A 55,676-nucleotide genomic window follows, 5' to 3' on the forward strand; every position below is an offset into this window, starting at 1 on the left:
GGCGACGAGCGGTAACCGTCTTTGGTTACGGTCGGTAACACCGCCCGGTCATCAGCGCTTGGTACAATCCACGCCGACTTCCAACTCGCCGACACCGCCCCGCCCATGGCTTCCAATCCAATGACCAGGCCGCAGACCATGCGGCCGATCCCGAGCATCATCTTCGCGTCGCGCTGGCTGCAGTTGCCGCTTTACCTGGGCCTGATCGTGGCCCAGGGCGTCTATGTCTACCATTTCCTGGTCGAAGTCTGGCACCTGCTGGCACACGTGACCGAGTTCGACGAAAACAAGATCATGCTGGTGGTGCTGGGCCTGATCGACGTGGTGATGATCTCCAACCTGCTGATCATGGTGATCGTGGGCGGATATGAGACCTTCGTCTCGCGGCTGGGCATCGACAACCACCCGGACGAGCCGGAATGGCTGGACCACGTCAACGCCGGCGTGCTTAAAGTCAAGCTGTCGATGGCGCTGATCGGGATTTCGTCGATCCACCTGCTCAAGACCTTTATCGATGCCGAGCAAAGGACCACGCACACCATCATGTGGCAGGTGGCCATCCATATTGCCTTCCTGCTGTCGGCGGTCGCCATGGCCTGGGTGGACCGGATGGTGTCGCACCCGGCCGGCGCACATGCCAAGCACTAATCACATTAGTGCGCCATCGGACGCCTAGTCCCAGCCAGACCGCGGCCATGTGCCGCGGTTTTTGCTTTTGGGCCCGCCCCCACGCAGCCAGCGGCGTTTGCCGCACATTACCGGCTGTGGACGGATGTATGCAGCCGGGCAGAGCGCCCCGGCTCAGTGTATGATTTCAGGCTGTGTTTCACCGCTGCCCTCCCCCACAAAATGACTGTCATCAAGCAAGAAGACCTCATCCAGAGCGTCGCCGATTCCCTGCAGTACATCAGCTACTACCACCCGATGGACTACATCACCAGCCTGGGCCGCGCCTATGAGCTGGAGCAGAGCCCGGCGGCCAAGGACGCAATCGCGCAGATCCTGACCAACAGCCGCATGTGCGCCGAGGGCAAGCGCCCGATCTGCCAGGACACCGGCATCGTCACGATCTTCGTCAAGGCGGGGATGGACGTGCGCTGGGACGGCGCCACCATGGGCCTGACCGACATGATCAACGAGGGTGTGCGCCGCGGCTACACGCATCCGGACAACGTGCTGCGCGCCTCGATCGTCAGCCCGCCCGAAGGCGGCCGCAAGAACACCAAGGACAACACCCCGGCCGTGATCCACTACGAAGTGGTGCCGGGCAATACCGTCGACATCCAGGTCGCGGCCAAGGGCGGCGGCTCGGAGAACAAGTCCAAGTTCGTGATGCTGAACCCGTCCGACTCGATCGTCGACTGGGTGCTGAAGACCGTGCCGACCATGGGCGCGGGCTGGTGCCCGCCGGGCATGCTGGGCATCGGCATCGGCGGCACCGCCGAGAAGGCCATGGTGATGGCCAAGGAATCGCTGATGGAGTCCATCGACATCCAGGACATCATCGCCCGCGGCCCCAAGGACTGGGTCGAGGAACTGCGCGTCGAGCTGTACGAGAAGGTCAACGCGCTCGGCATCGGCGCGCAGGGCCTGGGCGGCCTGGCCACCGTGCTGGACGTCAAGATCATGGCCTGCCCGACGCACGCCGCGTCCAAGCCGGTCGCGATGATCCCCAACTGCGCCGCCACCCGCCACGTGCACTTCACGCTGGACGGCAGCGGCCCGGCCAAGCTGGAAGCGCCTGACCTGTCGCAATGGCCGAAGGTCGAGTGGGCACCGAACACCGAGACCTCCAAGCGCGTCGACCTGAACACGCTGACGCCGGAAGAAGTCGCCTCGTGGAAGCCGGGCCAGACCCTGCTGCTCAACGGCAAGATGCTGACCGGCCGCGACGCCGCGCACAAGCGCATTGCCGACATGCTGGCCAAGGGCGAAAAGCTGCCGGTGGACTTCAAGAACCGCGTGATCTACTACGTCGGTCCGGTCGATCCGGTTCGCGACGAGGCCGTCGGCCCGGCCGGCCCCACCACCGCCACGCGCATGGACAAGTTCACCGAGATGATGCTGGCCGAAACCGGCCTGATCTCGATGATCGGCAAGGCCGAGCGCGGCCCGGTGGCGATCGAGGCCATCAAGAAGCACAAGTCGGCCTACCTGATGGCCGTGGGCGGCGCCGCCTACCTGGTGGCCAAGGCGATCAAGGAAGCCAAGGTGGTTGGCTTCGAAGACCTGGGCATGGAAGCGATCTACGAGTTCGACGTCAAGGACATGCCGGTGACAGTCGCCGTGGACAGCGAAGGCACCTCGGTGCACAAGACCGGCCCCGCCGAATGGCAAGCCAAGATCGGCAAGATCCCGGTCGCCGCGCTGTAAGCCTGGCAAGACGGTAGAATCTGCCGTCGCGCTCGATAAAAAGCCGGGTTCCGACCCGGCTTTTTTCTACCTTGTTTCTTGTCGTCCCTGCACCCCAGTGAACCCCGCACCCATCGGCGTCTTCGATTCCGGCCTCGGCGGCCTGTCCGTGCTGCGCGAGATTCGCGCGCTGCTGCCCCATGAATCGCTGCTGTACCTGGCCGATTCAAAATACGCGCCGTACGGCGAGAAGCCCGAGAAGTTTGTCGAAGCGCGCACCCTGCAGGCCTGCGAATGGCTGATCGCCCAGGGCTGCAAGGCGCTGGTGATCGCCTGCAACACGGCCACCGGCCATGCCGTGGAGCTGCTGCGCAAGCAACTGCCGCTTCCGATCATCGGCGTGGAACCGGGCCTGAAGCCGGCCGCCGCGGCCAGCCGCAGCAAGGTGGTGGGCGTGCTGGCGACCGCCAACACGCTCAAGAGCGCCAAGTTCGGGCGGCTGCTGGCGTCGCTGGATGGAGAAAGCCGTTTTATCTGCGAAGCCGGCCTCGGCCTGGTGTCGCTGATCGAGCAAGGCGATGTCGACGGCCCCGCCGTGCGCGAGCGGCTCGATGCCTACCTCACACCCATGCTCGAAGCCGGCGCCGACACACTGGTGCTGGGCTGCACCCACTACCCCTTCCTCTCTGGCACCATCCGCGCGATGGTGGGCGACCAGCTGGCGCTGGTCGACACCGGCAGCGCGATCGCGCGCCAGCTCGCGCGCAAGCTGGCCGAGCACGGCATGGCTGCCGCGCCCGATGCCACGCCGCACGACCGCTTTGCCTCCACCAAGGACGCCGCGCACCTGCGTGCCATGGCAGCCACGCTGCTGCAGGTGCAGGCCGATGCCGAGACAGTGGTGATCGAGCCGGCGCCCGCGCTGTAGCCGACACTGCGGCCGGCGCCTTCCCTACTGCAAAAAGCCCAGTGGCCGGTGCTCCCGCACCTCGGGCTTGATCGCATGCTCCTGGCGCAGCTGCGCCAGGAATTCATCCGGTGTCAGCGCCTCGCCCAGCAGCACGCACTGGCGCTTGACGGTGGCAAAGTCGCCCGGCGTCAGGCAATCCATTGCATCCAGCTCCCGGCGCATGGCGTCGGTCAGGCCGGCGGCGTCGCCGTTAAGCGCCTCGTCGACAAACATCGCCACGCGCTGCGCGGGCTTGAGCGCCAGGAAGCGGATCTTGAACGAGAAGCGGCGCAGCGCGGCCTCGTCGATGCGGTCGAACAGATTGGTGGTGCAGATAAAGATGCCGTTGAAGCGCTCCATACCCTGCAGCATCTCGTTGACCTCGGAGATCTCATAGTTGCGCACCGCCTGCTGGCGGCTCTGCATGAAGCTGTCGGCCTCGTCCAGCAGCAGCACCGCCCCATCCTCTTCGGCACGCGCGAACATCGCGGCGATCTGCTGCTCGGTCTCGCCCACATATTTGCTCATCAGGTCGGAGGCGCGGCGGATCATCAGCGGCAGGTCCAGCTCGGCCGCGATATGCTCGGCCAGCGCGGTCTTGCCGGTGCCGGGCGGGCCGTAGAAGCACAACGTGCCGCGCTGGCGCACGCGCAGCGCGTCGACGATCTTGACCACCTCATAGCGGGTTTCCAGGTGCAGGTTCTCCAGCCGGTAGTGCGTGACCACCGGCCGCGCCTCGGCCTCGGGGCGCAGCCCCATGGCGCGGTCGGCGTGTTCCAGCTGGCGCAGGATCAGCGCCTCGACCGGTTCCTCAACATCGGGGCGCGCCAGCTCGACGAAGCGCGCGGCCGACTGCACCTGTGCCGGCGTCAGCGTCTTGCGCCCGGCCAGCCCGGTGATAAAGGCGTCGCTGACATCCAGCCCGCCCAGGTGCTTGCGGATGATGTTCTCGCGCACCAGCGGCGGCGGGATCTTCAGTTCCAGGTGGAACTGGAAGCGGCGCAGGTAGGCCGGGTCGATCTGCCGGATCGAATTCGAGATCCAGATCACCGGCACCGGGTTCTGCTCGAGCGTCTGGTTGACCCAGGCCTTGCCGTTGACCGAGGCGCGCGTGTCTTCCTGGCCGAACAGGCTCATAAGCTCGCGCGCGCTGCCGGGGAAGACGTCTTCCACCTCATCGAACAGCAGCGCGGTATGGGCACGCCCGCGCAGGAAGGCCTGCGACACCTGCAGCGAGCGGTAGCGGTCCTTGCCCGACAGGCTGTTGCCGTCGCGGTCCAGGCAATCGACTTCATACAGCTCGCACCCCGCCTCGCGCGCCAGCAGCCGCGCAAACTCGGTCTTGCCGGTGCCGGGCGGGCCATAGATCAGCACGTTGACGCCGCTCGCATGCTGGCGCGTGGCATTGCTCAGCAGCGCGCACAGGTAGCGCGCGTCGGTCTCGACATGGGGGTAGTCGGCCGTGGTCAGCGTGGGCGGCGCGGCCGGGCGCGTGAACACCGCCATCATCTCGGCTTCGTTGGCGTAGTTGCCCAGCAGCACGTGCAGCAGCCGGTCTGAGAGCCGCATCAGGTCGCCCAGGTCGGTCACGCTGTTTTCCGGCAGCGGCTGCTCGATCAGGTTCAGCGTCTCCAGCCGCGAGCCCGGCCGCAGCGAGGCGGCCACGTCGGCGGCGCCGGCGCCGGTCAGCCCGGCCAGGATCTGGAACGCTTCCTGGCTGTGCGCCACCTTGCAGTCGACCATCACCGCGCGCAGGTCGCGTTTGTACTTGGCCAGCGCGGCGTACAGCAGCAGCGTGCGCTCGTGGTCGGGCAGGTCCAGCACATGGCTGAGCATGTCGATATTGCGCACCAGCAGCACGCGCTCGCCTTCCAGGCGCTGGGCGATGGCAGCGGCCGAAGCGTCGAACACGGCGAACATGTCCTTGGCGTGGTGCTTGACGTACTCGTCCAGGTAATAGAACAGCGCGCTTTCATCGAAAGCGCTGTTCCACTGGCCGTGGCGGTCCAGGAATTCCTCAGGGGTCAGGCGGGCGGTGCCCTTCCAGGCGGGCATGTCGGCGCAGCGCGCGGCCAGGAAGCGCTGCACGCGCAGCACCACGCCGTACGGCCACACCATCTCCTGCGCGCTGACGGTCAGGACATCGTTGATATTGCTGCGCAGGTTGAAGCGCGGGCCCAGTGCGCAAACCACGCGCAGGGCAAACTGCGCGCACATCCAGTCCAATGCTGAACTGGACGATGTGCCAGGCATGGAGCGCAGAATCGTCGATCGGTCATCTTCAGCAAAACGTGTGAAGTCCATGGACGGGTCCCCGAGCGCGCTGTGCGCGATGGCGGGGCCGCGACCGGGGCACCGCCACGTCTGCAGTTTCTTCCTATGCTAGCGCGCTTTGGTGCCAACCGCGCATGCCTGTGCGCAACGGGCACCGGCGATTGTGGCCTGGGGCACCGAAGCGCAGCAAAGTGCCAGAGCGCGCCAGCGCGCGTGTACCGCTGCATCACCTCCCGAAATGCTGCCTGGACTTGCCGGTATAACGTGCCGCGCCGGAAAATTCCAGTTGCGACGCACAAATCACAACAAATAAGAATCATTATCGTTTATACTAGCCCGCTGACACGCTGCCCCAGAGTGGCGCTCCCACGGCAACCCAGTTGAAGGAGCGTTTATCATGGAATTGCTGCTTAGCCTGCTGGTCGGTTGCGGCATCTCGCTGATCCTGTTTTATCGCAAGTGACGGCGCACAGCGCCGCTGCGGTGCCACCGCTGGCAGACTTTTGTTGTTGACACATGTTCGACCAACGCTTCCTCAAGATTACGCTTGCCGTACTGCTGTTCCACGTCGGCCTGCTCTACCTGATCCAAAGCGGCCTGGGCCGCAAGCTGACCGAGGCGGTGATCTCGCCGGAAATCGTCGCGCGCATCATCCCGCTGGAGCCTCCCAAGCAGGAAGCCCCGCCGGAGCCGCCCAAACCCAAGCCCAAGCAGGAAACCCCGCCTAAGCAGGTGAAGGTGACCACGCCCAAGCCGACCCCGCCGCAGCCCAAGCCAACCCCGCAGCCGGTAGCCAGCCTGCCGCCGACACCGAACGCGCCCGAGGCCCCTCCCGCGCCGCCGGCACCCCCGGCACCGGCCGCTGAGCCCGCCCCGGCGCCGGTATCCGCCGCGCCGCGCGCAGTCGGCATCGGCGAAATCCAGTGCACGGCGCCGCAACCGAAGTATCCTTCCCAGTCACGCCGCATGGGCGAGACCGGCAAGGCCGTGGTGCGCCTGACCACCGACGAAAGCGGCAAGGTCGTGAAGACTTCCGTCGTATCCTCGAGCGGTTCGTCGCGCCTGGACCAGGCCGCGGTAGAGGCCGTGCAGAGCATGCGCTGCAAGCCTTACATGGACAACGGCCGCGCCGTCGCCGTCACGGCGCAGCAGCCAATCGGCTTCGAACTGAACTGACCGCCCCAGATTTCCGATCTCTGATCTGACCTAAACCAAGCGAACTCACCAGGAACCAACACATGCAGGACCTCGGACTCTCCCACCTCTGGACGCAAGGCGACTTCGTCATGCGTGCGACCGCGATCATTCTGCTGATCATGTCGCTCGCCTCATGGATCGTGATCCTTACCAAGGCGTGGGATCTGGTGCGCCTGAAGAAGATGGCGCACGGCGCGGAAAAGCGCTTCTGGCACTCGGACGACTTCGACCACGCGCTCGAAACCCTGGGCGCCGGCGATTCCAACCCGTTCCGCACGCTGGCTATCGCCGGCAAGGAAGCCGCCCAGCACCACCGCGCCAGCCAGCCGCAGCTGCACGACGTGATGGACATCTCTGACTGGCTGACCCGCTCGCTCAAGAGCTCCATCGACGAGTCGGTGGCGCACATGCAGTCGGGCCTGGCAGTGCTGGCTTCGGTGGGCTCGACCGCACCGTTCGTCGGCCTGTTCGGCACCGTGTGGGGCATCTACCACGCGCTGATCGGCATCGGCGCCTCGGGCGTGCCGACCATCGACAAGGTTGCCGGCCCCGTGGGCGAGGCGCTGATCATGACCGCCTTCGGCCTGGCCGTGGCAATTCCCGCCGTGCTGGGCTATAACGCCCTCACCCGCGGCAACAAGTCGGTGATCTCGAAGCTCAACCGCTTTGCCCACGACCTGCACGCCTACTTCGTCACCGGCGCGCGCGTGCGCCCCACTGGCGCCCGCACCGAAGACGGCACCGTGCGCCTGGCCGCGGCACAGCGCTAAACCGCTAGCAAGGAAGTCATCATGGCATTCGGTACTCTCGACGGCGACGACGACGAGGTGATGAGCGAGATCAACATGACGCCGCTGGTCGACGTCATGCTGGTGCTGCTGATCATCTTCATCATCACCATCCCCGTGATCAACCACGCGGTGAAGATCGACCTGCCGCGCGCCACCAACACCCCGAACGACCCGAAGCCGCAGAACATCAACGTCTCGATCGACGCTGCCGGCAAGGTCTTCTGGAACCAGGTGGAAGTGGACCAGGCCACGCTGGAAAGCAATATCGCGCTGGCCGCGCAGCAGCAGCCGCAGCCTGAGCTGCACCTGCGCGCGGACCGCGAGGTGCGCTACGAGCGCGTGGCCGAGGTCATGGCCGCCGCGCAGCACGGCGGCCTGGGCAAGATCGGCTTTATCACCGAACCCAAGCAGTAAGCGGGCGCCGCCAGGCGCTCCAGAACGACAAAGGGCACCTCAGGGTGCCCTTTGTCGTTGATGCCGCCGATTCATGCCGCCAGCCTGCGCTGCGTCGTCGCTGCGCCCTTCACCGGCGCTCATGGTCGTTCCGCGAATCTCGGTCGGATGCTATTGTAATGATAACAATTCTCATTTAATATCATTCCATCGACTGCGCCATGACCGGCGCGCCCTTTTTGCAGAACGGAGCCAGAAGATGAGCACACTTTCCCTGCCGCTGTCGCAACCGCGTGAAGTCACCCGCCGCCGGCTGTCGCTGCGCCGCGTCGAGGTCGCCGCGCAACCGCGCCGCGAGGCCAGCGCGAAGGCGGCACCGTCGACCATCGCATCCGTGAAGTCCGCGGTCGCGGCCCTGCCCGCCCGGCTGGAGGCACTGGTGCGCGACAGCCTGTCGCCGGCGCCTGCCGGCGAGCCGGTGGCCCTGGACGCCATCATGCACGGCGCCAGCACCCTGCCGATCCTGCACAACGGCGATGTCTACACGCTGCGCGTCACGCGCTACGGCAAGCTGATCCTGACGAAATGACGCGGCCCTGCGGCAATACCGCAAGGTTGAAGCCAGAGGGAAGCGATCGAGACCCGCGTTGGGCGCGGGTGCCACGTACGTGACAGTAAAGACTTTTGTGGGGACCACCTCGGAACGAGGTGTTGGGCAGTAGCCAGGTACTGGTGCCGCGGGCGGGATTCAGACCCCACGCCGGGCCGACCGTACCCAGCCATGCCCTCTTTTATGCCGCCCCGCAGGCCATGCCTGCGGGGCATTTTCATGCGCCAGCACAGTGGCCGGCGCAAGGGCTTTACAGGCCCAGCGCAGCGATGCCGGCACGCGCGATCTGCGCGTCTTCGGTCGACTTCACGCCCGACACGCCCACGGCACCGACCACCTGATCGTTGCAGACGATGGGCACGCCGCCCTCCAGCATGCCTTGCAGCACCGGCGCCGTCATGAACGAGTAGCGGCCGTTGTTGATCATGTCTTCGTAGACCTTCGACTCGCGACGGCCCAGCGCCGAGGTACGGGCCTTCTCGCCGGCAATATAGGCCGAGATCGGCGCGGCACCATCCAGGCGCTGCATCGCCAGCAGATGGCCGCCATCGTCCACCACGACGATGGACACGGCCCATTGATGATTCTTCGCCTCGGTTTCCGCAGCGGCCATGATCTTCTTCACGTCGTCTGCCGTCAGAACCGTCTTTTGCTGCATGCCACTCTCCTGATCATTCATTTGGTTGAGGCCGAAGTATAGCGCCGCACCCCCGCCATCGTCATGACAGGCGCCCCATTGCGGTGCGCCGGAGCGCGGGCAAAAACAAAAATGGCCCGCGCTTGGCGGGCCATTCATCATGGACGGACAACAGCGATTCAGGCGCCGTCCGAGTACGGATCAGGCTTGCCCATGCGCGCGCCATCAGTGTATGGATCGGGCTTGCCGAGGCGGGCACCGTCGGTGAACGGATCAACCTTGCCCATCTTGGCACCATCGGTGTACGGGTCCGTCTTGCCGACCCTGGCGCCGTCCAGGTACGGATCGACCTTGCCGACGGCGGCAAATGCGGAGGTGGAAAGCGCGCCCAGCGCGGCCAGCGCTGCGACGGCAGCAACGGCTTGTGTGATCTTCATGGATATTCCCCTTGCTATTGTTAGTCGAGGCACCGTGCAGCACTTTGCGGTGCCGTCATCACGATGTCACAACGATAGTTTAGGGGAAAACCCTTATGACGATAGAGGTGATGCTTTGAGCAGTCTGTTCAAATAATTTGACTACTCTCAGCAAGGGGGCGAATTTCCGGGAACTGGCTTCAGCGCCTCATGTCGCAGTGCGGCAGGAAAAGGAAGGGGCCCCAGAGGGCCCCTTCTCTTTCAAAAAGCTTGCGCAGCTCGAACGACGATCAGTCGTCGCGCCAACGGCCATGGCCATGCCCATGCCGGTGGCCATGGCCGTGCCCACGATGGTATCCCGGCGGGCCATAGTAGCCGCGGTGGCCGCCGTAGTAACGCGGCGGGCCGTAGTAGCCAGGACCGTAATAAACCGGACGCGGGCGTACCACCACCGGGGGCGGGCCATAGTAGACCGGCGCGGGCGCCACCACGACAGGCGGCGGTGCATAGTAAGCCGGGGCTGGCGGATAGTAGGCGGGCGCGCCAACCACTACGCCCGGCACGCCGATTGCCACGCCGACGCTCACATGGGCCATTGCTGCCCCGGAAGCAAGCCCGGCTGCGACACCGAATGCTGCGAGCCACCAACGTTTCATATCCGCCTCTCAATGTGAGATTTCTCTTAATCCGTATTGTAGGGGTTCGGAATTTTCCAGGTGCAACGGCAAGGTCGACATTGTTACCAGCCGTAACAGTGGCGTCACATTTTCGCGCGCCCGGCGCGCGCACCAGCAACGCGCTTGCATCCGGGATGCGGAGCCACCACAATACCGGGCTTGTCGTGCGGCCGTGGAGAAATTGGTAGACTCAGCAGACTTAAAATCTGCCGCCTTTCCAGGCTTACGGGTTCGAGTCCCGTCGGCCGCACCAGGGCGTACAGCCGCCCCCTTCCGCTCCCGCGCCAAAATAAAAGAAGGGGCCATCGGCCCCCTCTTCTGATGCCTTCAGGTCCGCGCGCGTCAGGCCATCGCGTAGCACATCAGCGCGCCCACACCCATCAGGAACACGAACAACACACCGGCCAGCGCCAGCGGCTTGCGTCCGGCGCGCACCAGGTCGCCGATGCGGGTGTGCAGGCCGATCGCCAGCATCGCGCAGGCCAGCAGCCAGTTGTCCAGCGCGATCAGCGGCGCCTTCCAGGCAGTGGGCACGGTGCCGGCCGAGTTGACCGCCATCACCGCGACAAACCCCACCGCGAACCACGGCACCGACTTCAGGATGCCGTGCAGGCGGCTGCCGCCTGCAGTACCTTGCTCCGCTTGTTCGCCGCGCTGCGGCCACAGTGCCATCACCAGCAGCAGCGGACCCAATGCCAGCACGCGCACCATCTTGGCCACCACGGCAGCGTCTGCGGTCGGCTCGCTGATCATCTTGCCCGCGGCGATCACCTGGGCCACCTCGTGCAGCGTCGCGCCGGTAAAGATGCCGAACATGCGCTCACTGACGGCCCAGTGCCAATGGCCGGTCGCCAGTTCGTACAGATAGGGATAGAGCAGCATGCCGACGGTGCCGAACAGCACCACCGTCGCCACCGCCACGGCGGTCTGCTTGTCGTCGGTGCGCACCACCGACGATACGGCGATGGCGGCGGCGGCACCGCAGATGGCGCTGCCGGAGCTGACCAGGATCGCTTCGCGGCGGCTCAGGCCGAAGAACGTCGTACCCACCCAGGTGCCGAACAGCAGCGTGCCCACCAGCATGGTCAGCGGCACCACGATGCCCGGCAGGCCCAGCGCGACGATCGAGGCAAAGGTCAGGCGCAGCCCGTACAGCGCCACGCCCAGCCGCAGCAGGTGGTGGCGTGCGACCTGCATGCCGGGGGCCAGCGGCGCCAGCCAGTGACGCGGCAGCGTGTTGGCTGCGACCATGCCGGCGCACATGGCCAGCGTCAGCGCGCTGAGGCCATAGCGCGCCACGGCCGGATGCTCGGCCAGCGCAATCGCCAGCCAGGCAATGCCGCCCAGCGGGACCAGCGTCAGCAGGCGCTGCGACCACGGCGGCGGCAAGGCCGGTGCGGCGGCCGGGGTGGTGCGGGGGGCGGAGACGGAGGACATGGCAGGCTCGGGTCGTGTTCTTTAGTGACTCAAGCGTACTGGCACCCCTCTAACCCGTAAAACGGGTAATATCGTTATACGTTATTGATTATTTCGATATGGACCACCGCCCCGACCCGCGCCCTGAACACCGCCCCCTGCGCCTGACACTGCGCCAGCTTTCCGTCTTCGTTGCCGTGGCCCAGCATGGCAGCACCATGGCGGCGGCGCAGGCACTTGCGATGTCGCAGTCGGCCGTCAGCGCCTCGCTGGCCGAGCTGGAGCGCGCGCTCGACAGCCCGCTGTTCGACCGCGTGGCCCGCCGGCTCAGCATCAACGAGACCGGGCGCCAGTTTTTCCCGCGCGCGCTGTCGCTGCTGGACCAGGCCCAGGAACTGGAGCGCTTTGCCACCCAGACTGGAGTGCAGCTGCGCATCGCGGCCAGCAATACCATAGGCAGCTACATCCTGCCGCCGCTGCTGGCTGGCTTCCGCCATTCGCGCAGTGGCCCGTGCACGCTGGACCTGCGCATCGGCAATACCCGCGAGGTGCTGCAATCGTTGCTGCAGTTCGACGCCGATATCGGCCTGGTCGAAGGCGCCAGCCATGAGCGCGACCTGCGCAGCGTGCGCTGGTGCGATGACGAGATGGTGGTGGTAGTCGGCCCCTCGCATCCGCTTGCGGCCGTGCCGCATGACCTGGTGGCGCTGCGCGATGCCGAGTGGATCGTGCGCGAGCCCGGCTCGGGCACGCGCGAGGTCATCGAGGAACGGCTGGTGCCGCTGCTGGGCGAGTTGCGCTTCGCGCTGGAACTGGGCAACGCCGAAGCCATCAAGCGCGCCGTGATGAGCGGCTTCGGCGTCAGCTGCCTGTCGCTGCATGTGGTGCGCGATGAACTGGAACGCGGCACGCTGGTGGCGATCCGCGACGGCCTGCCACGCATCGTGCGGCCGCTGCAGCTGGTGGTGCACCAGGACAAGTTCCCGACCCAGGGGCTGCTGGCCTTTACCGAATACCTGCGCACCATGGCGCCGCGGATCGGCGGCTGAGCCGAACCCAGGCTACGGTCATGCCGGCTGCGGATCCGCGCTGCGATTGCGCCGCGCCGTGTACAGGTCGAGCAGGTGGAACAGCACCGGATTGAGCATGATCGACAGCAGCGCCCCGGCCAGGATCAGCGCCTGGCCGCGCTCGGGCAGGATCTTCAGGTAGACGCCGAGGCTGGCGAGAATGAACGAGAACTCGCCGATCTGCGCCAGGCTCACGGCAATAGTCATGCCGGTCTGCCCGGAATGCCCGAAGGCACGCACTATGCCCAGCGCCGCCAGCGACTTGCCCACCACGATGATAAACACCGTCGCCAGCACGCCCCACGGGTCGTTGACCAGCACCATCGGGTCGAACAGCATGCCCACGGATACGAAGAAAAGCACGGCGAAGGCATCGCGCAGCGGCAGCGACTCTTCGGCCGCACGATGGCTGAACTCGGACTCCGCCAGCACCATGCCGGCAAAGAACGCACCCAGCGCGAACGACACGCCAAAGAGCGCATAGGCGCCGTAGGCCACGCCCAGCGCCGTCGCCAGCACACCCAGGCGGAACATCTCGCGGTTGCCGGTCCAGACGATGCGCTCCAGCATCCACGGGATAAAGCGCCGGCCGATCACCAGCATCACCGCGACGAAAGCGGCCACCTTGCCCAGCGTTGCGAAGATCGCGAGCACCACGTCACCGGTGGCCGGCGCGGCCTCGCCCGATGTTTCGCCGGCGCCCGCCAGCAGGCCTGCCATGGCCGGCAGCAGCACCAGGGCCAGCACCATCGCCAGGTCTTCCACGATCAGCCAGCCGACCGCGATGCGGCCCTGCGGCGACTCCACCAGGTCACGCTCCTGCAAGGCCTTTAGCAGCACCACGGTGCTCGCCACCGACAGCGCCAGTCCGTACACCAGCCCCTGCCCCCATGACCAGCCGAAGCCCCAGGCCACCAGCATGCCCATCAGCGTGGCGATGCCGATCTGCACCACCGCCCCCGGAATGGCAATGCGCTTGACCGCCATCAGGTCCTTGATCGAAAAGTGCAGCCCCACCCCGAACATCAGCAGGATCACGCCAAGCTCGGCCAACTCCGGCGCCAGGGCCTGGTCGGCGGTATAGCCGGGCGTGTGCGGACCGACCACGATGCCCGCGCACAGGTAGCCGATCAACGGCGGCAGGCGCAGCCGGCTGGCGATGGCGCCAAGGATAAAGGCCAGGACGATACCGCCGACGATGGTACTGATAAGCGGGGTGGCGTGATGCATGCGCGCGGGATTCCTCGTGTCAGGGGCTGAACGGCTAACCCGCTCCCGGCCCTGGCAACCGCGACAGCGCATCCGGCGCGCACCAGCGGTCAGCGCGGGGAAGTCGCCGCAACAATTGGCAGCAGCATCGGAACGGGGAAGAACGGGAAGTGCCGCAGCGGCCCCGGACACGCCGGCGGCGCGTCACGGATCGGGGATGGCGATTGACATGCGGCCCCGCTATCCATCACGCGGAGCCCCCCGAAAAGCGTACGACAGGAGTAATGTAACATGCCCGCCACGTGCCCGAGGCGCGGAGATGGCGGACGATCCGGCGCCTGCTTGACTGAAGGCGAGGCAGGGAACTGGCCCGGAAAACAAAAACGGCGCCGCGAGGCGCCGTTCTGCATGCAACTGGAGGCGGAGGTCGGAATCGAACCGGCGTACACGGCTTTGCAGGCCGCTGCATAACCACTCTGCCACCCCGCCAGGTGACGTGCTGCTGGATTGTATCCGCATTCAGCCGATGCTGCCGGAGCGCAGCTTCCGGCAATGTCTTGCGGCGATTCAACCCAAACAAAAAGGGAAGCGGTGCTTCCCTTTGGGGATTGGAGCGGGAGACGAGTCTCGAACTCGCGACCTCAACCTTGGCAAGGTTGCGCTCTACCAACTGAGCTACTCCCGCATACAACTTTTTACTGCCAGCCCCGCATCGCGCAAGCACGCTGCCGGACCTTCTTTAACCTGGAGCGGGAGACGAGTCTCGAACTCGCGACCTCAACCTTGGCAAGGTTGCGCTCTACCAACTGAGCTACTCCCGCAGGGGCACTGCCGAAATCCAACTAAGGTGTTTTATGCCGCAACACGCTGTTATCTCACAACATCTTGCGCCAAACCAACCTTATCTCGCTGCTTTCGTTTGCGTCGTCAGCAACGAGAATGAGATTATGCAAAGAACTGCCCTCGTCGTCAACACCTTTTCAAAAATTCTTTTCACTTCTGCGCGCCGGCGCGCGCCACCATCCCGCTGCGCTCGCGGATCTGCGGCCAGGCAAGCTTCATGTAATAGAACATCGACCACAGCGTCAGCACCGCCGCCACGTAGATCATCCACGTGCCGAGCAAGTGGGCATCGAAGCCGAGCAGGCGGTCGCTGTACAGCAGCAGCGGGATCGCCACCATCTGCACCGTGGTCTTGAGCTTGCCGAGGAAGTTCACCGCCACGCTCTTGGAGGCCCCGATCTGCGCCATCCATTCACGCAGCGCCGAAATGGTGATCTCGCGCCCGATGATCACCAGCGCGATCAGGTCCGTGACCCGGCCCAGTGCCAGCAGCGAAAGCAGCGCCGCCGTCACCATCAGTTTGTCGGCGACCGGATCCAGGAAGGCCCCGAACGACGAGGTCTGGTTCCAGCGCCGCGCAAGGAACCCGTCCAGCCAGTCCGTGACCGCGGCAATGATGAAGAACGACGCCGCCGTCAGGTTCTTGGCGTGCATCGGCAGCCACGCGTCGGGCAGGTAGAACACGCCAACCACCAGGGGAATCATGGCGACGCGAAGCCAGGTCAGCAGGATCGGGAAATTGAAGGGCATGGAACTCGGGCGGCGGGGGACGGTAACCAATCTTGCGATTGTCGCCGATTTCCGGACCAATCGACCATCACTGGCCAATTTCCCACCCCGCGGCCCCGCGCGCTCAGTGCAACTGCCGGTAGATCTCTTCGGCCAGGCCGCGTGAAATGCCCTCGACGCTGGCCAGCTCATCGATGCTGGCGGCCATCACGCCGCGCAGCCCGCCAAAGCGGGTCAGCAGCTTCTGGCGCCGGCGCGCGCCGATGCCCTCGATCTCTTCCAGGCGCGAGGTGGTGCGCGTCTTGGCACGGCGCGCGCGCATGCCGGTGATGGCAAAACGGTGCGCCTCGTCGCGGATCTGCGCCACCAGCATCAGCGCGGCGCTGCCCTGCCCCAGTTCCAGCGAGGGGCGGCCATCGGCGAACACCAGTGTCTCCAGGCCGACCTTGCGGCCCTCGCCCTTGGCCACGCCGACCAGCAGCCCGATATCCAGCCCAAGCTCTTCGAACACTTGCCGCGCCACCTCGACCTGGCCCTTGCCGCCGTCGATCAGCACGATCTGCGGCACCTGCGCCGCGGCTTCACTGCCGGCCTCCATGCCGCCGTCTTCCTGGATCTGCTCGACCAGCTTCTGGTAGCGCCGCGTCAGCACCTGGCGCATGGCCGCGTAGTCATCGCCGGGGATGATGTCCTGGATGTTGTAGCGGCGGTATTCGCTGTTCTGCATGTCGTGGTGGTGGTACACCACGCACGATGCCTGGGTGGCCTCGCCGGCGGTATGGCTGATGTCGAAGCATTCCACGCGCAGCAGCGCCAGATCTTCCAGGTCCAGCCCGATGGTCTCGGCCAGCGCGCGCGTGCGCGCCTCCTGGCTGCCCTGCTCGGCCAGCCGGCGCGACAGCGCCAGCGCCGCGCCCTGCTGCGCCATCTCCAGCCAGACCTTGCGCTGGCCCTGCGGCTGGCGCACCAACGTGACCTTGCGCCCGGCGTGCAGCGTCAGCGCCTCGAGCACCGTGGCATCGTCCGGCGCATGGCTGACGACGATGATAGGCGGCGCCGGCTGCTCCAGGTAATGCTGCACCATGAAGGCCGACAGCACCCGCGTGGCGATGCGGTCGACGGTCAGCGGCAGCGCCGCGGCGCTGTCCGCCCCATCCTCGCGCTCCCCGGCGCGCTCATCGGCATCCTCGACGATCATCGCCGCTTCGTCGGCATGGGCCGGGAAGTAGGCCTTGTCGCCCAGATGGCGGCTGCCGCGCACCATGGCCAGGTTGACGCAGGCACGCCCGCCCTCCACGGCCACGGCCAGCACGTCGATGTCGCGCGCCTGCCCGCCCACCTCTTCCACCGCCTGGCGCTTGAGCACGGTCGACAGCGCCGCGATCTGGTCGCGCACGGCCGCGGCCTGCTCGAACTCCAGCCGCTCGGCATGCTGTTCCATCTTGCCCTGCAGGCCTTCCAGCACCTCGGTCTGGCGGCCTTGCAGGAAGCGCGCCGCGTTGGCGACATCGCGCGCATAGTCTTCTTCGCTGATGGCGTTGACGCACGGCCCGGTGCAGCGATGGATCTGGTGCAGCAGGCACGGCCGCGTGCGGTTGTTGAAGACGCTGTCCTCGCAGGTGCGCAGCTGGAACACCTTCTGCAGGATCTGCATGCTCTCGCGCACCGCATAGGCGCTAGGGAACGGCCCGAAGTACTGGTGCTTGCGGTCGGTGGCGCCGCGGTAGTACGCCATGCGCGGGAAGCGGTGCCCGGTCAGCTTCAGGAACGGGTACGACTTGTCGTCGCGGAACAGGATGTTGTAGCGCGGCGCCAGCGCCTTGATCAGGTTGTTCTCGAGCAGCAGCGCCTCGGCCTCGGTGCGCACCACGGTGGTATCGATGCGGGCAATGCGCGCCACCATCATCGCAATGCGCGGCGACAGCTGGGTCTTGTTGAAATAGCTCGACACCCGCTTCTTCAGGTCGCGCGCCTTGCCCACGTACAGCACATTGCCGGCCGTATCGAAATAGCGGTACACGCCCGGCAGGCCGGGCAGGCGGGAAATGACCGGGCGCGGGTCGAACGGCTCCGGCGGCGCTTCAGCAGCCGCCTCGGCAGTCACCTCGGCTGGCCGGGCGGCCGGCGTTTCGGGCGGCGTTGTGGCCGGAACTTCGTCGGCGGGTTTCGGGGAATCGGGTTGCTGGTCGGACATTGGGGACGGTGACCGCTACACGGCCTGCGCGCATCAAAACGGCATGGCCTCTAAAATCGCAAGTTTAGAGCAATTCAGCGCGCGCCCCGCCCGCGCGCCCCTCACCCGTCATGCCTATCCGCTCCTGGGACATCTTCTGCACCGTGATCGACAACTTCGGCGACATCGGCGTCTGCTGGCGGCTGGCGCGCCAGCTCGCACAGGAGCATGGGCACGCGGTGCGGCTGTGGGTCGATGACCTGGCCAGCTTCGCGCGGCTGGCGCCGGAACTCGATACCGGCGCCACCGTGCAGCGCCTGGCGGGCGTGGAAATTCGTCCGTGGCGGCCGGGTGGCGACAGCGGCGTGGATGACACCGCCGGGGTCGAGCCACACGATGCCGTCATCGAAGCCTTCGCCTGTGATGTGCCGCAAGCCTTCCTGGCCCGCATGGCCGCGCGGGACCCCAAACCCGCCTGGATCAACCTGGAATACCTGAGCGCCGAGCCGTGGGTACGGGAGCACCATGCGATGCCCTCGCCCCATCCGCGGCTGCCGTTGGTGAAGCATTTCTTCTTCCCCGGCTTCGAGCCAGGCACCGGCGGCCTGCTGCGGGAAACGATGCTGGGCGCGCAGCGCGCCGCCTTCGTCGGCGGCACTGCCACCCAGGCGGCCTTGTGGCACCGGTTGAGCGTGACACCGCGGCCCGATGCGCTGCGCGTGAGCCTGTTTGCCTACCGCAACCCGGCCCTGCCCGCGCTGCTGGAACAATGGCGCGATGCCGCCGAGGCGGTCCATTGCCTGGTGCCCGCCGGCCTGGCCGCGGACCAGGTCGCCGAATGGCTGGGCGCCCCGCTGCGGATTGGCGACCCGGTGGAACGCGGCAGCCTGTGCGTGCAGCTGATCCCTTTCGTCCGCCAGGAGCACTTTGACGAACTGCTGTGGGCCTGCGACCTGAATTTCGTGCGCGGCGAGGATTCCTTCGTGCGCGCGCAGTGGGCGGCGCGGCCGCTGGTGTGGCATATCTACCCGCAGGACGATGCCGCGCACCGGGTCAAGCTGGACGCCTGGCTCGACCTGTTCGGCCAGGGCGGCGTGGCGCCGGAAGCAGCGGCCGCGCTGACGGACTTCTGGCACGCCTGGAACGGCTACGGCAACGCCGTGGACTGGCCGCGCCTGCGTGCGCACCTGCCGGCACTTGCCGCAATCGCACCGCGCTGGGAGCGGCGCATGCAGCATCCCGGCGATCTTGCCGCCAACCTGGTGGCGTTTTGCGAAAATCGGGTAAAATGATCGGTTGATTCAAATGGCGACCGGGCCGGAGAACCAGGGCCTTTCCCAGGCGTCAGACCGACACTGGGCGAAGACCTGAATGCAAGCTGAGCACGGGGTCGCGAGCGCGTGAACGCCTCTCGTTGGGGCTCACAGGCTCACCGCAGGTGATGCCGGCAGCGCGCCTTCGCCATTCCAAATTCCTACTTTCTATTTCAGGAAAACAGTTCAGATGAAAATCGCACAGGAACTCCGCGTCGGTAACGTGTTCATGATCGGCGGCGATCCGATGGTCGTGCAGAAGGCCGAATACAACAAGTCGGGCCGCAACGCCGCTGTGGTCAAGATGAAGTACAAGAACCTGCTGACGGACGCACCGGGCGAGTCGGTGTTCAAGGCCGACGACAAGTTCGAAGTCGTGGTGCTCGAGCGCCGCGAATGCACCTACTCGTACTTCGCTGACCCGATGTACGTGTTCATGGACACCGACTACAACCAGTACGAAGTCGAGCAGGACAGCATGGGCGACTCGCTGAACTACCTCGAAGACGGCATGACCGTGGAAGTGGTGTTCTACAACGACAAGGCCATCTCGGTTGAAATGCCGACCACGCTGGTCCGTGAAATCGTCTACACCGAGCCGGCCGTCAAGGGCGACACCTCGTCGGGCAAGGTGCTCAAGGGCGCCAAGATCAACACCGGCTTCGAGCTGCAAGTGCCGCTGTTCTGCAACATCGGCGACAAGATCGAAATCGACACCCGCACCGGCGAATACCGCAGCCGCGCCAACTAAGGCGCTGACTTCGCCCCGCTTCAGCGCGGGGCCGGTCAACAAAAATGGCAGCCTCGGCTGCCATTTTTGTTTCTGCACGAGACCCCGTTCAGGCGATCAGGTCGTGCTCTTTCAGCGTGCGCAGCGCGGCGCGGTACTCGCCTTCCTGGTGCAGCTTGTTCCAGTCCAGCGGCTTCCTGCGCGCGAACAGCTTGCGGATGCGGCGCTGCGAGGTCTTGTCGATGCCCACGTCCAGCTCGGTCAGCAACTGGTCGGCGCGCTCCGGGTGGTTGCAGATCAGCACCATGTCGCAGCCCGCGGTCAGCGCGGCGCGTGCGGCCTCGGTGACATTGCCGGCGACGCTGGCGCCTTCCATGCTGAGGTCGTCGCTGAAGATCACGCCCTCGAAACCCAGCTGGGCGCGCAGCACGTCCTGCAGCCAGTAGCGCGAGAAGCCGGCCGGGTTCGGGTCGACCTTGGGGTAAATCACGTGCGCCGGCATCACCGACGACAGCGACAGCCCCATCCACTCATACGGGCGCGCATCCTGCTCCAGGATCTCGTCCAGCGAGCGCTCGTCGACCGGGATCGCCACGTGCGAATCGGCCTCGACATAGCCGTGGCCGGGGAAGTGCTTGCCGCAATTGCTCATGCCGGCCAGCAGCAGGCCGTGGTTCAGGTGGCCGGCCAGCATCGACACCACGCGCGGATCGGCGTGGAAAGCGCGGTCGCCGATCACGGCGCTGCGGCCGTAGTCCAGGTCCAGCACCGGGGTGAAGCTCAGGTCGATGTCGCAGGCGCGCAGCTCGGCGGCCAGCACGTAGCCGCAGGCGACTGCCGCCTTGGTCGCGGCCAGCACGTCGCGCTCCCACAGCTCGCCCAGGCGGTGCATCGCCGGCAGGTGGGTGAAGCCGTCGGTCTTGCAGCGCTGCACGCGCCCGCCTTCATGGTCGATGCAGATCAGCACGTCGTCGCGCACCGCGCGGATCGCGCGCGTCAGCGCCTGCAGTTGCGCGCGCGACTCGAAATTGCGCGCGAACAGGATCACGCCGCCGGTCAGCGGATGCGCGATGCGGCGCGCGTCCTCCGCGTCGAGCTGCTTGCCGACGACGTCGAGGACCACCGGGCCCGGCCGCTTGCCGGAGTTCTTCTTGGACATGGAAGTTGTTGGATTCACAAGGCTGTAGGTTGGGAAGCCGCCCCGCCCGCACGCTCGGCAATGGCGAAGGCGACGGCAAAGTCGTGCTCGTCACTGACACTGACCCGCACGGTGAGCCCGCGTTCCGCCATCCATGCGGCCAGCTCGCCATGGCACACCGGCGTGGGTTCGCCGGACGGCAGGTTCATCAGCTCCATCGCGCGCCACGTCATTGGCCAGCGCATGCCCAGGCCGATGGCCTTGGAGAACGCCTCCTTGGCAGCGAAGCGCGTCGACAGGAAGGCCAGCCCGCGCTTTTCGGAACGCGCCTTGCGGGCGTGGTACTTGGCCAGCTCATCGGGGCCCAGCACCTTCTCGGCGAAACGGCCATTGGTGCGTTCCATCACGCCCTGCACGCGGGCGATCTGGATGATGTCGGTGCCGACGCCGTAGATCACGCCGGGGCGCCCGCGGCAGGATAGCGCGTGCCCAGGCGCGCGGCGACCATGATGGCCTTCATCTCGCGCACCGCGTTCTCCCAGCCAGCGAACACCGCATGCGCCACGATCGCGTGGCCGATGTTCAGCTCCTTGATGCCGGGCAGCGCGGCGATCGGCTGCACATTGGTGTAGTGCAGGCCGTGGCCGGCGTTGACCACCAGGCCATGCTTCTGGCCGGCATCGACGCCATCGGCGATGCGGCGGAACTCGAGCGCCTGCTCGTCGGGCGTATGCGCATCGGCATAGCGGCCGGTATGCAGTTCGATCACCGGCGCGCCGCACGCGGCCGCCGCAGCGATCTGGTCGGCGTCGGGATCGATGAACAGCGACACTCGGATGCCGGCGCCGGCCAGCTGCGCGCACGCCGCCTTGACCTGCTCGAAACGCCCGGCCACATCCAGCCCGCCCTCGGTGGTCACTTCCTCGCGGCGCTCCGGCACCAGGCACACGTCCTGCGGGCGGATCTCGCAGGCGATGTCGAGCATCTCCTGCGTGATCGCGCATTCCAGGTTCATGCGCGTGGCCAGTTGCGGGCGCAGCGCGCGCACGTCGGCATCGCGGATATGGCGGCGGTCTTCGCGCAGGTGCAGCGTGATCAGGTCGGCGCCGGCCTGTTCCGCCAGCAGCGCGGCACGGATGGGATCGGGGTACACGGTGCCGCGCGCGTTGCGCAGCGTGGCGACGTGGTCGATGTTGACGCCAAGGTCAATGACGCCCGGATTTGCGTGGAAGATCATGCGAGCAGGTGCAAGAGTAAGTCGGATGGTTCTTGAGTCTGTCAGAGATACTGCAGGTCGATCAGTATCTGGCGCGTCTTCAGCGGCGCGCCTTGCAGATAATAATGCAGCAGGAACCGCATCAGCGCGCGGCTTTGCGCGGCGGTCTGCGCGCGGCTGTAGTCGTCCTGCGCCATGTCCAGCAGCGTCTGGCCAGTCACCACCGGCCATGACGACGGGTCGCTCGGCTGCGCGCGGCGCACGCCGCGCTCTGGCTGGTAGACATAGTCCAGGCCCGGCTGGACCCGCTCGCCGGTGCTCAGGCACTGGTCAAAGGCAACCGCGAAGCCGGTTTCCTGCAGCAGCACGCGTTCAAAGCTGCGCAGCACCAGCCCCGCTTGCTCGCCGTGCGCCAGCCGCGTCAGCGTCGTCAGGTAATGGCGGAACAGGGCCGGATGCGCGTCCTCGCGCGGGCAGAAGCGCATCAGCAGCTCGTTCAGGTAGAACGCAGACAGCAGCGCGTCGCCGTCCAGCGGCGGCATGCCGCCGACCCACTCGGCCTTGGTCAGGGTCTTGACCTCACCGCGGCCACTCCATGACACCGAGACCGGGTGGAAATGCTGCAACACCGCGCGCAGCGCCGAGTGCGGGCGCTTGGCGCCCTTGGCCACCATCGAGATGCGGCCGTAGTCGCGCGTGAACAGGTCCAGGATCAGGCTGGTTTCGCGATACGGCCAGGCGTGCAGCACGAAGCCGGGCTGCTCGGCCACGCGCGACTCGGGCCGCGCCGGCACGATGCGCATGGCGCGGTCCATCATCGCGCGCGCGGCCGCGTCGGCCATGCCCGGCAGCGCCTTGCTGTCGAGCAGTTCGGCGGCCTCGTCGACCACCGGGTCGGCGCGGCGGGACCGTGGCGCCGGCGCCGGCGCGCGCGCGATGTCAGCCGTCTTGCTCACTGGTCGCTCGCTGTTGTGCTCACTCGTAGCCGTACGCGCGCAGCCCTGCTTCGTTGTCGGCCCAGCCGCTCTTCACCTTGATCCACATTTCCAGGTAGACCTTGCCGTCGAACAGCTTTTCCATGTCCAGGCGCGCCTCGGTGGAGATCTGCTTGAGCTTGGCGCCCTTGTTGCCGATGATCATGGCCTTGTGCGCGTCGCGCTCGACCAGGATGGTGGCAAAGACGCGGCGCAGGCGGCCTTCGGTCTCGAACTTGTCGATGATCACGGTGCTGGTGTACGGCAGCTCGTCGCCGGTCCAGCGGAACACCTTCTCGCGGATGATCTCCGAGGCCAGGAAGCGCTCGCTGCGGTCGGTCATGGCGTCGGCGTCGTACATCGGCTCGCCTTCCGGCAGGTAGGGCCGGATGATCTCGAACAGGCGCGCGATATGGTCGTGGGTCTTGGCCGTCATCGGCACCACTTCGCGGAACGGGAACTGCTGCCCCATCTTTTCCAGGAAGGGCATCATCACTTCCAAGCGGTTCTCGCCGTTGACGCGGTCCAGCTTGTTGGCGACCAGCAGCACCGGCGTGTTCTTCGGCAGCAGCGACAGCACCTTCTCGTCGTCGGCGCCGTAGTAGCCGGCCTCGACCACGAACAGGACCAGGTCCACCGACGACAGCGTGGACGTGACCGCGCGGTTCAGCGAACGGTTCAGCGCGCTGGCGTGGCGGGTCTGGAAGCCCGGCGTGTCGACGAACACATACTGCGCGTCATCCGTGGTCTGGATGCCGACGATGCGGTGCCGCGTGGTCTGCGCCTTGCGCGAGGTGATGCTGATCTTCTGGCCGACCAGCGCGTTCATCAGCGTGGACTTGCCCACGTTGGGGCGGCCGACGATGGCCACGGTGCCGCAGCGGAACGCCGCGGCCGGGGTATCCGCCGCGTCTTGCTGCGGATGGGTAGATTCGGTCATTCCTTCAACCTGAGAGACAGCTGTGGGTCTTGCGGCACGGGTTGCTTGCGGGTCTTGCCGGTGCGCTCGGCGCGGCTGCGCTTGAGCAGCTGCGGCACCAGCTTCTGGACTTCATCCAGCGCCAGCTTGGCGGCGGCCTGCTCGGCGGCGCGCCGCGAGGCGCCGGTGCCGAACACCCGGACTTCCAGTTTAGGCACCGTGCACTCGACTTCAAACTGCTGGCTGTGCGCGGCCCCGTGTGTGGCGATTACGTTATATTGCGGCAGGGCGATCTTGTGGCCCTGCAGGTATTCCTGCAGCAGGGTCTTGGCGTCCTTGCCCAGCGTGCGCGGATCGACCTGCTCCAGGATCGGGATATAGAGCTTGCGGATCAGCGCCCGGGCGGCGTCGAAGCCGGCGTCGAGGAACACCGCGCCGACGATGGCTTCAAGCGCATCGGCGAGGATGGACGGACGGCGGAAGCCTCCGCTCTTGAGTTCGCCCTCGCCCAGGCGCAGCGTGTCGGACAGCTGCAGCATCTGGGCGATCTCATACAGGGCCTGCTGCTTTACCAGGTTGGCCCGCACGCGCGACAGGTCACCCTCGTCGAGCTTGCCGAACATGCCATAGAGCATGTCGGCCACGGCGCAGTTGAGCACCGAATCGCCCAGGAATTCAAGGCGTTCGTTGTGCTGGGCGCTGTGGCTGCGGTGCGTCAGCGCCTGTTGCAGCAATTCGGGCTTGCTGAATCGGTAGCCGAGTCGTTGCTGCAAGGCGTCGAGGTTCATATCAGTGCTGCGTTCCTGAATAGGTAATCAGTAGGCTCAGGGGTCCGTAGACGGGCACCTCGGTCCGGTACGAGAAATCGACCGACTGGATGGTGCCGTTCTCGTCTTCCCGGATCAGGAGGTCCTCGGCCTTGACTGCGGTAATCCGGTCGATGGCTGCCTGTTTTTCAAAAAAATCGACCACTTCGCGCTTGTTGGCGGCGCGCTGCTTGGCATAGCTGGCGGCGCGCTTGACCGAAAAATACTCCACCAGGCTCGGGATCGCGCGCAGGGCCGGCAAGGCCACCCCGATCACGAACACCACGATCACCAGCAGCGTCCAGACGGAAAACCCGCCCATGCCTGCCCGGCGTCGTACCGGATTCCTGCCCCCCACCTTCCCAAGTTGACCCATGATGCGCTTGTCCTCGTTTTGCGTTGAGTGTTCTTGCGCCGCGGGGATTCTTATTTAAACGTTCCCACGCGTCCGAAATTGCCCAGGTTCATCCAGATCACAAAGGCCTTGCCGACGATATTCTCGTCCGGCACGAACCCCCAGTAACGGGAATCCAGGCTGTTGTCCCGGTTGTCACCCATGACGAAATAGTGACCTGCAGGTACCTTGCAGGTCACGCCCTGCTGATTGTAAGTGCAGTTTTCCCGGTACGGGAAATCCGGGTCCGCCCCAGCGATAAACGCCGGGCGGTCGGCGTCGTTCAGGATGCCATGATCGACGCTGCCTGGCAGCTTTTCGCGGAAATGCCTGGAATACGCCAGGCGCTCCTCGTCCAGGAAATCCGGCAGCGCGGCGTACTCGGCCGGCTTGCCGTTGATAGTCAGGCGCTTGTTGGCATACTGCACCACGTCGCCCGGCACGCCGATCACGCGCTTGATGTAGTCGAGCGACGGATCCTTCGGGTAGCGGAACACCATGACGTCGCCGCGCTGCGGCTCGCCCATGTCCATGACCTTCTTGTTCACCACCGGCAGGCGGATGCCGTACTCGTACTTGTTGACCAGGATGAAGTCGCCGATCAGCAACGTCGGGATCATCGAGCCGGACGGGATCTTGAACGGCTCGACCACGAACGAGCGCAGCACGAACACCGCCAGGATCACCGGGAAGAAACTGGCCGAATATTCCAGCCACCACGGCTGGCGCAGCTTTTCCTCGGCCAGGCGCTTGCGCGTGGCGTCAGCTTCCGCCGCGCCGAAGCGGCCCTGCAGGTCGGCCTGGCGCGAATCGAACTCGGCCAGCGCCAGCCGCGCCGAAGAGCGGCGCTGCCGCTCGAACACGAGCTTGTCCGCAACCCACGCGACGCCCGTAATCACCACCAGCACAAAAAGGATCAGTGCAAAATTCATGACGGCTTCTGGTTTTTTGAAATCCTGGTACAGCCTGTTCTTTCACCACGGCGGCAAGCCGCCGCGCGTGGCACTGCCCTGCTCGCGGCGCCTTCTTACTTGTCGTCCACCTGCAGGATGGCCAGGAAAGCCTCCTGCGGGATTTCGACCGTACCGACCTGCTTCATCCGCTTCTTGCCGGCCTTCTGCTTTTCCAGCAGCTTCTTCTTGCGCGTGATATCGCCGCCGTAGCACTTGGCCAGCACATTCTTGCGCAGCGCCTTGACGTTTTCGCGCGCAATGATATTCGCGCCGATGGCGGCCTGGATCGCCACGTCATACATCTGGCGCGGAATGATCTCGCGCATCTTGGCCGCGACCTCGCGGCCGCGGTATTGCGAGTTCGAACGGTGCACGATCACCGACAGCGCATCGACCTTGTCGCTGTTGATCAGGATGTCGACCTTGACCACGTCCGACGGGCGATATTCCTTGAACTCGTAGTCCATCGACGCATAGCCGCGCGACACCGACTTCAGGCGGTCGAAGAAGTCCATCACGATTTCCGCCATCGGGATTTCGTAGGTCAGCTGCACCTGCTTGCCGTGGTAGCTCATGTTAATTTGCGAGCCGCGCTTCTGCGTGCACAGCGTAATCACCGAGCCGACATATTCCTGCGGCATATACAGGTTGACGGTGACGATCGGTTCCAGGATCGCCTCGATCTTGCTCGGGTCCGGCATCTTCGCCGGATTTTCCACGGTGATCACGGTGCCATCGCGCATCTCGACCTGGTACACCACCGTCGGCGCGGTGGTGATCAGGTCCATGTCGAACTCGCGCTCCAGGCGCTCCTGCACGATCTCCATGTGCAGCAGGCCGAGGAAGCCGCAGCGGAAGCCGAAGCCCAGCGCCTGCGACACTTCCGGCTCGAACATCAGCGAGGCATCGTTGAGCCGCAGCTTTTCCAATGACTCGCGCAGCGCCTCGTACTGGTTGGCCTCCACCGGATACAGGCCAGCGAACACCTGCGGCTTGACTTCCTTGAAGCCCGGCAGCGGCGCCTCGGCCTTGCGTTGCACAGTGGTAATGGTGTCGCCGACCTTGGCCGCCTTCAGCTCCTTGATGCCGGCGATGATGAAGCCAACCTCGCCCGCCGTCAGCGCATCGCGGGGGATCGACTTCGGCGTGAACACGCCCACCTGCTCGACCAGGTGCTGCGAGCCGTTGGCCATCAGCAATACCTTGTCCTTGGGACGCAGGGTGCCGTTGACCACGCGCACCAGCATCACCACGCCAACGTAGTTGTCGAACCACGAGTCGATGATCAGCGCCTGCAGCGGCGCGTCGGCGTCGCCCTTGGGCGGCGGCACCTTGGCGATCAGCGCCTCGATCACGTCCTGCACGCCCTGCCCGGTCTTGGCCGAGCACGGCGTGGCGTCCTGCGCATCGATGCCGATCACGTCCTCGATCTCCTGGATCGCGTTATCGGGGTCGGCCTGCGGCAGGTCGATCTTGTTGAGCACCGGCACCACTTCCACGCCCAGTTCGATCGCGGTGTAGCAGTTGGCCACGGTCTGCGCCTCAACGCCCTGCGAGGCGTCGACCACCAGCAGCGCGCCTTCGCAGGCGGACAGCGAGCGGCTCACTTCATAGCTGAAGTCGACGTGTCCCGGGGTGTCGATCAGGTTCAGGTTGTAGACCTGGCCGTCGCGCGCCTTGTAGCTGAGCGCAGCGGTCTGCGCCTTGATGGTGATGCCGCGCTCCTTTTCGATATCCATCGAATCGAGGACCTGCGCTTCCATCTCCCGATCCGACAGCCCTCCACAAAGCTGAATGATCCGGTCGGCCAGGGTGGACTTCCCATGGTCGATATGGGCAATGATCGAAAAATTACGGATATGGTCCATCTAGTGTTCAGGGGAGCGCCGGCGTGAGGGCCCGGGCGGCAACAAGCGGTTGAGCGGCCCGGCGCCGCGCGCCGCAAGGCGGGCGCGGGCGTACCGCAGGTTCGGGGGGTGCAATTTTTGCGCCAATCCGCAATTTTACCGGATTTTCAATGACTTCCGGGTCGTCAAATGGCGGCGTGGCGCGGTTGGCAGCGGTTACCGGCGGGGATCAGCGGGTGGTGTGCGCGCCACCATGTGCGGCAAGCCACACCCTTACGGCCGCTTCGTCGAGGAAGTAGTGGCAAAGCTCCACGGCGCTGCCTTGCAAGTCTGCTGGGGTGCCCGGCATCAGCACCGGCACCAGTTCGCCAAAGCGGTCTTCCAGACTCGCATCGGCATCGACATCCACCTCATGCAGGGTGAAAGAAAAATCGCGCCGGAGCGGCTCCAGCGCGACCTTCATGTCTTCGCAAAGGTGGCAGTACGCCCGGCCGTACAGCGTCAGCGCGGGCATACCGGTCAGGGCGGATCAGCGGCTGGACGTGGCGCCCGGACGCAGCGTCAGCACCTGGGTGGCGTCGCCGCGCCGCACGAACACCGCGGCAATCCGGTTCTTGTCCAGGCTGCGCACCAGCTCGTTGAACTGGCGGGCGTTGGTCACGTCCGTATCGCCCAGGCGCAGGATGATGTCGCCCGGACGGATGCCGGCACGCAGCGCCGGGCCGTCGGCCACTTCCACCTCGACGCCTGACTTGAGCTTGAGCTCCTTCAGGCGCGCCTCGGGCAGGTCGTTGACCACCAGGCCCAGCGCGTTGGGCTTGCCGGCCTGTGCCGCGCTATCGTCCTTGGGCGTTGCGCCGCTGCGGGCCTTCGCCTTGCCGTCCGGCTCCAGCTCGGTGACGGTGATGGTGACGTCGCGGACCGCGCCCTTGCGCCACAACTGCAGCGGCACGCGCGTGCCCGGCTTAGTCTCGCCCACCATGCGCGGCAGGTCCGAGGCCCGCTCGATATCGCGGCCGTTGAACTTGAGGATGATGTCGCCGGCCTCGATGCCCGCCTTCTCGGCAGGACCGCCCGGCTCGACGCTGCCGACCAGCGCGCCGCGCGCACGGCCCAGGCCCAGCGAGTCGGCCACCTCCTTGGTGACGTCGCCGATCGCCACGGCGATGCGCCCGCGCGTCACGCGCCCGGAGCTCTTGAGCTGCTCCGACACGCGCATCGCCTCGTCGATCGGGATCGCGAACGAGATGCCCATGTAGCCGCCGCTGCGGCTGTAGATCTGAGAGTTGATGCCGATCACCTCGCCGCGCAGGTTGATCAGCGGGCCGCCGGAATTGCCGGGGTTGACCGCCACGTCGGTCTGGATGAACGGCAGGTAGTCGCCCGTGTCGCGGCCCTTGGCCGAGACGATGCCGGCGGTCACGCTGTTGTCCAGCCCGAACGGCGAGCCGATCGCCAGCACCCATTCGCCGGCGCGGACCTTGTTGGAATCGCCCAGCGGCAGGCGCGGTAGGCCGCTGGCCTCGACCTTGAGCAGCGCCACGTCGGTGCGCTTGTCCGAGCCGATCAGCTTGGCCTTGAATTCGCGCTTGTCGGGCAGCGTCACATAGATGGTTTCGGCGTCGGCCACCACGTGCGCGTTGGTCATCACGTAGCCGTCCTGGCTGATGATGAAGCCCGAACCCACGCCGCGGCTCTGCTCTTCCTGCTGCGGCGGCTGGCCGCGGCGGGGGGCGCCGGGCGCCGGGGCACCGGGCATCGGCACGCCGAAGAAGCGCCGGAAGAATTCCGCCATCTCGTCATCACCGCCGGGCGCACCGCGCTGGCGCACGAGTTCGGTGGTGCGGATATTGACCACGGCCGGGCTGGCCTTTTCCACCAGGTCGGTGAAATCGGGCAGGTTGTAGTTGGAGGCGGCAGCCTGGGCATGGCTGACTTCGGCAACAGTCGGGCCGAGCAGCATCATGGCAGCCATGACCACGGCCCGCGCCAGGGCTGGAGATCTGAACATCATCGACAACTCCCGGGATTCAGCGAATAGAAGAAAAACCGTCTGGATGTGATCCCGTGGTGGGGACCCCTGCGCAGGTTTCGTGGAGCCGGCGCCGGGACAGAGTCCGGCGGCGTCGGCTGCACCTGCGTCAAGCTCAGTGTACCGCCTTGGGCGGGCGGTATTCCACGGCCGTCGCAAACTGCCGCACGGTGCTCGCCGGCACCTCGCCCACCACGGTAATCCAGAAATCGGCAATCCGGCGCACCACGACCTGGGTCGCGCCGAGCGCGGCCACGCCCTCGCGGCGCACGCGTTGCTCGGAAACCGGCTCAATGAAGACCGACAGGCCGGTCAGCCCGTCGCTGTAGACCACCTGCAGCACTTCGAAGACCTGGCCGCGCCCGTTGCCCGGCGCGGGCGCGCGCAGCTCGCCGAGCGGCCGGCGCACTTCGCGGATCTTCTGGAAGCCCTTGAGCGGCACCGCAATCGACCAGCCCTCGTCGGCGATATTGGTCGGCTGGTAGGTCACCTCATAGCGATTCCAGCTGCTGGAACTCTTGATCGCACCGAGGATACGCTGCTTTTCGGACGGCACCCCGATCTGCACCTGCGAGAACGCGACCTGCTCCAGCACCTTGCCGCCGTCGCCGATGGTCTGCGCGCGCATCAGCAGGCCGGAGTTCTTCTCCGCCCACAGGCGCACCGCATAACGCGCGGCATCGTGCGGCTCCAGCGCGAAAACTTCGCACTCCATGCCTGCCACCCGCTCGGCGGGCATCTTGCGCATGTCGTACAGGTCCAGCACGTCGTTCTTGTTGGTGGCGAGCAGCGCCGGGAAGCGGTCCTTGGCTTCCTGCTTCTCCACCACCACCAGCTTGGCTTCGGGGATCAGGCTGTGCACCACGTCATTCTGACGCAGCACCTCGCGCGGCTTGCCGTCGAGCGTTTCCAGGCGTTCATACTCGTTGTGGACGAGATCGCTGTAATGCTGGATACGCGAGGCGTGCATGACGCTGCCGCGCTGGTAGATCAGCGTGCCGACATAGTTCTCGCGCTGTGCGGCTTTGTGGATCTTGTTGAGCCAGGCGGTGGCGTCGCGTCGGTTCAGCGTACTGTCTGAAGGCTGTGCGGTGGCCGCGGCAGCGCTCAGACACAAGGCCAGAAAAAAGGACCTACGCAGGGCCCTGATTTTCTGCGCGCCCGCTACATAGGCGGGCGACCCTCCTTTATGCATGTCCGGCATTATTCCTGCGTATTTTCCTGAGTGAAGTTTGCACCGTTGGCAACCGTGCGCATGGTGGGCACGAACGCATCCGTTGCCACCGACGTGCGATGGGCACGCAGGTATTCGTCCAGGCGCGGGTCGCGGATCATCTGGGGATTTTCCGCCGCCACGGTAACGATGCCAGAGGCCGGGCCGGCCGCGGGCTGGTCGGCGCGCGCCACCACGGCATCGGGCGTGGCCAGCGTGGCGGGGCCGCGCATCTGCGGCACGACCACCCAGCTGACCGCTGCCACGGCGGCAGCGATCGCGGTGCCCGGCATCACGCGGCGCACCCACGACGGCCTGACCAGCAGGCGGTGGCGGGCGCTGGCCTGCGCCACTGCCGGCACCAGCACGTGCGGCTCGGCTTCCAGTCGCGCGGAGAAACGAGAGAGGAAAGCAGTGGTGGAACCCGCGTGCGTCAGGTCTTCCGAACGCAGCGTGTCGCCGATCAGCTGGTAAGTGGTCCAGTCGGACATGCCGGCATCGCTTTTCGCGAGGCCCAGCACGGCATCGACTTCGTGCGGCGCCAGTTCGCCATCCATCAATACGGAGATCTGCTCCGCTGCTTCCACTACATGAACCGACTGCTTATGAGCCTGACCCATTTCCCACCCCAAGACATTCCATTGAACACCGATAATCCCGTCACTTCTGTCGCTTATCGATGCAGGAATACGCTGCAAAGCTGGCCGCACGACATTCTTCTCGACTACCCGACTACTACCACCGCTTGCCCTCTGCCGTTCCCAGCAGCGGACGCAATTTCTCGGCAATCGCCTCGCGCGCCCGGAAGATCCGCGAACGCACCGTGCCGATCGGACATCCCATCGCTTCGGCGATCTCCTCATAGCTGAGACCCTCGATCTCGCGCAGCGTGATGGCGGTCCGCAATTCCTCCGGAAGGGCCTCCATGGCGCGGTTCACCGTCTCGGCGACCTGGCGCGTGTGGAGCATCGATTCCGGCGTATTGATATCCCTTAGTTGCTCACCGTCCGCAAAAGTTTCAGCCTCTTCTGCATCGATATCGCTGGACGCTTCCGGGCGGCGGCCCTGGGTGGCAAGGTAGTTCTTAGCCGTGTTGACGGCGATCCGGTACAGCCACGTATAGAAGGCCGACTCCCCGCGGAACTGAGGCAAGGCGCGGTATGCCTTGATAAAGGCATCCTGCGCCACATCCTCAACCTCAGCGGGGTCCCTGACCAGGCGCGAAATCAGGCGAATGATCTTCCGATGGTATTTGGTCACCAGAAGTTCAAAGGCCCGCTTGTCGCCCTGCTGGACGCGTTCAACTAGGAGCTGATCGGCTTCGCGTTCGCTCACGTATGGCTCACCTGCAGTGTATCTCTTGGTTTGGTCGTCACGACAAACGTTGTATTTTACCTACGATTCTAAGCCCGCCCGGTGAAGCAACGCGCATCCTGTGACCGTAAGCTAACAAAATCGTTCCCCTGCCGGCATATCAGGTTGCACCCGCAGTGCAACTCTGGCGGCGCGTTGCAACCGCCGCGCCATCTCGGGCGAACCCGCCTGCCAGGGAAGAAAGATGGCGCCCGGCATCCCGGGCGCTCCGGGGACCAGGCGCACGACAGCGGCGCCGCCGGCCGGCCAGCATTGTCGGACCACAGCCTCGTGCCGGGCACCGCCCGGCCCTTGCAGGCGGATCCGCAATGGCCCCTTGCCGTCGGGCGCGTGCAGCACCGCCGTGCAGCGCCAGCGCAGGCCGCGCCACCACGCCGGCCAGGCACGCACCGTCGCCGTGGCGGCAAGCGCGAGTCCCGGCGCCATGGCGGCATGCCCCCAATGGAATCCAGCCTGACTGCCGGCTACTACATCGGCCAGCGTCCGCACCAGCAGCGCGAGCGCCAGCGTTTCGCCGGCACAAAACACGAGCAGGGCCCACCGCAACGGGTAGACCCTGCCCTGGCGCAGCCCGCGAAGGGCCCGCCTCAACCACGGATCAGGCGCGGCGGAAAACAAGCGTGCCGTTGGTGCCGCCGAAACCGAAGTTGTTCTTCACCGCGACGTCGATCTTCATCTCGCGCGCCGTGTTGGCCACGTAGTCCAGGTCGCACTCGGGATCCTGGTTGTCGAGGTTGATCGTCGGCGGTGACACCTGGTTGTGCAGCGCCAGCACGGTGAAGACCGATTCCAGGCCGCCGGCGCCGCCCAGCAGATGGCCGGTCATCGACTTGGTCGAGTTCACCACCATCTTGTAGGCCTGCTCGCCGAATGCGGCCTTGATCGCATCGGATTCGTTCTTGTCGCCCAGCGGCGTGGACGTGCCGTGGGCGTTCAGGTAGTGCACCTGGTCCGTATTGATGCCGGCGTCCTTGAGCGCATTGACCATGCAACGGCGCGGGCCGTCCATGTTCGGCGCGGTCATGTGGTAGGCGTCGCCGCTCATGCCAAAGCCGATCAGTTCGGCGTAGATGCGCGCGCCGCGCGCCTTGGCCGACTCGTACTCCTCCAGCATCATCACCCCCGCGCCTTCGCCCAGCACGAAGCCGTCGCGGTCCTTGTCCCACGGACGCGAAGCGGCCGCCGGATCGTCATTGCGCGTCGACAGTGCACGCGCAGCGGCGAAACCGCCGATGCCCAGCGGCGACACGGTCGACTCGGCGCCGCCCGCCAGCATGGCGTCGGCATCGCCGGCCTGGATCAGGCGGGCGGCCAGGCCAATGCTGTGCAGGCCGGTCGTGCAAGCCGTCACGGCAGCCAGGTTCGGGCCCTTGATGCCGTGGATGATCGACAGGTGGCCCGCGATCATGTTGATGATCGAGCCCGGCACGAAGAACGGCGAAATCCGGCGCGGACCACGCTCGGTCAGCACGGCGTGGGTCTCTTCGATCAACGGCAGGCCGCCGATGCCCGAGCCGACCAGCACGCCGATGCGCTCGGCATTGGCGTCGGTCACTTCCAGGCCGCTGTCCTTCAGCGCCTGCGTGCCGGCTGCAATGCCGAAATGGATAAAGGTATCCATCGCGCGGGCTTCCTTGGCGGGGATGTAGTCCTCGGCATTGAAACCCTTCACTTCACCGGCAAAGTGCACGGAAAGCGCGGAGTGATCGAATTTGGTGATGGTGGCGATGCCGGACTTGCCGGCAACCAGGTTGGCCCAGCCTTCGGCAACCGTGTTTCCGACCGGAGACACAAGGCCAAGCCCAGTGACGACGACGCGACGACGGCTCACTATGTTTTCCTACGGGTGCGTGAAACGGGAACGGAACGGAGATCAACCCGCCGCCGGCCTTGCGGGCCGCGCGGCGAAGCACATTCCATTCTGCTTCTTCAAACAGACGAAAGCCACAGAAAACAGCAAGGCGCGGCCGCAACGGCCCGCCCACCTGCCTTCTGTGGCTCGGAATGCAGAGACGACGGGCTTAGGCCTTGACGTGCGCGGTGGCGTAGTCGATAGCCTGTTGCACGGTCGTGATCTTTTCGGCTTCCTCATCAGGAATTTCCATGCCGAATTCATCTTCCAACGCCATCACGAGTTCAACCGTGTCCAGCGAGTCTGCACCGAGATCGTTCACGAACGACGATTCGTTCTTGATGTCTGCCTCGGCCACGCCAAGCTGTTCTGCCACGATTTTCTTGACGCGTTGTTCGATATTGTCCATGTAACCCTCCAGGGAAGTTCGACAAAAAGTGGGCGCATTTTAGCAGGTTTGAGGCGACAGAAATGCCGCCTGCCAACCTTTGCAAGAATCGCGCCCGTTTGGTTCGGAAAACTACTACTTCAGGCGGCTTCTTCGGGCTTCTTCCCCGAAACCGGCCAGCCAAAAACCCATTAATTCATGTACATCCCGCCGTTCACATGTAGAGTAGTGCCGGTAATGTAAGCGGCTTGCGGACCAGCCAGGAAGGCCACCGCGTTGGCGATATCCTCCGGCTGGCCAAGGCGACCCAGCGGAATCTGCGTCTTGAGCGAAGCATGCTGCTCTTCGGACAGCGCCTTGGTCATGTCGGTGTCGATAAAGCCCGGCGCGACACAGTTCACGGTCACGTTGCGGCTGCCGATTTCCGCGGCCAGCGAGCGGGTCATGCCCGCCACGCCCGCCTTGGCAGCAGAGTAGTTCATCTGGCCGGGGTTGCCGACCGAGCCCACCACCGAAGTGATATTGATGATGCGGCCCTGGCGGGCCTTCATCATCGGGCGCAGCACCGCGCGCGACAGGCGGAACACCGAAGTCAGGTTGGTCTGGATCACGGCCAGCCAGTCCTCGTCCTTCATGCGCATCGCCAGCTGGTCCTGCGTGATGCCGGCATTGTTGACCAGCACGCCGATGCCGCCGTGGGTCTTGACGATCTCGTCGATGAGCGCGTCGCAAGCGGCCGCGTCATTGACGTTGAGCACGGCGCCCTTGCCCTTCAGGCCGTCGGCGCCGAGGTAACCGGTGATGCCGGCCGCGCCGGCTTCGCTGGTGGCGGTGCCGATCACGGTGGCGCCCTGGCGGGCCAGTTCCAGCGCGATGGCGCGGCCGATGCCGCGCGAGGCGCCGGTGACCAGCGCAACCTGGTTGTCGAGAAGTTTGGTCATGCGGATGTCCTCTTGCTTACTTCAGCAGTGCCAGCGTGTCTTGCAGCGAGGCCGGATCGAAGATCGCGCCGCCGGTCAGGCTGCCGTCGATGCGCTTGGTCATGCCGGCCAGCACCTTGCCGGGGCCGCATTCGATCACGTGCGTGATGCCCTCGGCGGCCATCTTCTGCACGCACTCGACCCAGCGCACCGGCGCGGCGGCCTGGCGCACCAGGGCGTCCTTGATCGCATCCGGATCATTGACGATGGCGACGTCGACGTTGTTCACCAGCGGGATCGACGGCGCCGAGAAAGCCAGGCCGGCCATGCGCTCGCGCAGGCGGTCCGAAGCGGGCTTGAGCAGCGACGAGTGGAACGGCGCCGACACCGGCAGCGGCAGCGCGCGCTTGGCGCCCTTGCCCTTGGCGATTTCGCAGGCCTTCTCGACTGCGGCCTTGTGGCCGGCAATCACCACCTGCGACGGCGCGTTGAAATTCACGGCTTCGACCACGCCGGCGGCCGATGCCTCGGCGCAAGCGGCGCGCACGTCGTCATCGGACAGGCCCAGGATCGCGGCCATGGCGCCCTCGCCCACCGGAACGGCTTCCTGCATGGCTTGCGCGCGGAAGCGCACCAGCGGCACCGCATCGGCAAACGGGATCACGCCCGCGGCCACCAGCGCCGAGTACTCGCCCAGGCTGTGGCCGGCAACCAGCGCCGGCGCCGGGCCACCGGCGTCCAGCCAGGCACGGTAGACCGCCACGGCGGCGGTCAGCATCACCGGCTGCGTGTTGGTGGTCAGGTTCAGTTCTTCGGCGGGACCTTCGGCGATCAGGCGGCCGAGGTCCTGGCCGAGCGCGGCCGAGGCTTCTTCCACGGTGGCGCGCACCACGGCATTATCGGCGAAGGCATTGAGCATGCCGACCGACTGCGAACCCTGGCCGGGAAATACGAAAGCGAATTTCATCGGATTGGAACCCTAACAAGAAACGGGGGGCCGGCGCCGCGGCATGTCCTGCATGCGCGGCATGCCATGGCGCCGGCCGCGAATCACATGCGCAGCAGCACCGCGCCCCAGGTGAAGCCGCCGCCCACGCCTTCCATCAGCACGGTCTGGCCCGGGCGGATGCGGCCGTCGCGCACCGCGACGTCCAGCGCCAGCGGGATCGACGCGGCCGAGGTGTTGCCGTGCTCATGCACGGTGGCGACCATGCGCTCCGCCGGCAGGCCCAGCTTCTTCGCAGTGCCCTGCATGATGCGGATATTGGCCTGGTGCGGGATCAGCCAGTCGATCTGGTCCGGCGTCACGCAGGCAGCCTCCATGGCTTCGCGCGCGACCTTGTCCAGCACGTTCACGGCCAGCTTGAACACCGCCTGGCCGTCCATGTGCAGGAACGGGTTGCCGGTGATGTTGCCGCCGGCGACGTTGCCCGGCACGCACAGGATATCGACATGCTTGCCGTCCGAGTGCATCGCGGTGGACAGGATCCCCGGCTCCTCTGACGCCGACAGCACCACGGCGCCGGCACCGTCGCCGAACAGCACGCAGGTGGTGCGGTCGTTGAAGTCCAGGATGCGCGAGAACACCTCGGTGCCGATCACCAGCACGTTGCGGTGCGAGCCGCTGCGGATGAACTTGTCGGCAGTAGCCAGCGCGTACACGAAGCCCGAGCACACCGCCTGCAGGTCGAAGGCCGGGCACTGGTTGGTGATACCCAGCTTTTCCTGCACGATGCAGGCCGTGCTGGGGAACACGAAGTCCGGCGTCGAGGTAGCGACGATGATCAGGTCGATGCTCTGGCGGTCGATGCCGGCGGCTTCGATGGCCTGCTCGGCAGCCTTGACCGCGAGATCGCTGCTGGTCACATCCGGCTCGGCCCAGTGGCGTGCCGAAATGCCGCTGCGCGAGACGATCCAGTCGTCGCTGGTCTCGATGCCCTTTTCGGCAAGCTGCGCGGTCAGGTCATGGTTGGTCACGCGCCGCGGAGGCAGGTAGCTCCCGGTACCGATGATTTTTGCGTACTTGGTCATGTATTGTCGGATCGTATGGCCCGCAGGCACCCTCGACCGGCGCGCGTGGCGCTCAGGCGACGTGGGGGCTGGGATGCGCGCCAGGCACCTCTGTCTCCGGGGCGGGCTGTGCAGCGCCTGCGGCGCTGGATTTATCGGCAAAAGCCCGGGTAATGCGGGCGATCACGCCATTCTTGGCGGCATCATACCCGCGTTTGATGGCCCACTCAAAAGAATGGGCATCGGCCGAGCCGTGGCTCTTGATCACCAGCCCGCGCAGCCCAAGCAGCGAGGCGCCGTTATAGCGCGCCGGGTCGAGCCGCCTGGCCAGGCGCGACAGCACCGGCATGGCGACCGCGGCCAGCAGCTTGGTGAACCACGAGCGGGTGAATTCTTCCTTAATCATACTGCCGATCATCTTGGCCAGGCCCTCGGTGCTCTTGAGTGCCACGTTGCCGACAAAGCCGTCGCAGACCACGATGTCGGTAGTGCCCTTGAAGATGTCGTTGCCTTCCACGTTGCCGTAGAAGTTCAGCTCCGAGGCGCGCAGCAGTTCACCCGCACGCTTGACCACCTCATTGCCCTTGATGACTTCCTCGCCGATGTTCAGCAGACCCACCGTGGGGTGTTCCTTGTGGTCGACCACGGCCACCATGGCTTCGGCCATGCGCGCGAACTGCAGCAGGTGCTCGGGCTCGCAGTCGGCATTGGCGCCCAGGTCCAGCACGGTGGTGCCCCAGCCTTGCTCGTTCGGGATGGTGGTGGCGATGGCCGGCCGCTCGATGCCTTCGAGCGTCTTGAGCACATAGCGCGACACCGCCATCAGCGCGCCGGTATTGCCGGCGGAGATGCAGGCACCGGCCAGGCCTTCCTTGACCTGCGTGACGGCGACGCGCATCGAGGAGTCCCTCTTCTTGCGCAGCGCCACCTCGACCGGGTCATCCATGGTGATGACCTCGGTGGCCTCGACGATAGTCACGCGCGGATGGTCCAGCGCGTGCAGCTTCTTCAGCTGCGTCCGGATGGGGTCGGGCAAGCCGACCAGCACCATCTCGGCGTCGTCGTGGCGGGAAAGAAAACTGATCGCCGCAGGCACCGTCACGGAGACTCCGTGATCGCCGCCCATGCAGTCGATAGCGATTTTGATCGTCATTGTTCCTGGTACGGATAGCGCGGCGGCGCACGCCACGCCCGGCGGGAAATCCGAGCGCCCAACAAAAAAGCGGCAACGATCTTGCCGCTTTTTTGTCTCTGACCTTTTAGTGTCCGACCTACAGGCATGCGCGAGCGAGACGCAACGTCACGCCGAACGAAGCTATCAGTCGTTCTTGGTCTTGATGACCTTGCGGCCACGGTAGTAGCCGTTCGGGCTGACGTGGTGACGCAGGTGGGTTTCGCCGGTGGTCGGCTCAACTGCCAGCGGCGCGGCCGACAGGTGATCGTGCGAACGGTGCATGCCGCGCTTGGACGGCGACTTCTTGTTCTGTTGAACAGCCATGATGACTCCTTCGAGAATTTTTCAATATTAACACACGCATCCCGCCCAAGGCGTAGCCGGGGCCCGGCCGGATGCTTCAGATTCACCTGCAGGACCTTGCGCACCGCCTGTCGGCGGCATCAATGCTTGGTCTTCAGGCCGGCCAGCGCCGCAAAGGGCGAAGGCCGCTTTTCTTCCTCAGGCTCAGCCTCTGGCTGCGCCTCGCCGTCCGAACCGGTCACGAGGCTTTCGTGCACCGTCGGGCAGACGTCATGCTTGGGGGCCACCGGCAACGCCAGCAGCACTTCATCTTCAATCAGGTCCAGCAACGAGAAATGCTTCGAGCCGGCGATCACGTCGACTTCGTCGTCGTCCATCGGCGCGGCGTCGGCCGCTTCCTCGCTTTCCACCACCTCGAAACGCGTTGCCGTATCGATCGGCTCGGCATAGGGGGCCAGGCAGCGCTGGCAATCCAGCCATATCCGGCCCTGCACGGTCACGTCGAGAAACAGCCGCCGCGCCACCGCGGCGCCCGGCTCGGCCGCCTCTTCACGCATGAAGCCAGTGGCCGAATAGGCAAACGTCTCATCGGGTGCCGAGGCTGGCGCTTGCGCGGCGGTCTCGGCTAAGATGCGCGGCAAATCCCGCACCGCCACGTCGCCGGCCAGGCTTTCACCCCTCCGGCACAAGGCGAAGAGATCAAGCGCGCGCAGGTCAATCGGCTGGGTCATGTGCGTGGCTCCGGTCGCTATACAATGACTGGTTCGCCACATTCCACGGCTGTCGGACTACGGGCCGCGCACATTGGCGGCACTGCGCCCGGGTGCGGATGCGGCTAAACGCGCGATTGTACGACGTAAACCGTGCCGAGGTCAAAGGTCTTGCAGCGCGGGCCGCACCTTTTACTGTTTCGCTTCCTGTTCCAATTCCATTACTTATGTCCCCAGACCCCCGCCCCAGCCTGATCCTTGGCTCCGGCTCGCCCTACCGCCGCGAACTGCTGGAGCGCCTGCGCATCCCGTTCGAGGTGGCCGTGCCCGACATCGACGAAACCCCGCTTGCCGGCGAAGCGCCCGAAGCCACCGCGCTGCGCCTGTCGCAGCGCAAGGCCGAAGCCATTGCCGCGCGCCATCCGGGCGTGCTGGTGATCGGCTCGGACCAGGTGCTGACCCTGGACGGCGAACAGATGGGCAAGCCCGGCACGCACGAGAAGGCCGTGGCGCAGCTGCGCCGCATGCGCGGGCGCACCGCCACCTTCCACTCGGCGCTGTGCCTGCTGGACGCACGCACCGGCACCGTACAGCTGGCCGACGTGCAGACCCGCGTGACCATGCGCGACCTGACCGACGCTGAAATCGAGACCTACCTGCAGCTGGAGCGCCCCTACGACGTGGCCGGCAGCGCCAAGTCCGAAGGCCTGGGCATCACCCTGCTGGAACGCGTCGAGTCGGACGACCCGACCGCACTGGTCGGCCTGCCGCTGATCGCGCTGACCGGCATGCTGCGCCAGGCCGGCTACCCTCTTCTTTCCGCATGACCCGCACGAGCCCACGATGAGCGGCACTCTTTACCTGATCCCCAACACCCTCGGCAAGCGCGATGAAGCCGACCCGCTGGCCGACGTGATCCCGGCCGGCGTACAGCAGATCGCGGCCAACCTCGATTACCTCGTCGCCGAGAACGCCAAGACCGCGCGCGCCTTCCTGAAGAAGCTGGGCGAGACCACGCCGCTGGCACGCCCGATCCAGCAGATCGAGATCCGCGAGCTGAACGTCAACACGCGCGCCGACGCCCTGGCCGCACTGTTGGCCCCGCTCGAAGCCGGCCGCGACGGCGGCCTGCTGTCCGAGGCCGGCGTGCCGGCGGTGGCCGACCCCGGCGCCGACCTGGTGCGGCTGGCCCATGCGCGCCGCATCCGCGTGCGGCCGCTGGTCGGGCCCAGCTCGATCCTGCTGGCAGTGATGGGCTCGGGTCTGAACGGCCAGAGCTTTGCCTTCAACGGCTACCTGCCAGTCGATGCCGGCGAGCGCGCGCAGCGCCTGCGCGAGCTGGAGCAGCGCTCGCGCAAGTCCAGCCAGACCCAGGTGTTCATCGAAACGCCCTACCGCAATGCGGCGCTGCTGGAAGCCATGCGCCAGCACTGCGCCGGCACCACGCTGCTGTCCGTGGCCGTGGACCTGACCCTGCCGGGCGAGACCATCGTCACGCTGCCGCTGTCAGACTGGCGTCCCGAGCGGATCGACCTGCACAAGCGCCCGGCGATCTTCTCGCTGCTGGCTATATAAGAAACGGCAAAGGGGGCGCGAATGCCCCCTTTGCCATTGCCGCCGCACCATTCTGGCTCAGTGCATGCCCTGCATGCGGTTGCTCCACAGCATGGTCTTCATCGCCGCTGAGCCCACCGCCGCGCCAAAGCGCTTGGCCACGCGCTCGGCGATGTTCTCCTTGACGGTGTAATCGACGATGTCCTCGGCCTTGAGCACATCGCGCGCGACATAGTCGGCACTGCCCAGCCCGTCGGCCAGGCCCAGTTCCACGGCGCGCTCGCCCGACCAGAACAGGCCGGAGAACAGTTCCGGATCATCCTTGAGCCGGTCGCCGCGCCCTTCCTTGACCACGTCGATGAACTGCTGGTGGATCTGCTTGAGCATGGCCTCGGCAAAGGCCTTCTGCTTGGGCACCTGCGGCGAGAACGGGTCCAGCATGCCCTTGTTGGCGCCCGAGGTGTACAGCCGGCGCTCCACGCCCAGCTTGTCCATCAGCCCGGTAAAGCCAAAACCGTCCATCAGCACCCCGATCGAACCCACGATGCTGGCCTTGTCGACATAGATCTTGTCGGCCGCCGCGGCCACGTAATAGCCGCCAGAGGCGCAGATCTCTTCCACCACTACATAGAACGGCTTGGACGGATAAAGCGTGCGCAGCCGCTGGATCTCATCGTTGATGATGCCCGCCTGCACCGGCGAGCCGCCCGGCGAGTTGATCTTCAGGATCACGCCGGCGGCATTGCCATCAGCGAACGCCGCCTGCAGCGAGGCATTGATCGATTCCGCGCTGGCCGGGGTGCCCGCGGCGATCTCGCCCTCCAGCGTGACCATGGCTGTATGGCGGCCCGAGGTGCTGATGGCGCCATCGCCCTTGAAGTCGAACAGCGTGATCAGGATCAGCGCCAGCAAAGCCAGTCCGACAAAGCGGAAGAAGATGCGCCAACGCCGTGCCGCGCGCTGCTCGCGCAGCGATGCGGTCAGCACTTTTTCCAGCAGATCGCGCTCCCAGCCGGCGCCGCCGCCAGCCGGGGGCCCCGCGGTGGCACCGGCCATGCGCGCCTTGCGCTCGCTCGCTTCACGCCTTGCCGCGTCGTCGCCGGCGCGCAATTCGTCTTCCAGCGGGTAGTCTGCGCGCGGTGCGGTGACCAGGCGCTCGGACTCCGACTGGGGCGCCCCTTCGCCCGGCGCACCCTCGCCGGCTGGCTTGTGCTCGTCCGGCTGACCCGATTCACCCGATGGCGGCTTCTGTTGTTCTGTCATGCAAATCGCTCGTGGAAACGCCTGGAAACCCAGGCCTGGAAATACAACGGCCGGCCTGACTGCCGGCCCTGCCCGTCACTCAGGCACCGCCCATGCGCGCAGCGATCCGGTATGGCGCTTCCGGCAACCAGTAGACGTGGCCGTCGCGCTCCTCGATGCGCAGCTTGGCCAGCGATGCACCGCGGCAGGGTCCGCCGACGCACTCGCCACTGTCCGGCGCATAAACCGCGCCATGTGTGGCGCACATCAAGTATAGGCCCGAGGCATCGAAGAACCGGCCTTCCTGCCAGTCCAGTTCCATCGGCACATGGGCGCACTGGTTCAGGTAGCCGTGCGCGGCGCCATCGAAACGCAACACGAAGGCGCCGATCTCGCGCTGGTCCAGCGCAACCGAGAAGCGCACGCCCAGGCCGCCATCCTCCAGGTCCGCGGCAGCGCACAGCCGTACCGGCGCCTGGCCGGCCGCTGCCTCAGGCATGGGCCAGCAGCCAGTCGGTCAGGTCGGGGATGGAGGTCGCGCAATGCACCGGCGCCATCGCGCGCAGCGAATCCGCGGGATGTGCACCATAGCACACGCCAATCCCCTTGGCGCCGGCATTGGCCGCCATCTGCAGGTCATGGGTGGTGTCGCCGACCATCACCGTGCGTTCCACGTCCTGGCCCAGCTCGCGGGTCAGTTCGTGCAGCATGGCCGGGTGCGGCTTGGAGAAGGTCTCGTCGGCACAGCGCGTGGCGTCGAACAGGCGGGTCAGGCCGCTCGCGGCCAGCGCGCGCTGCAGGCCGACGCGGGTCTTGCCGGTGGCCACGCCAAGAAAATAGTGTTCGCCGCGCAGGGTCTCGAGCATTTCGCGCACGCCATCGAACAGCACCAGGTCGGCGTCGCGAGCGAGGAAGTGATAGCGGTAACGTTCGGCCAGGCGCGGGTAGTCGGCGGGGTCCAGCGTCGGCACCGCATAAGACAGCGCATCCTTCAGGCCCAGCCCGATCACATGGCTGGCGGCCCTGTCATCCGGCACCGGCAGGCCCAGGTCGCGGCTGGCAAGCTGGATGCACTTGGCGATGGTCGGGGTCGAGTCCATCAGCGTCCCGTCCCAGTCGAAAACGATCAGGTCAAATTGTTGCCTGGCCATGGAAGTCCTTGTGGCGTTTGATGCACTACCCTACTCCGGGGCACGCAGTTCACGCAATTGTTGCAGGAATCCGACGCACTCGTCGGGCAGCGGCGCTTCCACCGCCAGCGGCTCGCCCGTGGCCGGGTGGATAAACACCAGCCGGTGGGCGTGCAGGAACATGCGCTTGAGGCCGGGCTTGGCGCCGGAACGCGCCAGCGCCTTGTTCAACGAGAAGTCGCCATATTTTTCGTCCCCGACGATCGGGAAACCCGAGTGGGCCAGGTGGACGCGGATCTGGTGGGTACGGCCGGTCTTCAGTTCGGCCTCCAGCAGGGTGAAGCCCTGGAAGGCCTCGACCAGGTTGAACACCGTGTGCGAGGCCAGCCCGTCGGCCTGCACCCGCACCCGGCGCTCGCCGTCCGGCGTGCTGTACTTATATAGAGGCAGCTTCACATGCTGGCGCGCGTTCGGGAATTCGCCGGCCACGCAGGCGAAATAGCGCTTGTCCATCGCGTTGCCGCGAATCTGCTCATGCAGGTGGACCAGCGCCGAGCGCTTCTTGGCCAGCATCAGGATGCCGGAGGTCTCGCGGTCGAGCCGGTGCACCAGCTCCAGGAACTTGGCCTGGGGCCGCGACCGGCGCAATTGCTCGATCACGCCGAAGGCCACGCCCGAGCCGCCGTGCACGGCCACGCCGGCCGGCTTGTTGATCACCAGCAGCTGGGCGTCCTCGAACAGCACCGGGAATTCGCCCGCCGGCACATGCTGGGCATTGGCCGATTGCGCCGAATTCGCCACCCGCATTGGCGGAATGCGCACTACATCACCCGACTGCAGGCGATAAGTGGCATCGATCCGGCCTTTATTGACGCGAACTTCACCCGAACGCAGCACCCGGTAGATATGACTCTTGGGCACGCCCTTGGCCACCTTCAGCAGGAAGTTGTCAATGCGCTGACCTTCCGAGCCTTCGTCAATCGTGACATACGCCACCTGTGGGCTGGCCGGCGCAGCTTCGGCAGCCTTTTCAATTTGATGGCGTAACTCATTCATTTTCAATATAATTTCCTCGCTGTCCCGGCTTGTGGCCGGCAGCGCAAGACCTGTGTAAGCGATTGATCTTCGAGTTTTCTTGGATTTTTCGCATTCTACACTTGGGGTTGCCGCCAACCCCGCCCGTCTCCCGCAACTTTGCGTTCCGCCAAGCGCCAGACGGGCAAATGGCAGTAAAAGCAGCACGCACGGTGCCGCCGGCATGCAGGAAGTCGCCCATAGGAGGCTTCGGCGAGGCAGGCGGTGACGTGGGAACTGAGTGTTCAGGTAAAACAGAATTTAAAGGCGGATGCCACTGCCGGCATCCGCTTCGGTGAGAGAAGTCCTGCCCGCACCGGGAAACGGTGCCGGCCGGCAGGTTAGCCTGCCGCCTGACTGGAAATACCGGCGCCCGGTCGCAGAATTCCAAGAAGTAGTAGGTGCGCCCGCCAGGAGTAGTCAGGCAGCAACGGCAACCATGCCGTGTCCGAAAAATTTGCTCTTTGACGCGTCTAGGCCTTCTGCGGCCGGCCGCGATGCCGCCGGCGCCGGTTGCGCCGGCGTTCAGCATCGCCTCCGGCACGGGAACGCGCCGGATGTCTGCGCAAGAGCAGCCTCCGGTGTTCTCTCCTGCCCCGCGGACGTTACCCCGACGTCATCGCTCTCTTTCACCCGCGCCCAGCCGCTCGCCTATCCCGCGCAGCGGCGCTTTCCGGCAATTCTCGCGCCTCGCTCGCTCCCTCGCGTGCTCCATAGATCGCCGCGGACACCGCCCAGACGGTGCCACCCGCGACACTGGAGTGAGGTATTGCGATGAAACGCATGCTGTTCAACGCGACGCAACAGGAAGAATTGCGCGTCGCCATCGTCGACGGTCAGAAACTGATCGATATCGACATCGAGACTGCCGGGCGCGAACAGCGCAAGGGCAACATCTACAAGGGTGTCATCACCCGTATCGAACCCTCGCTGGAAGCCTGCTTCGTCAACTACGGCGAAGAGCGCCACGGCTTCCTGCCGTTCAAGGAAGTGGCCCGCGCCTTCTTCAAAGAAGGCATCGACGTGCGCAACGCGCGCATCCAGGATGCCCTGCATGAAGGCCAGGAACTGATCGTCCAGGTCGAGAAGGAAGAGCGCGGCAACAAGGGCGCGGCCCTGACCACCTTTATCTCGCTGGCCGGCCGCTACCTGGTGCTGATGCCCAACAACCCGCGCGGCGGCGGCGTGTCGCGCCGCATCGAGGGCGAGGACCGCCAGGAACTGCGCGAGACCATGGCGCAGCTGACCGTGCCGGAAGGCATGAGCATCATTGCCCGGACCGCCGGCATCGGCCGCTCGGCCGAGGAACTGCAGTGGGACCTGAACTACCTGCTGCAACTGTGGAAGGCCATCGACGGCGCCGCCGGCGACAACAAGGCCCCGCTGCTGATCTACCTGGAATCGAGCCTGGTCATCCGCGCCATCCGCGACTACTTCCAGCCGGATATCGGCGAGATCCTGATCGATACCGACGAGATCTACGAACAGGCCCGCGCTTTCATGAGCGTGGTGATGCCTGACAACATGAACCGCGTGAAGAAGTACCGGGACGACGTGCCGCTCTTCTCGCGCTTCCAGATCGAACACCAGATCGAGTCGGCCTACTCGCGCATGGTGATGCTGCCCTCGGGCGGCGCCATCGTGATCGACCACACCGAGGCGCTGGTCTCCGTGGACGTGAACTCGGCCCGCGCCACCAAGGGCGCCGACATCGAGGAAACCGCGCTGCGCACCAACCTCGAGGCCGCCGACGAGATCGCCCGCCAGCTGCGCCTGCGCGACCTGGGCGGCCTGATCGTGATCGACTTTATCGACATGGAGTCGGGCAAGGCCCAGAAGGACGTGGAAACGCGCCTGAAGGACGCGCTGCGCCACGACCGCGCCCGCGTGCAGATGGGCAAGATCAGCCGTTTCGGCCTGATGGAGCTGTCGCGCCAGCGCCTGCGTCCGTCGCTGTCGGAGGGCTCGCACATCACTTGCCCGCGCTGCAACGGCACCGGCCATATCCGCGATACCGAATCGTCCGCCCTGCAGGTGCTGCGCATCATCCAGGAAGAGGCGATGAAGGAAAACACCGCCGCCATCCACTGCCAGGTGCCGGTGGAGGTGGCCGCCTTCCTGCTGAACGAGAAGCGCCAGGAAATCAACCTGATCGAGCTGCGCTTCAAGGTCAATGTGCTGCTGATCCCCAACAAGCACCTGGAAACGCCGCACTACAAGCTGGAGCGCCTGCGCCACGACGATCCGCGCCTGGAAGAGAGCACCGCCAGCTACCGCATGGCCGAGGCTGCCGCCAAGGAACTGGAAGCCGACACCAGCTACAGCAGCCGTCGCAAGGAAGAAGCCAAGCCGCGCCAGGAAGCCGCGGTCAAGGGCATCACCCCGGAACAGCCGGCGCCGGTGTCGGTGCCGCGCCCCGAGCGCGCGCCCAAGCCGGAAGCCCCGGTCGCCCCGCCCGTACCGGCCACCCAGCCGGTGGTCAGCGGCGGCTTTATCGCCTGGCTGAAGGGCCTGTTCGGTGCCCGCCCGGCGACCCCGCCGGTGGTGGAGCCGGCCAAGCCGGCAGCTGCAACCGAGACCCGTAGCGCCGAAGGCCGGCGCGAGCGCGGCCAGCGCGGCGAAAGCCGCGGCCAGCGTGGTGAGCGTGGCGACCGCGCCGAGCGTGGTGAGCGCACGGAACGTGGTGAGCGCGGCGAGCGCCAGGGCCGTGGCCAGCGCGGCGACCGTGCCGAGCGCGCGGAACGTGGTGAGCGCCAGGGTGCCGAGCGCGGCGAGCAACGCGAGGGCCGTGGCGAACGCCAGGGCCGCCAGCCGCGCCAGCAAGGTGAAGGCCAGGCCACCCCGGCCCTGGCCCGCCAGGGCGAGGCAGTGCAAGCCGAGCGTGCCCAGGGCGAGCGCGTGGAGGGCCGTCAGGAAGGCCGCCGCGACCGCAACCAGGAACGCCGCGAGCGCCAGCGTGAACGCCAGCGCGAACGCAGTGAACTGCGCGAAGCCGAAGCCGGTGAAGCACCGCAGCCGGAAGCCATCGCCGCCGCCCAAGCACTGGGCGTGCTGCCGCAGGCCATGACCGAAGAGACGCAAGCCGTCCGCGCCGAGCTGCCGGAAGGTGCCGAGAGCGCCGCCGAGACCGCTGAAGGCGAAGAGCGCCGCCGCCGCAACCGCCGTGGCCGCAACCGCTATCGCCGTGAGCGCGACGAGTCGGCGCAAGGTGCGCAGGGTGAAGGCGAAGGCGACGAAGAAACCGCCGCTGCCGAAGGCGTTGCCCCGGTGCGCGCTGAAGCCGCCGTGCCGGCCGAGCCCGCACCGCAAGCTGCCGTGGCCGTGGCCGCCGCAGCCGAGGCCGTCGAAGCGATCCGCATCGCCGTGCCGGAAGACGTGACGCCCGCGCCGGTCGCCGAGGCCGCCCCGGTGACCGCGCCGGTTGCCGAGCCTGTGCCCCAGCAAGCTGCCCCGGTAGCCGCCGCCGTCACGGAAGCCGTTGCCGCCGAAGCGATCGTCGAGACCACCGCAAGCGTGGCCGCCGAAGCGGCTCCGGTCGTGCCGGCACCTGCCGCTGCACCGGTCACCGCCCCTGTGGCCGAAGCCGCACCGGCCGAGGTGTTCGCCCCGGCAGCCCCGGTCGCTGCTGCAGCGCCGGCCGCACCGGCAGCGTCGGCCACCCCGGCAGCGCTGGAGAACCTGGAACCGATGCTCGCCACCGCCGGCCTGCAATGGGTCCATACCGACAGCGACAAGCTGCGTTCGGCCCAGGAAGCCGCCGCCCGCATCGCACCCGCCCCGCGCGTGCAGCGTGAGCGCAAGGCGCTGCCGCCGCTGCCCCACGGTCCGATGATCCTGGTGGAAACCGGTGGCCGCGAAGTGGAGATGGCATCGCAGCAGTAAGCGTTGCCGCTGCACCGCAGCCAAAGCAAGAAGGGGACGGCCACGCCGTCCCCTTTTTTCATGGTCAACCGGCCGGATGAATCCCCGCCATCACCGGGGGATGCGGGTGCCCCGCCCCCGCCTCGGCTAGAATGGCAGCAGAAGGCATCCGGCCCTCGAGCGCCCCTGACTTGGCCACGCCGCCAGGCCGCTCCCCGGACGCCGTGCCCACCCACAGGCCATGACCGAATCCGTCATTCCGATTTTCGACCTGCGCGACCATCGCTACCGCTCGATGACGCCCAGCATTCCCGGCAAGCTGGCTGCCCCCACCGGCCTGGTGGCCGACACCCGCGGCCGGCCGCTGCATGACCTGCGCATCTCGGTGACGGACCGCTGCAACTTCCGCTGCGTCTACTGCATGCCGAAGGAAGTCTTCGACAAGGACTACACCTTCCTGCCGCACTCCGAGTTGCTGAGCTTCGAGGAGATCGAGCGCACCGCGCGCCTGTTCGTCGCCCATGGCGTCGAGAAGATCCGCCTGACCGGCGGCGAGCCGCTGCTGCGCAAGAACATCGAGCACCTGGTGGAGATACTGGCGAAGATCGAGACCGTCTCGGGCAAGCCGCTGGACCTGACGCTCACCACCAACGCCTCGCTGCTGGCGCGCAAGGCGCGCGCGCTGCGCGACGCGGGCCTGACGCGCGTCAGCGTCAGCCTGGACGCGATCGACGACGCCACCTTCCGCCGCATGAACGACGTGGACTTCGCGGTCGCCGACGTGCTGCACGGCATCGAGACCGCGCAGGCCGTAGGGCTGGCGCCGATCAAGGTCAACATGGTGGTCAAGCGCGGCACCAATGACCAGGAAATCGTGCCGATGGCGCGCCACTTCCGCCACAGCGGCATCATCCTGCGCTTTATCGAGTTCATGGACGTGGGCGCCAGCAATCACTGGCAGATGGATGAAGTGCTGCCGTCCGCCGAGGTGGTAAAGCGCATCGATGCGGAGTTCCCGCTCGAACCAGTGCAGGCCAACTACTCCGGCGAAACCGCCGAGCGCTGGCGCTACCGCGACGGCAGCGGCGAGATCGGCGTGATCTCCAGCGTCACCCACGCCTTCTGCGGCGACTGCAGCCGCATCCGGCTGTCCACCGAAGGCCGGCTCTACCTGTGCCTGTTCGCGACCGAGGGCTTCGACCTGCGCGCGCTGCTGCGCGGCGGCTACAGCGACCTGGAAATCTCCAATGCGATTGCGCAGGTGTGGCAGGGCCGCACCGACAATTATTCCGAGCAGCGCAGCGACCCGACGGTGCGCGCCAAGCGTGCCGAGCGCAAGATCGAGATGTCCTATATCGGCGGCTGACCCCGCTGCACACACAATCCATGATTGCACGCGACGACATCACCGGCCTGATCCTCGCAGGCGGCAGGGGCAGCCGCATGGGCGGCACCGACAAGGGCCTGCAGCCGCTGCACGGCACGCCGATGGCCATGCACACGATGATGCGCCTGACCCCCCAGGTGGGCGGGCTGATGATCAATGCCAACCGCAACCTGGCCGCCTATGAGTCCTTCGGCGTGCCGGTCTACACCGATTCCGTGCCCGACTTCGCCGGCCCGCTGGCGGGGATGCTGGCCGGCCTGGAGCAATGCGCCACGCCGTGGATGGTGACCGCGCCCTGCGATTCGCCGTTCCTGCCGACCGACCTGGTGGCACGCCTGGCGCAGGCAATCGAGGCCGAAGGCGCGGACCTGGCAATCCCCGTCACGCTGGACCAGGACGGCCGGCGCCAGACCCAACCTGTGTTCTGCCTGATGCCGGTCAGTGCGCTGGACAGCCTGGTGGCTTATCTTTCCGGCGGCGGGCGCAAGATCGAAACCTGGGCCGCTTCGCAGCGGCTGGCCGAAGTGCTGTTCGACGACGCCGCGGCCTTTGCCAATATCAACACCCTGGACGAACTGCGCACGCACGAAACGCGCTGAGCCAACATGCCCACCCTGCAATCCGTCATCTCCTGCCTTTCCGACTACGACCCCACCGCCCTGCCGGTGGACCAGGCCAACCGCATCATCGGCGAGGTGGTCGAGCCGGTGCGCGGCGTCGAGCAGTTGCCGATCCGCAGCGCCCTGGACCGCGTGCTGGCCGAAGACATCGTCTCGGCCATCGACGTGCCGGCGCATGACAACTCGGCAATGGACGGCTATGCCTTCCAGGGTGCCGCGCTCGCTGCCGCGCAGACCGCCACGGTCGAGCTGGAAGTCATCGGCAGGGCCTTCGCCGGCGGTGCCGGCGCGCTGGCGCCCACGGCGGCGCAGGCGGTGCGCATCATGACCGGCGCAGTGATGCCGGCCGGCTGCGACACCGTGGTGCCGCAGGAATTCGTGGAAGCCGTGGACGACGGCGCGCGCATCCGCTTTGCCGCCGACTGCGTTCGCACCGGCGACAACCGGCGCCTGCGCGGCGAAGACCTGGCGCGCGGCCAGGCCGCGCTGCAGGCCGGGCGCATCCTCCAGCCGGCCGACCTGGGCCTGCTGGCCTCGCTGGGCGTGGCCGAGGTGCGCGTGCGCCAGCGCCTGCGCGTGGCGTTTTTCTCCACCGGCGACGAGTTGCGCTCGATCGGCGAGCCGCTCGATCCCGGCTGCGTCTACGACTCCAACCGCTACACGCTGCACGGCATGCTGCGCCGGATGAACGTCGACCTGCTCGACATGGGCGTGGTGCGCGACGACCCCGAGGCGCTCGAAGCCGCCTTCCGCACCGCCTGCGAGACCGCCGACGCGGTCATCACCTCCGGCGGGGTCTCGGTCGGCGAGGCCGACTACACCAAGCAGATCATGGCGCGCCTGGGCGATGTCACGTTCTGGAAGATTGCGATGCGCCCGGGCCGGCCGATGGCCTTCGGCCGCATCAATTCCAACGGCCGCGACGCGCTGCTGTTCGGACTGCCGGGCAACCCGGTGGCGGTGATGGTCACCTTCTACCACTTCGTGCGCGCCGCGCTGCAGCGGCTGATGGGCGCCAGCGTGGCACCGCTGCCGCTGCTGCGCGTGCGCAGCGCGCAAGCCATCCGCAAGAAGCCCGGCCGCACCGAGTACCAGCGCGGCATCCTGGCGCGCGCCGGCGACGGCCAGTGGGAAGTGCGCATCACCGGCCAGCAGGGCTCGGGCGTGCTGCGCTCGATGAGCGAGGCCAACTGCTTTATCGTGCTCGGCCACGAACAGGGCTCGGTCAAGGCCGGCGATGCGGTCGAGGTGATGCTGTTCGACGGACTGGTCTAGCCGAGACCGGCAGGCGCTGCTCGCAAGCGCTTGCCACACGCCGGTAGCAATGTGTCGTTTTTGCGCCGCACATTTGCGGCCGTAGCACTGCCGGCACGGGGCTTTCGCCTGCCCCCGCCGACTGCGGGCTATGCTTGGCATCGGCCAATCGCTACACTTGGCGCACGATTCAGAACCATTCGAGTATCCCCCGTCATGAATCAGGAGATCGCCTACCTCCACCCCGTCAAGACCGCCCGCGCGCTGGTGCTGGTCTACCTGTGCTTCTCGCTGCCGATCGTGTCGCTGGGCCTGTTTGTCACCTTCGTCCGCTACGGTGACCTGCCCGCCATCACGGTCTTCAGCGCAATCATCCTGAATGCGCTGATCGGCTTCGGCCTGCTGTGGCTGGCCTGCAAGGCCTACAACTGGGTGGCCGCCCGCTTCGGCGGCATTGAAGTCCACGTGCGCGAACTGGCGCCCGAAGACGAGCGCTGAGCCGCTCAGCCGGCGCCCGGGCCGGCAGCAATCCGGCAGGCCCCTGCGGGAGCTGCCCTGACCCTCCCCTGCCGCGTTCAGCCGCCGTTGTCTTCGGCGGCCTCCGGCGCGTCCGCCGCCTCTGCTGCATTAAGGCCAAGCACCTGCTGCGCGGCCTCGCCCGGCAGCGCTTCCACCGTGCGCAGCTTGCGCGCCATCTGGCGCGTGCGCACTTCGGCCTGCTCGATATTGCGCGCGGCGCGTTCCAGTGTATCGCGCGTTTTGGCCAGCACGTCGCCGAACTTGCCGAACTCGGTCTTGACCGCGCCCAGCACCTCCCACACCTCGCTTGAGCGCTTTTCCAGCGCCAGCGTGCGGAAGCCCATCTGCAGGCTGTTCAGCAGCGCGGTCAGCGTGGTCGGACCGGCCACGGTCACGCGGTAGTCGCGCTGCAGCAGGTCGGTCAGGCCCGGGCGCCGCAGCACCTCGGCGTACAAACCCTCGGTCGGCAGGAACAGGATGGCGAAATCCGTGGTCTGCGGCGGCGACAGGTATTTCTCGGCGATGGTCTGGGCCTCGCGCCGCAGCGCCACTTCCAGTTCGCGGCCAAAAGCGAGCACGCCATCCGGGTCGCCCCGCTCCTGCGCGTCCACCAGGCGCTCGTACTGTTCCTTGGGAAACTTGGCGTCGACCGGCAGCCAGACCGGCGCATTGTCGCCACCCGCCGCCTTGCCCGGCAGCCGGATCGCAAACTCCACCCGCGCGCCCGAGTTGCGCACGGTCTCGACATTCTTGCCGTACTGCTCCGGCGTCAGCATCTGCTCCAGCAGCATTTCCAGCTGGACTTCGCCCCAGGTGCCGCGCGACTTCACATTGGTCAGCACCTTCTTCAGGTCGCCCACGCCCTGCGCCAGCACCTGCATCTCGCCCAGGCCGCGGTGCACCTGCTCGAGCCGGTCCGACACCAGCCGGAAGGATTCGCCCAGGCGCTGCTCCAGCGTGGCGTGCAGCTTCTCGTCGACGGTGCGGCGCATTTCCTCCAGCTTGGCGGCGTTATTGGCCTCGATGTCCTGCAGCTTCTTCTCCAGTGTGGCGCGCACTTCGGCCAGGCGCCGCTCGTTGGCTTCGGACATCTGCGCCAGCTGCTGCTGTAGCCCGTCGCCAAAGCGGCGCAGCGTGCCGGCCTGCTCGTCGCGCGCCTGCTGGCCCTGCAGCATCATGTGCTGGCGCACCTGCTCGAGCTGCTGGGTGTTGGTCTCGGTCAGCTTGGCCAGTTGCTGCGCGAAGGTGTCGATCTGGTTGTTCTGCAGCGTGGCGATGCCCGTCAGCTGCGACGACAGCGCCTGCTGGAAGCGCAGCATCTGCTGCGCCGACTCGTCGCGGTTGCCGCGCGCAGCCCCGGCCACTTCGGTGCGCACCTCGCGCTCCAGCCGCTCCATGCCGCGCGCGCTTTCCGCGCGCATGTCGGCCAGTTGCCGGCCAAGCTCGGCCCCCGGCGAGGCAGCCTGCTGGCGCAGCAGGACGATTACCAGCAGGACGACCGCGAGCAGCGCCACGGCCAGCGTCAGGAACGGAATCAGGGTCATGCAGCAGGAAACAGGTGGATGGCGGGCTTAGCGGCGCCGCGACATGACGTCGGGGTTGATCACGGTGGGCGGATGGCCGGCCTGCGGGCCCTGGTCGAGCGCGGCGATCAGGTTGTCGGCGGCCAGCATCGCCATCGCACGGCGGGTCTTCTCGGAGGCGCTGGCGATATGCGGCGTGAGCACGACGTTGGGCACCGTCAGCAGGTCCGGATGGACGCTGGGCTCGCCCTCGAACACATCCAGGCCGGCGCCGAAGATGCGCTTGTCGCGCAGCGCCTGCGCCAGCGCGGCATCGTCGACGATGCCGCCGCGCGCCAGGTTCACCAGCGTCGCGGTCGGCTTCATCAGTGCCAGCTCGGCGGCGCCGATGGCATGGTGGCTCTGCGGGCCATAGGGCAGCACCAGCAGCAGGTGATCAGACTGGCGCAGCAGGTCTTCCTTGCTGACATAGCGCGCGTTGAGCGCGCCCTCGGTGTCCGCCGGCAGCTGGCTGCGGTTGTGGTACAGCACGCTCATGCCAAACCCGCTCGCACGGCGCGCCAGCGCCTGGCCGATGCGGCCCATGCCCAGGATGCCGAGCGTGCTGCCGTACAGGTCCATGCCGACCAGCATGTCGTAGCTCCAGCGCTGCCACTTGCCGGCGCGCAGGTAGTGCTCGGCCTCGGTCACGCGGCGCGCGGTGGCCATCAGCAGGGCCCAGCCGAAGTCGGCGGTGGTCTCTGTCAGCACGTCCGGCGTATTGGTGGCGACGATGCCGGCGGCCGTCAGCGCCGGCACGTCCAGGTTGTTGTAGCCGACCGCCATGTTGCACACCGCGCGCAGCGCCGGCAGCCCGGCGACCACGTCGCCGTCGATGCGGTCGGCGGCGTTGGCCAGCACGCCGGCCTTGCCCGCCAGGCGCGCCTTCAGCGCGGCGGCGTCCAGCACCGCGTCCTGCTGGTTGTCGTCGACATCGAAGTACTGCGCCAGGTGCGCGATGACTTCGGGATAGATGGCGCGGGTGACAAGGACAGACGGCTTCATGGCATCACACGTGGAAGAAGAGGAAGGTCATGATGACGAACAGCGGCATCAGGAAGATGCCCGAGTACAGCATGTAGCCGAAGAAGCTCGGCATGCGCACGCCGCGGTTCTCGGCAATGGCCTTGACCATCAGGTTGGGGGCATTGCCGATATAGGTATTGGCGCCCATGAACACGGCCCCGGCCGAGATCGCGGCCAGTGTCGAGGCATCGCGCGTCATCAGCGTGGCCGCGTCGCCACCGGCGGTATTGAAGAACACCAGGTAGGTCGGCGCATTGTCCAGGAACGAGGACAGCAGGCCGGTGGCCCAGAAGTACATGCCGTCGACCGGCTGGCCGTTGCTGTCGCTGACCGCGCGGATCACGCCGGAAAAGGCGCCGTCGGTGCCGGCCTTGAGCATGGCGATGACGGGAATGATGGTCAGGAAGATGCCGGCAAAGAGCTTGCCGACTTCCAGGATCGGCTC

General features: G+C 66.4%; 55 protein-coding genes and 4 tRNA genes (1 of these 59 cut by a window edge). 18 read left to right on the forward strand and 41 right to left on the reverse strand.

What is annotated here, in order from left to right:
• Nucleotides 1-105: 105 nt before the first annotated feature.
• The 3 genes from CF68_RS10740 to murI all read left to right on the forward strand — a co-directional run bounded on the left by CF68_RS10740 (nt 106) and on the right by murI (nt 3,280).
• Nucleotides 106-648: a TIGR00645 family protein gene (locus CF68_RS10740; protein WP_035818320.1), complete on the forward strand. Its 543-nt coding sequence runs from the start codon at nt 106-108 to the stop codon at nt 646-648.
• A 201-nt stretch (nt 649-849) separates the two neighbouring features.
• A complete protein-coding gene (locus tag CF68_RS10745) occupies nt 850-2,373 on the forward strand; it encodes a fumarate hydratase (RefSeq protein WP_035818322.1) in 1,524 nt (507 codons plus the stop codon).
• A gap of 97 nt (nt 2,374-2,470) precedes the next feature.
• Nucleotides 2,471-3,280, forward strand: a complete 810-nt coding sequence (gene murI / locus CF68_RS10750) for a glutamate racemase (RefSeq protein WP_035818324.1) — start codon at nt 2,471-2,473, stop codon at nt 3,278-3,280.
• Nucleotides 3,281-3,304: 24 nt separating this feature from the next.
• Here the strand turns inward: murI and CF68_RS10755 are convergent, their stop codons facing one another.
• Nucleotides 3,305-5,605 carry an AAA family ATPase gene (locus CF68_RS10755; RefSeq protein ID WP_035818326.1) on the reverse strand — a complete coding sequence of 767 codons (2,301 nt, stop codon included), beginning with the start codon at nt 5,603-5,605 and terminating at the stop codon, nt 3,305-3,307.
• Nucleotides 5,606-6,091: 486 nt separating this feature from the next.
• On the opposite strand from CF68_RS10755, the gene CF68_RS10760 reads away from it, so the two are divergent.
• The 4 genes from CF68_RS10760 to CF68_RS10775 all read left to right on the forward strand — a co-directional run bounded on the left by CF68_RS10760 (nt 6,092) and on the right by CF68_RS10775 (nt 8,545).
• The gene (locus CF68_RS10760) at nt 6,092-6,751 is read left to right on the forward strand and encodes an energy transducer TonB (protein ID WP_035818328.1); all 660 of its coding nucleotides are present in this window, start codon (nt 6,092-6,094) and stop codon (nt 6,749-6,751) included.
• A 62-nt stretch (nt 6,752-6,813) separates the two neighbouring features.
• Nucleotides 6,814-7,542 (forward strand): MotA/TolQ/ExbB proton channel family protein, encoded by a 729-nt coding sequence (locus CF68_RS10765; protein ID WP_035818331.1) that lies wholly within the window; start codon nt 6,814-6,816, stop codon nt 7,540-7,542.
• 21 nt (nt 7,543-7,563) lie between these two features.
• Nucleotides 7,564-7,977 carry a biopolymer transporter ExbD gene (locus CF68_RS10770; RefSeq protein WP_035818334.1) on the forward strand — a complete coding sequence of 138 codons (414 nt, stop codon included), beginning with the start codon at nt 7,564-7,566 and terminating at the stop codon, nt 7,975-7,977.
• Nucleotides 7,978-8,215: 238 nt separating this feature from the next.
• The gene (locus tag CF68_RS10775; protein WP_035818337.1) at nt 8,216-8,545 is read left to right on the forward strand and encodes a hemin uptake protein HemP; all 330 of its coding nucleotides are present in this window, start codon (nt 8,216-8,218) and stop codon (nt 8,543-8,545) included.
• A gap of 271 nt (nt 8,546-8,816) precedes the next feature.
• On the opposite strand, the gene CF68_RS10780 is transcribed toward CF68_RS10775, so the two are convergent.
• The 3 genes from CF68_RS10780 to CF68_RS10790 all read right to left on the reverse strand — a co-directional run bounded on the left by CF68_RS10780 (nt 8,817) and on the right by CF68_RS10790 (nt 10,275).
• Nucleotides 8,817-9,224, reverse strand: a complete 408-nt coding sequence (locus tag CF68_RS10780) for a heme-binding protein (protein ID WP_010814705.1) — start codon at nt 9,222-9,224, stop codon at nt 8,817-8,819.
• A 158-nt stretch (nt 9,225-9,382) separates the two neighbouring features.
• The gene (locus CF68_RS10785; protein ID WP_010814704.1) at nt 9,383-9,640 is read right to left on the reverse strand and encodes a hypothetical protein; all 258 of its coding nucleotides are present in this window, start codon (nt 9,638-9,640) and stop codon (nt 9,383-9,385) included.
• Between the two features lie 269 nt (nt 9,641-9,909).
• Complete coding sequence (locus tag CF68_RS10790) at nt 9,910-10,275, reverse strand: hypothetical protein (RefSeq protein WP_035818340.1); 366 nt, start codon at nt 10,273-10,275, stop codon at nt 9,910-9,912.
• A 187-nt stretch (nt 10,276-10,462) separates the two neighbouring features.
• Between CF68_RS10790 and CF68_RS10795 the strand changes: the two genes are divergently transcribed.
• A tRNA-Leu gene (locus tag CF68_RS10795) sits at nt 10,463-10,549 on the forward strand.
• Between the two features lie 89 nt (nt 10,550-10,638).
• Here CF68_RS10795 and CF68_RS10800 read toward each other — a convergent pair.
• Nucleotides 10,639-11,733 carry a YeiH family protein gene (locus CF68_RS10800; protein WP_035818342.1) on the reverse strand — a complete coding sequence of 365 codons (1,095 nt, stop codon included), beginning with the start codon at nt 11,731-11,733 and terminating at the stop codon, nt 10,639-10,641.
• 98 nt (nt 11,734-11,831) lie between these two features.
• On the opposite strand from CF68_RS10800, the gene CF68_RS10805 reads away from it, so the two are divergent.
• Nucleotides 11,832-12,761: a LysR family transcriptional regulator gene (locus CF68_RS10805; RefSeq protein ID WP_035818344.1), complete on the forward strand. Its 930-nt coding sequence runs from the start codon at nt 11,832-11,834 to the stop codon at nt 12,759-12,761.
• A gap of 18 nt (nt 12,762-12,779) precedes the next feature.
• On the opposite strand, the gene CF68_RS10810 is transcribed toward CF68_RS10805, so the two are convergent.
• The 6 genes from CF68_RS10810 to uvrC all read right to left on the reverse strand — a co-directional run bounded on the left by CF68_RS10810 (nt 12,780) and on the right by uvrC (nt 17,757).
• Nucleotides 12,780-14,012: a cation:proton antiporter gene (locus tag CF68_RS10810; protein WP_084187182.1), complete on the reverse strand. Its 1,233-nt coding sequence runs from the start codon at nt 14,010-14,012 to the stop codon at nt 12,780-12,782.
• A 394-nt stretch (nt 14,013-14,406) separates the two neighbouring features.
• A tRNA-Cys gene (locus CF68_RS10815) sits at nt 14,407-14,480 on the reverse strand.
• 120 nt (nt 14,481-14,600) lie between these two features.
• Nucleotides 14,601-14,676: transfer RNA gene (locus tag CF68_RS10820), tRNA-Gly, on the reverse strand.
• A 60-nt stretch (nt 14,677-14,736) separates the two neighbouring features.
• Nucleotides 14,737-14,812, reverse strand: a tRNA-Gly gene (locus tag CF68_RS10825).
• A 172-nt stretch (nt 14,813-14,984) separates the two neighbouring features.
• Nucleotides 14,985-15,584, reverse strand: a complete 600-nt coding sequence (gene pgsA, locus CF68_RS10830; protein ID WP_013957352.1) for a CDP-diacylglycerol--glycerol-3-phosphate 3-phosphatidyltransferase — start codon at nt 15,582-15,584, stop codon at nt 14,985-14,987.
• 103 nt (nt 15,585-15,687) lie between these two features.
• Nucleotides 15,688-17,757, reverse strand: coding sequence for an excinuclease ABC subunit UvrC (gene uvrC, locus CF68_RS10835; RefSeq protein ID WP_035818346.1), 2,070 nt, complete (start codon nt 17,755-17,757; stop codon nt 15,688-15,690).
• Nucleotides 17,758-17,867: 110 nt separating this feature from the next.
• Here uvrC and earP point away from each other — a divergent pair, with 110 nt between their 5' ends.
• Nucleotides 17,868-19,028: an elongation factor P maturation arginine rhamnosyltransferase EarP gene (earP, locus tag CF68_RS10840; RefSeq protein WP_035818348.1), complete on the forward strand. Its 1,161-nt coding sequence runs from the start codon at nt 17,868-17,870 to the stop codon at nt 19,026-19,028.
• A 211-nt stretch (nt 19,029-19,239) separates the two neighbouring features.
• Complete coding sequence (gene efp, locus CF68_RS10845) at nt 19,240-19,800, forward strand: elongation factor P (RefSeq protein WP_022535910.1); 561 nt, start codon at nt 19,240-19,242, stop codon at nt 19,798-19,800.
• An 88-nt stretch (nt 19,801-19,888) separates the two neighbouring features.
• Here efp and nagZ read toward each other — a convergent pair whose 3' ends face one another.
• From nagZ to CF68_RS10960, 23 genes are all read right to left on the reverse strand, one after another.
• On the reverse strand, nt 19,889-20,938 hold the full coding sequence (gene nagZ / locus CF68_RS10850) for a beta-N-acetylhexosaminidase (RefSeq protein ID WP_035818353.1): 1,050 nt from the start codon (nt 20,936-20,938) through the stop codon (nt 19,889-19,891).
• A gap of 14 nt (nt 20,939-20,952) precedes the next feature.
• Entirely contained in the window at nt 20,953-21,375 is a 423-nt protein-coding gene (acpS, locus tag CF68_RS10855) for a holo-ACP synthase (RefSeq protein ID WP_035818356.1), read from the reverse strand.
• Entirely contained in the window at nt 21,372-22,154 is a 783-nt protein-coding gene (pdxJ, locus tag CF68_RS10860) for a pyridoxine 5'-phosphate synthase (RefSeq protein WP_035818358.1), read from the reverse strand. Before pdxJ ends, acpS begins: the two co-directional genes overlap by 4 nt.
• 41 nt (nt 22,155-22,195) lie before the next feature.
• Nucleotides 22,196-23,089, reverse strand: a complete 894-nt coding sequence (recO, locus tag CF68_RS10865) for a DNA repair protein RecO (protein WP_013957359.1) — start codon at nt 23,087-23,089, stop codon at nt 22,196-22,198.
• A gap of 19 nt (nt 23,090-23,108) precedes the next feature.
• Nucleotides 23,109-24,047, reverse strand: coding sequence for a GTPase Era (gene era, locus CF68_RS10870; protein ID WP_010814691.1), 939 nt, complete (start codon nt 24,045-24,047; stop codon nt 23,109-23,111).
• Nucleotides 24,044-24,814, reverse strand: coding sequence for a ribonuclease III (rnc, locus tag CF68_RS10875; protein WP_010814690.1), 771 nt, complete (start codon nt 24,812-24,814; stop codon nt 24,044-24,046). Before rnc ends, era begins: the two co-directional genes overlap by 4 nt.
• 1 nt (nt 24,815) lies before the next feature.
• On the reverse strand, nt 24,816-25,208 hold the full coding sequence (locus CF68_RS10880; RefSeq protein WP_035818360.1) for a DUF4845 domain-containing protein: 393 nt from the start codon (nt 25,206-25,208) through the stop codon (nt 24,816-24,818).
• 50 nt (nt 25,209-25,258) lie between these two features.
• Nucleotides 25,259-26,158, reverse strand: coding sequence for a signal peptidase I (gene lepB, locus CF68_RS10885; protein ID WP_035818362.1), 900 nt, complete (start codon nt 26,156-26,158; stop codon nt 25,259-25,261).
• 95 nt (nt 26,159-26,253) lie between these two features.
• Nucleotides 26,254-28,047: a translation elongation factor 4 gene (gene lepA / locus CF68_RS10890; RefSeq protein ID WP_035818364.1), complete on the reverse strand. Its 1,794-nt coding sequence runs from the start codon at nt 28,045-28,047 to the stop codon at nt 26,254-26,256.
• 208 nt (nt 28,048-28,255) lie between these two features.
• On the reverse strand, nt 28,256-28,540 hold the full coding sequence (locus CF68_RS10895) for a glutaredoxin family protein (protein WP_035818367.1): 285 nt from the start codon (nt 28,538-28,540) through the stop codon (nt 28,256-28,258).
• A 15-nt stretch (nt 28,541-28,555) separates the two neighbouring features.
• Entirely contained in the window at nt 28,556-30,040 is a 1,485-nt protein-coding gene (locus CF68_RS10900) for a DegQ family serine endoprotease (protein ID WP_035818370.1), read from the reverse strand.
• Nucleotides 30,041-30,173: 133 nt separating this feature from the next.
• Nucleotides 30,174-31,253, reverse strand: a complete 1,080-nt coding sequence (locus tag CF68_RS10905; protein WP_035818508.1) for a MucB/RseB C-terminal domain-containing protein — start codon at nt 31,251-31,253, stop codon at nt 30,174-30,176.
• Between the two features lie 8 nt (nt 31,254-31,261).
• A complete protein-coding gene (locus tag CF68_RS10910) occupies nt 31,262-31,891 on the reverse strand; it encodes a sigma-E factor negative regulatory protein (protein ID WP_035818372.1) in 630 nt (209 codons plus the stop codon).
• 115 nt (nt 31,892-32,006) lie between these two features.
• Complete coding sequence (rpoE, locus tag CF68_RS10915; RefSeq protein WP_010814682.1) at nt 32,007-32,606, reverse strand: RNA polymerase sigma factor RpoE; 600 nt, start codon at nt 32,604-32,606, stop codon at nt 32,007-32,009.
• Nucleotides 32,607-32,717: 111 nt separating this feature from the next.
• On the reverse strand, nt 32,718-33,263 hold the full coding sequence (locus CF68_RS10920; RefSeq protein WP_235205733.1) for a hypothetical protein: 546 nt from the start codon (nt 33,261-33,263) through the stop codon (nt 32,718-32,720).
• Nucleotides 33,244-34,476, reverse strand: coding sequence for a beta-ketoacyl-ACP synthase II (gene fabF, locus CF68_RS10925; RefSeq protein ID WP_013957369.1), 1,233 nt, complete (start codon nt 34,474-34,476; stop codon nt 33,244-33,246). Before fabF ends, CF68_RS10920 begins: the two co-directional genes overlap by 20 nt.
• A gap of 190 nt (nt 34,477-34,666) precedes the next feature.
• Nucleotides 34,667-34,906, reverse strand: coding sequence for an acyl carrier protein (gene acpP / locus CF68_RS10930; RefSeq protein ID WP_008644813.1), 240 nt, complete (start codon nt 34,904-34,906; stop codon nt 34,667-34,669).
• Nucleotides 34,907-35,076: 170 nt separating this feature from the next.
• A complete protein-coding gene (fabG, locus tag CF68_RS10935) occupies nt 35,077-35,826 on the reverse strand; it encodes a 3-oxoacyl-ACP reductase FabG (RefSeq protein WP_035818374.1) in 750 nt (249 codons plus the stop codon).
• Between the two features lie 16 nt (nt 35,827-35,842).
• A complete protein-coding gene (gene fabD / locus CF68_RS10940; protein ID WP_035818376.1) occupies nt 35,843-36,772 on the reverse strand; it encodes an ACP S-malonyltransferase in 930 nt (309 codons plus the stop codon).
• A gap of 83 nt (nt 36,773-36,855) precedes the next feature.
• Nucleotides 36,856-37,836 carry a beta-ketoacyl-ACP synthase III gene (locus CF68_RS10945; RefSeq protein WP_035818379.1) on the reverse strand — a complete coding sequence of 327 codons (981 nt, stop codon included), beginning with the start codon at nt 37,834-37,836 and terminating at the stop codon, nt 36,856-36,858.
• A gap of 52 nt (nt 37,837-37,888) precedes the next feature.
• Nucleotides 37,889-38,968 carry a phosphate acyltransferase PlsX gene (plsX, locus tag CF68_RS10950; protein ID WP_035818382.1) on the reverse strand — a complete coding sequence of 360 codons (1,080 nt, stop codon included), beginning with the start codon at nt 38,966-38,968 and terminating at the stop codon, nt 37,889-37,891.
• A gap of 165 nt (nt 38,969-39,133) precedes the next feature.
• Nucleotides 39,134-39,313, reverse strand: a complete 180-nt coding sequence (rpmF, locus tag CF68_RS10955; RefSeq protein WP_010814675.1) for a 50S ribosomal protein L32 — start codon at nt 39,311-39,313, stop codon at nt 39,134-39,136.
• A 119-nt stretch (nt 39,314-39,432) separates the two neighbouring features.
• Complete coding sequence (locus tag CF68_RS10960) at nt 39,433-40,023, reverse strand: DUF177 domain-containing protein (protein ID WP_035818385.1); 591 nt, start codon at nt 40,021-40,023, stop codon at nt 39,433-39,435.
• Nucleotides 40,024-40,229: 206 nt separating this feature from the next.
• Between CF68_RS10960 and CF68_RS10965 the strand changes: the two genes are divergently transcribed.
• Both CF68_RS10965 and CF68_RS10970 read left to right on the forward strand, forming a co-directional pair.
• Nucleotides 40,230-40,829, forward strand: coding sequence for a Maf-like protein (locus tag CF68_RS10965; protein ID WP_035818387.1), 600 nt, complete (start codon nt 40,230-40,232; stop codon nt 40,827-40,829).
• A gap of 16 nt (nt 40,830-40,845) precedes the next feature.
• Complete coding sequence (locus CF68_RS10970) at nt 40,846-41,577, forward strand: SAM-dependent methyltransferase (protein ID WP_035818390.1); 732 nt, start codon at nt 40,846-40,848, stop codon at nt 41,575-41,577.
• Nucleotides 41,578-41,634: 57 nt separating this feature from the next.
• Here the strand turns inward: CF68_RS10970 and CF68_RS10975 are convergent, their stop codons facing one another.
• The 4 genes from CF68_RS10975 to CF68_RS10990 all read right to left on the reverse strand — a co-directional run bounded on the left by CF68_RS10975 (nt 41,635) and on the right by CF68_RS10990 (nt 44,984).
• On the reverse strand, nt 41,635-42,819 hold the full coding sequence (locus tag CF68_RS10975; protein WP_035818392.1) for a S49 family peptidase: 1,185 nt from the start codon (nt 42,817-42,819) through the stop codon (nt 41,635-41,637).
• Nucleotides 42,820-42,898: 79 nt separating this feature from the next.
• Nucleotides 42,899-43,297 carry a Rieske 2Fe-2S domain-containing protein gene (locus CF68_RS10980; protein WP_035818393.1) on the reverse strand — a complete coding sequence of 133 codons (399 nt, stop codon included), beginning with the start codon at nt 43,295-43,297 and terminating at the stop codon, nt 42,899-42,901.
• Nucleotides 43,290-43,949, reverse strand: coding sequence for an HAD-IA family hydrolase (locus CF68_RS10985; protein WP_013957379.1), 660 nt, complete (start codon nt 43,947-43,949; stop codon nt 43,290-43,292). Before CF68_RS10985 ends, CF68_RS10980 begins: the two co-directional genes overlap by 8 nt.
• A 30-nt stretch (nt 43,950-43,979) precedes the next feature.
• Nucleotides 43,980-44,984: an RluA family pseudouridine synthase gene (locus CF68_RS10990; protein ID WP_035818396.1), complete on the reverse strand. Its 1,005-nt coding sequence runs from the start codon at nt 44,982-44,984 to the stop codon at nt 43,980-43,982.
• A 792-nt stretch (nt 44,985-45,776) separates the two neighbouring features.
• Here CF68_RS10990 and CF68_RS10995 point away from each other — a divergent pair.
• From CF68_RS10995 to CF68_RS11015, 5 genes are all read left to right on the forward strand, one after another.
• Nucleotides 45,777-48,884, forward strand: coding sequence for an Rne/Rng family ribonuclease (locus tag CF68_RS10995; RefSeq protein ID WP_035818399.1), 3,108 nt, complete (start codon nt 45,777-45,779; stop codon nt 48,882-48,884).
• Nucleotides 48,885-49,104: 220 nt separating this feature from the next.
• On the forward strand, nt 49,105-50,229 hold the full coding sequence (gene moaA, locus CF68_RS11000) for a GTP 3',8-cyclase MoaA (protein WP_035818401.1): 1,125 nt from the start codon (nt 49,105-49,107) through the stop codon (nt 50,227-50,229).
• A 20-nt stretch (nt 50,230-50,249) separates the two neighbouring features.
• Complete coding sequence (gene mobA / locus CF68_RS11005; protein ID WP_035818404.1) at nt 50,250-50,849, forward strand: molybdenum cofactor guanylyltransferase MobA; 600 nt, start codon at nt 50,250-50,252, stop codon at nt 50,847-50,849.
• Nucleotides 50,850-50,855: 6 nt separating this feature from the next.
• Nucleotides 50,856-52,145 (forward strand): gephyrin-like molybdotransferase Glp, encoded by a 1,290-nt coding sequence (gene glp, locus CF68_RS11010; RefSeq protein ID WP_035818407.1) that lies wholly within the window; start codon nt 50,856-50,858, stop codon nt 52,143-52,145.
• Nucleotides 52,146-52,340: 195 nt separating this feature from the next.
• On the forward strand, nt 52,341-52,622 hold the full coding sequence (locus CF68_RS11015) for a hypothetical protein (protein WP_010814663.1): 282 nt from the start codon (nt 52,341-52,343) through the stop codon (nt 52,620-52,622).
• Nucleotides 52,623-52,699: 77 nt separating this feature from the next.
• On the opposite strand, the gene rmuC is transcribed toward CF68_RS11015, so the two are convergent.
• The 3 genes in view from rmuC to CF68_RS11030 are tightly spaced (at most 27 nt apart) and all read right to left on the reverse strand, a layout consistent with a single transcriptional unit that may run on beyond the window.
• Entirely contained in the window at nt 52,700-54,187 is a 1,488-nt protein-coding gene (gene rmuC / locus CF68_RS11020) for a DNA recombination protein RmuC (protein ID WP_035818411.1), read from the reverse strand.
• A 27-nt stretch (nt 54,188-54,214) separates the two neighbouring features.
• Complete coding sequence (locus CF68_RS11025; RefSeq protein ID WP_035818413.1) at nt 54,215-55,210, reverse strand: D-glycerate dehydrogenase; 996 nt, start codon at nt 55,208-55,210, stop codon at nt 54,215-54,217.
• A 4-nt stretch (nt 55,211-55,214) separates the two neighbouring features.
• Nucleotides 55,215-55,676: the 3' end of a sodium:proton antiporter gene (locus tag CF68_RS11030; protein WP_035818415.1), read on the reverse strand. Its footprint extends 963 nt past the window's final position; the window shows 462 of its 1,425 coding nt (coding positions 964-1,425); its start codon lies beyond the right edge, outside the window — the gene reads right to left on this strand; its stop codon occupies nt 55,215-55,217.

It is taken from the genome of Cupriavidus sp. SK-4, assembly GCF_000611125.1.
Lineage (GTDB): Bacteria > Pseudomonadota > Gammaproteobacteria > Burkholderiales > Burkholderiaceae > Cupriavidus > Cupriavidus necator.

What these genes read in the sequence shown, in the direction of transcription:
- CF68_RS10740 (WP_035818320.1), top strand. Translation starts at nt 106, where the DNA reads ATGGCTTCCAATCCAATGACCAGGCCGCAGACCATGCGGCCGATCCCG.
- CF68_RS10745 (WP_035818322.1), top strand. Translation starts at nt 850, where the DNA reads ATGACTGTCATCAAGCAAGAAGACCTCATCCAGAGCGTCGCCGATTCC.
- CF68_RS10755 (WP_035818326.1), bottom strand. Translation starts at nt 5,605, where the DNA reads ATGGACTTCACACGTTTTGCTGAAGATGACCGATCGACGATTCTGCGC.
- CF68_RS10760 (WP_035818328.1), top strand. Translation starts at nt 6,092, where the DNA reads ATGTTCGACCAACGCTTCCTCAAGATTACGCTTGCCGTACTGCTGTTC.
- CF68_RS10765 (WP_035818331.1), top strand. Translation starts at nt 6,814, where the DNA reads ATGCAGGACCTCGGACTCTCCCACCTCTGGACGCAAGGCGACTTCGTC.
- CF68_RS10770 (WP_035818334.1), top strand. Translation starts at nt 7,564, where the DNA reads ATGGCATTCGGTACTCTCGACGGCGACGACGACGAGGTGATGAGCGAG.
- CF68_RS10775 (WP_035818337.1), top strand. Translation starts at nt 8,216, where the DNA reads ATGAGCACACTTTCCCTGCCGCTGTCGCAACCGCGTGAAGTCACCCGC.
- CF68_RS10780 (WP_010814705.1), bottom strand. Translation starts at nt 9,224, where the DNA reads ATGCAGCAAAAGACGGTTCTGACGGCAGACGACGTGAAGAAGATCATG.
- CF68_RS10785 (WP_010814704.1), bottom strand. Translation starts at nt 9,640, where the DNA reads ATGAAGATCACACAAGCCGTTGCTGCCGTCGCAGCGCTGGCCGCGCTG.
- CF68_RS10790 (WP_035818340.1), bottom strand. Translation starts at nt 10,275, where the DNA reads ATGAAACGTTGGTGGCTCGCAGCATTCGGTGTCGCAGCCGGGCTTGCT.
- CF68_RS10800 (WP_035818342.1), bottom strand. Translation starts at nt 11,733, where the DNA reads ATGTCCTCCGTCTCCGCCCCCCGCACCACCCCGGCCGCCGCACCGGCC.
- CF68_RS10805 (WP_035818344.1), top strand. Translation starts at nt 11,832, where the DNA reads ATGGACCACCGCCCCGACCCGCGCCCTGAACACCGCCCCCTGCGCCTG.
- CF68_RS10810 (WP_084187182.1), bottom strand. Translation starts at nt 14,012, where the DNA reads ATGCATCACGCCACCCCGCTTATCAGTACCATCGTCGGCGGTATCGTC.
- pgsA (WP_013957352.1), bottom strand. Translation starts at nt 15,584, where the DNA reads ATGCCCTTCAATTTCCCGATCCTGCTGACCTGGCTTCGCGTCGCCATG.
- uvrC (WP_035818346.1), bottom strand. Translation starts at nt 17,757, where the DNA reads ATGTCCGACCAGCAACCCGATTCCCCGAAACCCGCCGACGAAGTTCCG.
- earP (WP_035818348.1), top strand. Translation starts at nt 17,868, where the DNA reads ATGCCTATCCGCTCCTGGGACATCTTCTGCACCGTGATCGACAACTTC.
- efp (WP_022535910.1), top strand. Translation starts at nt 19,240, where the DNA reads ATGAAAATCGCACAGGAACTCCGCGTCGGTAACGTGTTCATGATCGGC.
- nagZ (WP_035818353.1), bottom strand. Translation starts at nt 20,938, where the DNA reads ATGTCCAAGAAGAACTCCGGCAAGCGGCCGGGCCCGGTGGTCCTCGAC.
- pdxJ (WP_035818358.1), bottom strand. Translation starts at nt 22,154, where the DNA reads ATGATCTTCCACGCAAATCCGGGCGTCATTGACCTTGGCGTCAACATC.
- era (WP_010814691.1), bottom strand. Translation starts at nt 24,047, where the DNA reads ATGACCGAATCTACCCATCCGCAGCAAGACGCGGCGGATACCCCGGCC.
- rnc (WP_010814690.1), bottom strand. Translation starts at nt 24,814, where the DNA reads ATGAACCTCGACGCCTTGCAGCAACGACTCGGCTACCGATTCAGCAAG.
- CF68_RS10880 (WP_035818360.1), bottom strand. Translation starts at nt 25,208, where the DNA reads ATGGGTCAACTTGGGAAGGTGGGGGGCAGGAATCCGGTACGACGCCGG.
- lepB (WP_035818362.1), bottom strand. Translation starts at nt 26,158, where the DNA reads ATGAATTTTGCACTGATCCTTTTTGTGCTGGTGGTGATTACGGGCGTC.
- lepA (WP_035818364.1), bottom strand. Translation starts at nt 28,047, where the DNA reads ATGGACCATATCCGTAATTTTTCGATCATTGCCCATATCGACCATGGG.
- CF68_RS10895 (WP_035818367.1), bottom strand. Translation starts at nt 28,540, where the DNA reads ATGCCCGCGCTGACGCTGTACGGCCGGGCGTACTGCCACCTTTGCGAA.
- CF68_RS10900 (WP_035818370.1), bottom strand. Translation starts at nt 30,040, where the DNA reads ATGATGTTCAGATCTCCAGCCCTGGCGCGGGCCGTGGTCATGGCTGCC.
- CF68_RS10905 (WP_035818508.1), bottom strand. Translation starts at nt 31,253, where the DNA reads ATGCATAAAGGAGGGTCGCCCGCCTATGTAGCGGGCGCGCAGAAAATC.
- CF68_RS10910 (WP_035818372.1), bottom strand. Translation starts at nt 31,891, where the DNA reads ATGGGTCAGGCTCATAAGCAGTCGGTTCATGTAGTGGAAGCAGCGGAG.
- acpP (WP_008644813.1), bottom strand. Translation starts at nt 34,906, where the DNA reads ATGGACAATATCGAACAACGCGTCAAGAAAATCGTGGCAGAACAGCTT.
- fabG (WP_035818374.1), bottom strand. Translation starts at nt 35,826, where the DNA reads ATGACCAAACTTCTCGACAACCAGGTTGCGCTGGTCACCGGCGCCTCG.
- fabD (WP_035818376.1), bottom strand. Translation starts at nt 36,772, where the DNA reads ATGAAATTCGCTTTCGTATTTCCCGGCCAGGGTTCGCAGTCGGTCGGC.
- CF68_RS10945 (WP_035818379.1), bottom strand. Translation starts at nt 37,836, where the DNA reads ATGACCAAGTACGCAAAAATCATCGGTACCGGGAGCTACCTGCCTCCG.
- plsX (WP_035818382.1), bottom strand. Translation starts at nt 38,968, where the DNA reads ATGACGATCAAAATCGCTATCGACTGCATGGGCGGCGATCACGGAGTC.
- rpmF (WP_010814675.1), bottom strand. Translation starts at nt 39,313, where the DNA reads ATGGCTGTTCAACAGAACAAGAAGTCGCCGTCCAAGCGCGGCATGCAC.
- CF68_RS10960 (WP_035818385.1), bottom strand. Translation starts at nt 40,023, where the DNA reads ATGACCCAGCCGATTGACCTGCGCGCGCTTGATCTCTTCGCCTTGTGC.
- CF68_RS10965 (WP_035818387.1), top strand. Translation starts at nt 40,230, where the DNA reads ATGTCCCCAGACCCCCGCCCCAGCCTGATCCTTGGCTCCGGCTCGCCC.
- CF68_RS10970 (WP_035818390.1), top strand. Translation starts at nt 40,846, where the DNA reads ATGAGCGGCACTCTTTACCTGATCCCCAACACCCTCGGCAAGCGCGAT.
- CF68_RS10975 (WP_035818392.1), bottom strand. Translation starts at nt 42,819, where the DNA reads ATGACAGAACAACAGAAGCCGCCATCGGGTGAATCGGGTCAGCCGGAC.
- CF68_RS10980 (WP_035818393.1), bottom strand. Translation starts at nt 43,297, where the DNA reads ATGCCTGAGGCAGCGGCCGGCCAGGCGCCGGTACGGCTGTGCGCTGCC.
- CF68_RS10985 (WP_013957379.1), bottom strand. Translation starts at nt 43,949, where the DNA reads ATGGCCAGGCAACAATTTGACCTGATCGTTTTCGACTGGGACGGGACG.
- CF68_RS10990 (WP_035818396.1), bottom strand. Translation starts at nt 44,984, where the DNA reads ATGAATGAGTTACGCCATCAAATTGAAAAGGCTGCCGAAGCTGCGCCG.
- CF68_RS10995 (WP_035818399.1), top strand. Translation starts at nt 45,777, where the DNA reads ATGAAACGCATGCTGTTCAACGCGACGCAACAGGAAGAATTGCGCGTC.
- moaA (WP_035818401.1), top strand. Translation starts at nt 49,105, where the DNA reads ATGACCGAATCCGTCATTCCGATTTTCGACCTGCGCGACCATCGCTAC.
- mobA (WP_035818404.1), top strand. Translation starts at nt 50,250, where the DNA reads ATGATTGCACGCGACGACATCACCGGCCTGATCCTCGCAGGCGGCAGG.
- glp (WP_035818407.1), top strand. Translation starts at nt 50,856, where the DNA reads ATGCCCACCCTGCAATCCGTCATCTCCTGCCTTTCCGACTACGACCCC.
- CF68_RS11015 (WP_010814663.1), top strand. Translation starts at nt 52,341, where the DNA reads ATGAATCAGGAGATCGCCTACCTCCACCCCGTCAAGACCGCCCGCGCG.
- rmuC (WP_035818411.1), bottom strand. Translation starts at nt 54,187, where the DNA reads ATGACCCTGATTCCGTTCCTGACGCTGGCCGTGGCGCTGCTCGCGGTC.
- CF68_RS11025 (WP_035818413.1), bottom strand. Translation starts at nt 55,210, where the DNA reads ATGAAGCCGTCTGTCCTTGTCACCCGCGCCATCTATCCCGAAGTCATC.